Annotated in this window: 57 protein-coding genes and 1 tRNA gene (2 of these 58 only partly in view); 23 read left to right on the top strand and 35 right to left on the bottom strand. The window is 51.3% G+C overall.

The window, feature by feature from the left end; translation table 11 throughout:
- The 6 genes from J2I46_RS00635 to J2I46_RS00610 all read left to right on the top strand — a co-directional run.
- Positions 1-718: the end of a DNA gyrase/topoisomerase IV subunit A gene (locus J2I46_RS00635; RefSeq protein WP_207326991.1), read on the top strand. 1,925 nt of this gene lie to the left of the window's left edge; 718 of the gene's 2,643 nt are visible here — the last part of the coding sequence; its start codon lies beyond the left edge, outside the window; it ends in the stop codon at positions 716-718.
- Positions 719-827: 109 nt separating this feature from the next.
- Positions 828-1,526: a SanA/YdcF family protein gene (locus J2I46_RS00630; RefSeq protein WP_207326990.1), complete on the top strand. Its 699-nt coding sequence runs from the start codon at positions 828-830 to the stop codon at positions 1,524-1,526.
- 148 nt (positions 1,527-1,674) lie between these two features.
- Positions 1,675-2,754: a class II fructose-bisphosphate aldolase gene (gene fbaA / locus J2I46_RS00625; RefSeq protein ID WP_207326989.1), complete on the top strand. Its 1,080-nt coding sequence runs from the start codon at positions 1,675-1,677 to the stop codon at positions 2,752-2,754.
- Positions 2,755-2,883: 129 nt separating this feature from the next.
- A complete protein-coding gene (locus tag J2I46_RS00620) occupies positions 2,884-3,282 on the top strand; it encodes a DUF2267 domain-containing protein (protein WP_207326988.1) in 399 nt (132 codons plus the stop codon).
- A 137-nt stretch (positions 3,283-3,419) separates the two neighbouring features.
- Positions 3,420-4,184, top strand: a complete 765-nt coding sequence (locus tag J2I46_RS00615; protein WP_207326987.1) for a hypothetical protein — start codon at positions 3,420-3,422, stop codon at positions 4,182-4,184.
- A gap of 55 nt (positions 4,185-4,239) precedes the next feature.
- A complete protein-coding gene (locus J2I46_RS00610; protein ID WP_207326986.1) occupies positions 4,240-4,977 on the top strand; it encodes a hypothetical protein in 738 nt (245 codons plus the stop codon).
- 73 nt (positions 4,978-5,050) lie between these two features.
- Here the strand turns inward: J2I46_RS00610 and porX are convergent, their stop codons facing one another.
- The 3 genes from porX to kdsB form a co-directional block, all read right to left on the bottom strand.
- On the bottom strand, positions 5,051-6,628 hold the full coding sequence (gene porX / locus J2I46_RS00605; RefSeq protein ID WP_207326985.1) for a T9SS response regulator signal transducer PorX: 1,578 nt from the start codon (positions 6,626-6,628) through the stop codon (positions 5,051-5,053).
- Between the two features lie 156 nt (positions 6,629-6,784).
- The gene (locus J2I46_RS00600) at positions 6,785-7,648 is read right to left on the bottom strand and encodes a glutamate--tRNA ligase family protein (protein ID WP_207326984.1); all 864 of its coding nucleotides are present in this window, start codon (positions 7,646-7,648) and stop codon (positions 6,785-6,787) included.
- A 74-nt stretch (positions 7,649-7,722) separates the two neighbouring features.
- Positions 7,723-8,475: a 3-deoxy-manno-octulosonate cytidylyltransferase gene (gene kdsB, locus J2I46_RS00595; RefSeq protein WP_207326983.1), complete on the bottom strand. Its 753-nt coding sequence runs from the start codon at positions 8,473-8,475 to the stop codon at positions 7,723-7,725.
- 93 nt (positions 8,476-8,568) lie between these two features.
- Here kdsB and J2I46_RS00590 point away from each other — a divergent pair, with 93 nt between their 5' ends.
- Genes J2I46_RS00590 through J2I46_RS00580 form a run of 3 tightly spaced genes read left to right on the top strand, consistent with a single transcriptional unit; the run spans position 8,569 to position 10,850 of the window.
- Positions 8,569-9,765, top strand: coding sequence for a LysM peptidoglycan-binding domain-containing protein (locus tag J2I46_RS00590; RefSeq protein WP_207326982.1), 1,197 nt, complete (start codon positions 8,569-8,571; stop codon positions 9,763-9,765).
- A 42-nt stretch (positions 9,766-9,807) separates the two neighbouring features.
- Positions 9,808-10,020 (top strand): hypothetical protein, encoded by a 213-nt coding sequence (locus tag J2I46_RS00585; protein ID WP_207326981.1) that lies wholly within the window; start codon positions 9,808-9,810, stop codon positions 10,018-10,020.
- Entirely contained in the window at positions 10,017-10,850 is an 834-nt protein-coding gene (locus J2I46_RS00580; RefSeq protein WP_207326980.1) for a TIGR02757 family protein, read from the top strand. Before J2I46_RS00585 ends, J2I46_RS00580 begins: the two co-directional genes overlap by 4 nt.
- 56 nt (positions 10,851-10,906) lie before the next feature.
- Here J2I46_RS00580 and J2I46_RS00575 read toward each other — a convergent pair whose 3' ends face one another.
- Together J2I46_RS00575 and J2I46_RS00570 are read right to left on the bottom strand one after the other, a co-directional pair.
- The gene (locus J2I46_RS00575) at positions 10,907-11,704 is read right to left on the bottom strand and encodes an energy transducer TonB (RefSeq protein WP_229379422.1); all 798 of its coding nucleotides are present in this window, start codon (positions 11,702-11,704) and stop codon (positions 10,907-10,909) included.
- 93 nt (positions 11,705-11,797) lie between these two features.
- Positions 11,798-12,790, bottom strand: a complete 993-nt coding sequence (locus J2I46_RS00570) for a type I phosphomannose isomerase catalytic subunit (RefSeq protein WP_207326978.1) — start codon at positions 12,788-12,790, stop codon at positions 11,798-11,800.
- 268 nt (positions 12,791-13,058) lie between these two features.
- On the opposite strand from J2I46_RS00570, the gene argH reads away from it, so the two are divergent.
- Positions 13,059-14,318: an argininosuccinate lyase gene (argH, locus tag J2I46_RS00565; RefSeq protein WP_310588993.1), complete on the top strand. Its 1,260-nt coding sequence runs from the start codon at positions 13,059-13,061 to the stop codon at positions 14,316-14,318.
- Positions 14,319-14,459: 141 nt separating this feature from the next.
- The gene (locus tag J2I46_RS00560) at positions 14,460-15,332 is read left to right on the top strand and encodes a carbon-nitrogen hydrolase (protein WP_207326976.1); all 873 of its coding nucleotides are present in this window, start codon (positions 14,460-14,462) and stop codon (positions 15,330-15,332) included.
- A 20-nt stretch (positions 15,333-15,352) separates the two neighbouring features.
- Here J2I46_RS00560 and J2I46_RS00555 read toward each other — a convergent pair whose 3' ends face one another.
- The 5 genes from J2I46_RS00555 to J2I46_RS00535 all read right to left on the bottom strand — a co-directional run bounded on the left by J2I46_RS00555 (position 15,353) and on the right by J2I46_RS00535 (position 22,671).
- Positions 15,353-15,760 (bottom strand): glyoxalase, encoded by a 408-nt coding sequence (locus J2I46_RS00555; protein ID WP_229379420.1) that lies wholly within the window; start codon positions 15,758-15,760, stop codon positions 15,353-15,355.
- Between the two features lie 134 nt (positions 15,761-15,894).
- Positions 15,895-16,713, bottom strand: a complete 819-nt coding sequence (locus tag J2I46_RS00550; protein WP_207326975.1) for an aldo/keto reductase — start codon at positions 16,711-16,713, stop codon at positions 15,895-15,897.
- A 91-nt stretch (positions 16,714-16,804) separates the two neighbouring features.
- A complete protein-coding gene (locus tag J2I46_RS00545) occupies positions 16,805-19,348 on the bottom strand; it encodes an ATP-dependent Clp protease ATP-binding subunit (RefSeq protein ID WP_207326974.1) in 2,544 nt (847 codons plus the stop codon).
- A gap of 205 nt (positions 19,349-19,553) precedes the next feature.
- Positions 19,554-21,146, bottom strand: coding sequence for a hypothetical protein (locus J2I46_RS00540; protein WP_207326973.1), 1,593 nt, complete (start codon positions 21,144-21,146; stop codon positions 19,554-19,556).
- A 196-nt stretch (positions 21,147-21,342) separates the two neighbouring features.
- Complete coding sequence (locus J2I46_RS00535) at positions 21,343-22,671, bottom strand: hypothetical protein (RefSeq protein WP_207326972.1); 1,329 nt, start codon at positions 22,669-22,671, stop codon at positions 21,343-21,345.
- 285 nt (positions 22,672-22,956) lie between these two features.
- On the opposite strand from J2I46_RS00535, the gene proS reads away from it, so the two are divergent.
- From proS to J2I46_RS00520, 3 genes are all read left to right on the top strand, one after another.
- Entirely contained in the window at positions 22,957-24,429 is a 1,473-nt protein-coding gene (proS, locus tag J2I46_RS00530; RefSeq protein ID WP_207326971.1) for a proline--tRNA ligase, read from the top strand.
- Positions 24,430-24,539: 110 nt separating this feature from the next.
- Entirely contained in the window at positions 24,540-26,411 is a 1,872-nt protein-coding gene (locus J2I46_RS00525; RefSeq protein ID WP_207326970.1) for a TlpA family protein disulfide reductase, read from the top strand.
- Positions 26,412-26,529: 118 nt separating this feature from the next.
- The gene (locus J2I46_RS00520; RefSeq protein WP_207326969.1) at positions 26,530-27,342 is read left to right on the top strand and encodes an SDR family oxidoreductase; all 813 of its coding nucleotides are present in this window, start codon (positions 26,530-26,532) and stop codon (positions 27,340-27,342) included.
- A 40-nt stretch (positions 27,343-27,382) separates the two neighbouring features.
- On the opposite strand, the gene aac(6') is transcribed toward J2I46_RS00520, so the two are convergent.
- The 5 genes from aac(6') to J2I46_RS00495 all read right to left on the bottom strand — a co-directional run bounded on the left by aac(6') (position 27,383) and on the right by J2I46_RS00495 (position 29,997).
- A complete protein-coding gene (aac(6'), locus tag J2I46_RS00515) occupies positions 27,383-27,823 on the bottom strand; it encodes an aminoglycoside 6'-N-acetyltransferase (RefSeq protein ID WP_207326968.1) in 441 nt (146 codons plus the stop codon).
- A 186-nt stretch (positions 27,824-28,009) separates the two neighbouring features.
- Positions 28,010-28,429 carry a DUF4890 domain-containing protein gene (locus J2I46_RS00510; protein WP_207326967.1) on the bottom strand — a complete coding sequence of 140 codons (420 nt, stop codon included), beginning with the start codon at positions 28,427-28,429 and terminating at the stop codon, positions 28,010-28,012.
- Between the two features lie 92 nt (positions 28,430-28,521).
- Entirely contained in the window at positions 28,522-28,935 is a 414-nt protein-coding gene (locus J2I46_RS00505) for a hypothetical protein (protein WP_207326966.1), read from the bottom strand.
- An 88-nt stretch (positions 28,936-29,023) separates the two neighbouring features.
- Entirely contained in the window at positions 29,024-29,341 is a 318-nt protein-coding gene (locus J2I46_RS00500; protein WP_207326965.1) for a hypothetical protein, read from the bottom strand.
- Positions 29,342-29,409: 68 nt separating this feature from the next.
- On the bottom strand, positions 29,410-29,997 hold the full coding sequence (locus J2I46_RS00495) for an RNA polymerase sigma factor (protein ID WP_207326964.1): 588 nt from the start codon (positions 29,995-29,997) through the stop codon (positions 29,410-29,412).
- Between the two features lie 262 nt (positions 29,998-30,259).
- Between J2I46_RS00495 and J2I46_RS33420 the strand changes: the two genes are divergently transcribed.
- The 4 genes from J2I46_RS33420 to J2I46_RS00475 all read left to right on the top strand — a co-directional run bounded on the left by J2I46_RS33420 (position 30,260) and on the right by J2I46_RS00475 (position 34,076).
- Positions 30,260-30,556 (top strand): hypothetical protein, encoded by a 297-nt coding sequence (locus tag J2I46_RS33420; RefSeq protein ID WP_207326963.1) that lies wholly within the window; start codon positions 30,260-30,262, stop codon positions 30,554-30,556.
- A gap of 94 nt (positions 30,557-30,650) precedes the next feature.
- Entirely contained in the window at positions 30,651-32,108 is a 1,458-nt protein-coding gene (locus J2I46_RS00485; RefSeq protein ID WP_207326962.1) for a DUF1800 domain-containing protein, read from the top strand.
- A gap of 96 nt (positions 32,109-32,204) precedes the next feature.
- Positions 32,205-33,425 (top strand): DUF1501 domain-containing protein, encoded by a 1,221-nt coding sequence (locus J2I46_RS00480; RefSeq protein ID WP_207326961.1) that lies wholly within the window; start codon positions 32,205-32,207, stop codon positions 33,423-33,425.
- A gap of 138 nt (positions 33,426-33,563) precedes the next feature.
- A complete protein-coding gene (locus J2I46_RS00475) occupies positions 33,564-34,076 on the top strand; it encodes an anthrone oxygenase family protein (RefSeq protein WP_207326960.1) in 513 nt (170 codons plus the stop codon).
- Positions 34,077-34,081: 5 nt separating this feature from the next.
- Here the strand turns inward: J2I46_RS00475 and J2I46_RS00470 are convergent, their stop codons facing one another.
- Positions 34,082-34,555, bottom strand: a complete 474-nt coding sequence (locus J2I46_RS00470; protein ID WP_207326959.1) for a hypothetical protein — start codon at positions 34,553-34,555, stop codon at positions 34,082-34,084.
- Positions 34,556-34,682: 127 nt separating this feature from the next.
- Positions 34,683-35,054, bottom strand: a complete 372-nt coding sequence (locus J2I46_RS00465; RefSeq protein ID WP_207326958.1) for a DUF1304 domain-containing protein — start codon at positions 35,052-35,054, stop codon at positions 34,683-34,685.
- Positions 35,055-35,253: 199 nt separating this feature from the next.
- On the opposite strand from J2I46_RS00465, the gene J2I46_RS00460 reads away from it, so the two are divergent.
- Entirely contained in the window at positions 35,254-35,649 is a 396-nt protein-coding gene (locus tag J2I46_RS00460; RefSeq protein ID WP_207326957.1) for a hypothetical protein, read from the top strand.
- A 51-nt stretch (positions 35,650-35,700) separates the two neighbouring features.
- Here J2I46_RS00460 and J2I46_RS00455 read toward each other — a convergent pair whose 3' ends face one another.
- From J2I46_RS00455 to J2I46_RS00425, 7 genes are all read right to left on the bottom strand, one after another.
- The gene (locus J2I46_RS00455; RefSeq protein ID WP_229379418.1) at positions 35,701-36,150 is read right to left on the bottom strand and encodes a DUF4488 domain-containing protein; all 450 of its coding nucleotides are present in this window, start codon (positions 36,148-36,150) and stop codon (positions 35,701-35,703) included.
- A gap of 90 nt (positions 36,151-36,240) precedes the next feature.
- Complete coding sequence (locus tag J2I46_RS00450; RefSeq protein ID WP_310588968.1) at positions 36,241-36,606, bottom strand: VOC family protein; 366 nt, start codon at positions 36,604-36,606, stop codon at positions 36,241-36,243.
- Between the two features lie 98 nt (positions 36,607-36,704).
- Positions 36,705-37,568 carry a sigma-70 family RNA polymerase sigma factor gene (locus J2I46_RS00445; protein WP_085413706.1) on the bottom strand — a complete coding sequence of 288 codons (864 nt, stop codon included), beginning with the start codon at positions 37,566-37,568 and terminating at the stop codon, positions 36,705-36,707.
- A gap of 72 nt (positions 37,569-37,640) precedes the next feature.
- Complete coding sequence (pnp, locus tag J2I46_RS00440) at positions 37,641-39,776, bottom strand: polyribonucleotide nucleotidyltransferase (protein WP_207326956.1); 2,136 nt, start codon at positions 39,774-39,776, stop codon at positions 37,641-37,643.
- Between the two features lie 314 nt (positions 39,777-40,090).
- Positions 40,091-40,366, bottom strand: coding sequence for a 30S ribosomal protein S15 (gene rpsO / locus J2I46_RS00435; RefSeq protein WP_207326955.1), 276 nt, complete (start codon positions 40,364-40,366; stop codon positions 40,091-40,093).
- Between the two features lie 135 nt (positions 40,367-40,501).
- Complete coding sequence (locus tag J2I46_RS00430) at positions 40,502-41,362, bottom strand: sterol desaturase family protein (protein ID WP_207326954.1); 861 nt, start codon at positions 41,360-41,362, stop codon at positions 40,502-40,504.
- A 173-nt stretch (positions 41,363-41,535) separates the two neighbouring features.
- Entirely contained in the window at positions 41,536-41,976 is a 441-nt protein-coding gene (locus J2I46_RS00425; RefSeq protein ID WP_207326953.1) for an OsmC family peroxiredoxin, read from the bottom strand.
- 209 nt (positions 41,977-42,185) lie between these two features.
- Between J2I46_RS00425 and J2I46_RS00420 the strand changes: the two genes are divergently transcribed.
- On the top strand, positions 42,186-43,775 hold the full coding sequence (locus J2I46_RS00420; protein WP_207326952.1) for a bifunctional GNAT family N-acetyltransferase/carbon-nitrogen hydrolase family protein: 1,590 nt from the start codon (positions 42,186-42,188) through the stop codon (positions 43,773-43,775).
- 64 nt (positions 43,776-43,839) lie between these two features.
- Here the strand turns inward: J2I46_RS00420 and J2I46_RS00415 are convergent, their stop codons facing one another.
- Positions 43,840-44,229: a ribosomal maturation YjgA family protein gene (locus J2I46_RS00415; RefSeq protein ID WP_207326951.1), complete on the bottom strand. Its 390-nt coding sequence runs from the start codon at positions 44,227-44,229 to the stop codon at positions 43,840-43,842.
- A 173-nt stretch (positions 44,230-44,402) separates the two neighbouring features.
- Between J2I46_RS00415 and J2I46_RS00410 the strand changes: the two genes are divergently transcribed.
- Positions 44,403-44,966 carry a PEGA domain-containing protein gene (locus tag J2I46_RS00410; RefSeq protein ID WP_207326950.1) on the top strand — a complete coding sequence of 188 codons (564 nt, stop codon included), beginning with the start codon at positions 44,403-44,405 and terminating at the stop codon, positions 44,964-44,966.
- Here J2I46_RS00410 and J2I46_RS00405 read toward each other — a convergent pair whose 3' ends face one another.
- From J2I46_RS00405 to purL, 4 genes are all read right to left on the bottom strand, one after another.
- Entirely contained in the window at positions 44,967-45,794 is an 828-nt protein-coding gene (locus J2I46_RS00405; protein ID WP_207326949.1) for a hypothetical protein, read from the bottom strand. It abuts the gene before it with no gap.
- Between the two features lie 9 nt (positions 45,795-45,803).
- Positions 45,804-46,691, bottom strand: coding sequence for a glycerophosphodiester phosphodiesterase family protein (locus tag J2I46_RS00400; RefSeq protein ID WP_207326948.1), 888 nt, complete (start codon positions 46,689-46,691; stop codon positions 45,804-45,806).
- Between the two features lie 99 nt (positions 46,692-46,790).
- On the bottom strand, positions 46,791-47,558 hold the full coding sequence (gene truA / locus J2I46_RS00395) for a tRNA pseudouridine(38-40) synthase TruA (protein ID WP_207326947.1): 768 nt from the start codon (positions 47,556-47,558) through the stop codon (positions 46,791-46,793).
- Between the two features lie 134 nt (positions 47,559-47,692).
- Positions 47,693-49,972, bottom strand: coding sequence for a phosphoribosylformylglycinamidine synthase subunit PurL (purL, locus tag J2I46_RS00390; protein ID WP_207328082.1), 2,280 nt, complete (start codon positions 49,970-49,972; stop codon positions 47,693-47,695).
- Positions 49,973-50,178: 206 nt separating this feature from the next.
- Between purL and J2I46_RS00385 the strand changes: the two genes are divergently transcribed.
- Both J2I46_RS00385 and J2I46_RS00380 read left to right on the top strand, forming a co-directional pair.
- Positions 50,179-50,263 (top strand) — tRNA-Ser (locus tag J2I46_RS00385).
- Positions 50,264-50,500: 237 nt separating this feature from the next.
- Positions 50,501-51,679, top strand: coding sequence for a tyrosine-type recombinase/integrase (locus J2I46_RS00380; RefSeq protein ID WP_207326946.1), 1,179 nt, complete (start codon positions 50,501-50,503; stop codon positions 51,677-51,679).
- 60 nt (positions 51,680-51,739) lie between these two features.
- On the opposite strand, the gene J2I46_RS00375 is transcribed toward J2I46_RS00380, so the two are convergent.
- From J2I46_RS00375 to J2I46_RS00350, 6 genes are all read right to left on the bottom strand, one after another.
- Entirely contained in the window at positions 51,740-52,177 is a 438-nt protein-coding gene (locus J2I46_RS00375) for a hypothetical protein (RefSeq protein WP_207326945.1), read from the bottom strand.
- Between the two features lie 83 nt (positions 52,178-52,260).
- On the bottom strand, positions 52,261-53,115 hold the full coding sequence (locus J2I46_RS00370; RefSeq protein ID WP_207326944.1) for a hypothetical protein: 855 nt from the start codon (positions 53,113-53,115) through the stop codon (positions 52,261-52,263).
- 441 nt (positions 53,116-53,556) lie between these two features.
- Complete coding sequence (locus J2I46_RS00365) at positions 53,557-54,069, bottom strand: hypothetical protein (RefSeq protein WP_207326943.1); 513 nt, start codon at positions 54,067-54,069, stop codon at positions 53,557-53,559.
- Positions 54,070-54,211: 142 nt separating this feature from the next.
- Positions 54,212-56,098, bottom strand: a complete 1,887-nt coding sequence (locus J2I46_RS00360) for a hypothetical protein (protein ID WP_207326942.1) — start codon at positions 56,096-56,098, stop codon at positions 54,212-54,214.
- A complete protein-coding gene (locus tag J2I46_RS00355) occupies positions 56,098-56,319 on the bottom strand; it encodes a hypothetical protein (RefSeq protein WP_207326941.1) in 222 nt (73 codons plus the stop codon). Before J2I46_RS00355 ends, J2I46_RS00360 begins: the two co-directional genes overlap by 1 nt.
- 10 nt (positions 56,320-56,329) lie before the next feature.
- Positions 56,330-56,648 carry the 3' portion of a hypothetical protein gene (locus tag J2I46_RS00350; RefSeq protein WP_207326940.1) on the bottom strand. 77 nt of this gene lie beyond the right edge of the window, so the window shows 319 of its 396 coding nt (coding positions 78-396); its start codon lies off the right edge, out of view — the gene reads right to left on this strand; its stop codon occupies positions 56,330-56,332.

Below are 56,648 nucleotides of genomic sequence, written 5' to 3'. Positions count from 1 at the left end.
GTTCGATTTCGATTTTGCCAGCATCGGCATCAAAAATCGGTCGGCGCAGGGTAATATTCTGACCAAGTACTCGGTTCGCAAGATTGTTCAGAAAACGGCAGGCTCGTCTACCCTGGGGGGTACCGATATCTGGTATGATGACCATATGGGCCGCCTCAACCGCGACGAACGTGGACGGTTACTTGGCAATTTTGATGCAAAAGACAGTATTCTGGTGGTGTATAAAAATGGCGAGTACGAACTGACCAGTTTTGATCTGACCAACCGCTATGAACCGTCGGACATTCAGGTGTTGCAGAAGTTCGACCCGGATACGGTTATCTCGGCCCTTTATTTCGAGGCAGCTCAGAAACTCTATTACGTAAAACGTTTTAAAGTGGAGACTACGACGATCGACAAGAAGTTTAGTCTGATTGGCGATGTGAAAGGCTCCAAGCTGCTCGCTGCAACGACGGATGCATTCCCGCGTATAGAGGTGCAGTACCAACTGAAAGATCGGGCACCGCTTGAGAAAGCGGTACTTGAACCCGCCGAATCAGCGGATGTTCGTGGCTGGAAAGCACTGGGTGCTAAATTGCCTTATTTTAAGGTGAAAGAAGCTAAACTGCTGGCACCGAAAGTGGTTGAGAAATCACCGGAAATACCCAAAGTCTCAACATCTGACAAGTCACTTGCTGACGAAGAACCAGAAGCGGTTGTTCAGTTAGGTTTATTCTGATCAAGTCGATGACTAAAGTTTGACGTCCAACGCTTACTGGTTTCGCTGGGTCATCAGGTATAATCAGTAAATGCTTGGACTTTAAACTTTAGTCATTGGACCATCTACTATGATTACAGCCCGCCACATTGACCGTGCCGCCGCGCGCCGCCGCCTGTCTCACCGCCTGTCGGTGCGGGCCTGGAAGCGTGTTGTGAAGGCAGGCATTGGGGCGGGTTTCACGGGAGTCCTTGTCGTGCTGCTCTGCAATTGGTGGGTAGTGTCGAGCACCCGGTCGCAGATATTCTTCGATATCAGACAGTTGCCTGCCAACGATGTTGGGTTAGTACTCGGCACCAGTAAGTATGTAAAGGGCGGAAAGGAAAACCTGTTCTTTCGCTATCGGATGGAGGCCACCGCCCGGCTCTGGAAAGAAGGTAAAGTGAAGTTTCTGATCCTGAGCGGCAATAACGATTCAGAATATTACAATGAGCCGGAAGACATGCAGAAAGCCCTGCTCAAACTCGGTGTTCCGTCCGACGTGATGATTCCCGATTACGCGGGTTACCGCACCTTCGATTCGATTCTGCGCTGCAAAGACGTATTCAAGCAGCACCACATCACCATCATTTCTCAGAACTTCCATAACGCACGAGCCCTGTATATCGGTAATCACGAAGGCATCAATGCTGTGGCGTTTGCCGCGCAGGACGTACCTGACGGTTATTCGCTCAGAACACTTGTTCGTGAGTACATGGCCCGTCCACTGGCTATGCTGGATGTACATTTTCTTCGCCCCCAACCAGAGACCGGGAATAAGAAACTGTAGCCCGGCAGGTACGTACCGATGCCCCAGGCCAACTAAAATCACAATTTATCACGCCAGAAATTGTACTTTGCGGTGCTGAAAAGCATACGCTTCGTCACTGCTTCCTTTGACATAATTATTTCTTATTAAAGTTCAAAAAATCTCTTCTATGAGCGAAGTAGCCACCCGTTTTTCACCTGGTGTTATCACAGGTGATGGTGTTTCAGAAATTTTCCGTCACGCTAACGAAAATGACTATGCCCTGCCGGCAGTCAACGTGGTAGGTACCAATTCGGTTAACGCTGTGCTGGAAACGGCCAAAGCGGTGAACTCGCCGGTAATCATTCAGTTCTCGAACGGCGGCGGCATTTTCTACGCAGGCAAAGCGCTCTCGAACGAAGGCCAGAAGGCAGCTATTGCGGGTTCCGTATCGGGCGCCCTGCATATTCATAATATTGCCGAGCTGTATGGTGTTCCCGTCATCCTACACACCGACCACTGCGCCAAGAAGCTCCTACCCTGGATCGATGGCCTGCTGACGGCTTCGGAAAAACACTTCGATCAAACGGGTAAGCCTCTGTACTCGTCGCATATGCTCGACCTGTCGGAAGAGCCGATTGAAGAGAACATCGAGATTTCGTGCAAATACTTTGAGCGGATGGCCAAGATGGGCATGACGCTGGAGATTGAGCTGGGCGTAACGGGCGGCGAAGAAGACGGCGTTGATAATTCAGACGTTGACGATTCGAAATTATACACGCAGCCTTCGGAAGTAGCCTATGCCTACGAGCACCTGAGCAAAATCTCACCCAACTTCACGATTGCCGCTGCATTCGGTAACGTGCACGGTGTATACAAGCCAGGTAACGTGAAACTGTCGCCGATCATCCTGAAAAACTCACAGGACTTTATCGTTGAGCAGTTTGGCACCGGCCCGCTGCCCGTTAACTTCGTATTCCACGGTGGTTCGGGCTCAACACGCGCCGAAATCCGTGAGGCAATCCAGTATGGTGCTGTGAAGATGAACATCGACACCGACGTACAGTGGTCTACCTGGGAAGGTGTACTGAACTATTATAAGTCGAAAGAAGGCTATCTGCAATCGCAGCTTGGTAACCCCGAAGGACCAGATTCGCCGAACAAAAAATACTACGATCCACGCGTATGGCTTCGTAAGGGTGAAGAGTCAATGATCGCCCGGCTGAAAACGGCGTTCGAAGACCTTAACTGCATCAACCGTCTGGCCTAAGCCCGTCTGGAACGTACCTGGAAGCCCGTCAGCACGCATGTGCTGACGGGCTTTTTTTTCTGCCATTTGGGCAAACCCTTTGCGGGCCGTGGGGTTGATGTATAATAACCTATAAAGTCGACCAACATTATGCAGTATCCAGAATTTGTGCACGCCGCAAAAGAGCAACTTGGGGTAACCACTGAAACAGATGTGCTGACAATCAGTCGGGCCTTCCTGCACACCCTGACCGATCACCTGGCCGGTAACGCTGCCGATAACCTCGGTGCGCAACTCCCCGCTCAGCTTCTCGACATTATCCGGGAAATTGGCCCGGAGGAGCGCGATCAGGGCGAGCGTTTTAAGCTGACTGAATTTTATGAGCGCGTAGCAGACCGGGCGGGCGTTGACGACGAAACAGGCAAGCGGTATACCCACCAGTTTGCGCAGCTTCTGAGCCAGATGGTAACAGCTGGCGAGATCCAGAAGATCGCAGGTACGTTGTCGGATGACTACGCCCCCCTTTTCGAAACGGCAGGCAATTTGTAAACTTCTCTGCGGAATTAGCACCAACAAAACGTACCCAGTCAGGTCGTCAGTTAGCCTTCAGGCGGTGATCTGACCGGGTACGTTTTGTTGGTGCCTGACACATCGGCTTATAGTTGGCTAAACAATACACCACTTATATGCTTCGCTTCTTCCTTCTCCTTACTGTCTTTGTAAGTGCGGATGCCTGCCATCTCCGGCGATTGGTCTCGTCTGATGAGGAAATTCTGTTGCTGATCGATCGTAAAATGCTTGGAGAGGATGGCACCCTCCGGCGCTCTTTATCCGATGTTTGGGTGAACACATCGGCCTTTTGCCAGTCTGAGCAATCGGTAGATTGTGTTATTGAACTCGATAATCTGCAACATGAGTTGAATGATCTGGACCCTGTTCCGGTCCCACAGCCAGGAGCGCGTTTGCCTGTTTCCGCAGACGAAGCAACCAAGTTGTACAAAGATTTTGTAGGTAGTCATCAGGGAGAGCCTATTCTGGCTGTTTTTCAGCAACTCTATCCCCGAATCCTGCTAAACAAGTATGGGATCAAAACGAGTGGAGACTATGCTGCAATTGCCTATTTCGCAACGGAGATGGCCCACTCGAATGCACTTGATTTCGATCTGAGAACTGAGCTTTTGTCGATTTTGAAGGGCCATATACCAAACGAGTCATACGCAACACTGGTGTGTAGTACGCTTGAGGCGGCAAAGCGGGAGGCTGTGCGGCAAAACCGGGAGAAGATTCGTCTACAGTCGCTCATTGCCCTGAATCCGAAAGAATTTGTCGCTGGCGACCCGGATACATACGCTACGGCATCACATAGACGGTTACTGAGGCAGTATGAACGATCCTCAATGGCGGCAATTGTTACCCGGCTTACCCAGTGGCAACAGGAACCAGTTAACTAAGGCCGACTCCTCTATGGAATTCCTCCTGATTTAGCATCGTGCAAAGAAACGTACTATGAAACAGGTATACCTAATTGTTGCCCTGTTAGCAGGAAGCTTCTCCTGCACCGACAAACAAGCAGCCGAAAAGGGCCCTCATCTTCCGGTTATTGATCATCCTGAACGGGTTGAGATTCGGAAATCGTTCGGAGAGGTACCGATTGATAATTCGGATTTTTGTGCAGATCCGGCGGGCAATAGCTGTGTACATACGTATCAACTTCTGCTTGCTCAGCTAATGATTCTGGACCCTATTCCAGTTCCTCAGTCAACGCTTGGGCCAGCCATCTCGACTGCAGAGGCTATTGATCTGTATAAATCGTTTGTCAGCCATTACCGGGGCGAACCCATATTAGCGGTTTTCAAACAGCTGTATCCCAGAATATTGCTTAACAAATACGGCATCCTGGAGGGGTCAGACTTCGCACAGATCAGCTATTTCGCTCAACAGCTTATCGAGGCGAAATCGTACGATCATGCAATCCTACTTGCTGCGTTGAAGAAATTGAAACCGCATAGTTCGCCAGGTCAGTTTAGCTCTATGAAAGCATCAACCCTAGAGGCTACACAGCGACGGAGATCCCTTCTCGAAGCAGAAATATCGGAGCTTAGCGACACAACAGCAACTGGTCGGTACGGTGATGAGTTATCAACTCGGTTATTTCCGAAGGACATACGTGCCCAAATCCTTGCGCGCAACAAAAGCGAATACAGAAACTTACTGACCGACCTTGATGAACTGAATAAACTGTAACAGTCAACGTACCTATAAAGTAAATAAGCCTGCCAGGACTGTAGCAGGCTTATTTACTTTATAGGTACGTTGACTATTTTTTCGGCGTCAGGTACACGAATGGAATGATAACTTCTTCGAGCGATACACCGCCGTGCTGGAAGGTATCGCGGTAGTAATTGACGTAATAATTGTAGTTGTTCGGGTAGGCGAAAAAGTAATACTCCGTCGTGAACACATATGCGGTTGATACGTTTGGCTTGGGCAGGAACAGGCGCTCCGGTTTACGGGCCACAAACAGATGGTCTTCGTCGAAGCCCAGGTTTTTGCCTTGTTTGTAGCGCAGGTTCGTGTTGGTTTCCCGGTAACCCACAATCTTGGCGGGTTTCTGTACCCGAATCATACCGTGGTCGGTGGTAATAACGAGGCGGCCCCCTTTATCGGCAATCTTCTTGATCAGCTCAAACAAGGGCGAGTGCAGGAACCACGACCGGGTCAGGCTGCGGTAGCCAGCCTCGTCGGGAGCCAGCTCCTTGATCATCGCCATATCGGTCCGGGCGTGGCTCAACATGTCGACAAAGTTGTAAACAACTACGTTCAACTGGTTTTGCATCAGGTTGTTGACATTATCAACCAGCGCCTTCCCCTGACCAACGTTCAGAATCTTGTTGTATGATGTTTTGATATTGACCCGCGCTTTATCGAGCTGCCGTTTCAGGAATTCATCTTCGTGGTTATTCAGGCCGGCTTCTTCGTTGTCGTCGTTTACCCAGATATCCGGATGCTGCTTTTCCATTTCGCTCGGCATGAGTCCCGAAAAAATCGAGTTCCGGGCAAAGCTTGTCGTTGTGGGCAGAATCGAATAGTACGATGATTCTTCCTGAACAGTGAAGAAATCAGCAATGATCGGTTCAATGACCTTCCACTGATCGTAGCGCAGGTTATCAACCAGAATGAAAAACAATGGCGCGCTCGGCGGCCCTGTCTCGGTCGTGTTCAGGAGCGGAAATACCTTTTTCCGCATCAACTGATTCGACAGCACGGGCTTGTCGATCTTCGGATCGTTGAGCCAGTCTTCGTAATTCTCGATGATGAATTTACAGAAGTTCGAGTTGGCTTCGCTTTTCTGCATGTTCAGCACCTCGATCATGCTGTTATCCTGAGCGCTGTCGAGTTCAAGCTCCCAATAAATCAGCTTTTTATATACATCAGCCCATTCGGTATGGTCCATCCGGTCGCCAAACTGCATGGCCAGATTCCGGAAATCCTGTTGGTAGCCAATGTTGGTGCGTTCAGTCACCAGCCGCTTATTGTCGAGGTTCTTTTTCAACGACAACAATAACTGACTGGGGTTGATAGGCTTAATCAGGTAGTCGGCGATCTTTGATCCGATAGCTTCCTCCATAATGTGTTCCTCTTCACTCTTGGTCACCATCACCACGGGCAGGTTTGGCCGCATTTGCTTGATCTGCGCCAGCGTCTCGAGGCCAGTCATTCCGGGCATCATCTCATCGAGCAGCACAAGGTCGTATTTTTCGTTCTCGACTTTGTCAAGCGCATCGGCACCCGAGTTTACGGGAGTAACGTCGTATCCTTTGTTTTTCAGGAAAAGCAGATGTGGTTTCAGCAGATCGATTTCATCGTCGGCCCAGAGTATAGTGTAGTTTTGCATAAGGACTAGTAGTCTGAAAAGTCATCGAAAAAGAGTCATAAGTCTGGATGTCGTGTTAAAAGTGCTGACACGACTATCCAGACTTATGACTCTTAACGTCATTCAACTTACATCTATTTAACTTCTAACGACCCGGTCTGTTCACGCAGTTCGCGTTTATGATAGTTTAACAGTCTGAACGGACCTGAACAAGTTGTCTGGAATCCCCCAGAGCAATAGTTCTTTCAGGCTGTGTTCTGCTTCGGCGGGCGCCTTCAACAACCGCGCCACCTGCCGATATACCATCTCAGGTACGTTGCTCCGCTCACGCATTGCCCGGATTGACGTTTCAGCGATAAAGCCATCGCCCGCCGATTTAGACAGTTTTTTCCCCTCACTACTCAACAGGAGAGGGTGATGCCAGACACGCGCCTGCAGAAAGTCAGTCCAGCCCAGTGCGACGGCCAGTTGACGCTGCCGATCGGTCGATTCGATCAGATCCTGGCCACGAATCAGGTACGTTACCCCAAAATACTGATCGTCAGTCAGTGAAGCTAGTTGGTAGGCCGGCAGACCATCGCGCCGCCGAACCACGAAATCGGCTTCTCCATTTCCATCGGCACGGAATCGCCAGGCCACATTCGGGGTATCTAGTGCGAGTTGCTGCTGCCTCCCTTCAGCTGGGTACGTTGGTCCATACGCCTGCAATGCCCGCCTCGACAGCCCGCAGGCATACAACGTACCTGCATCACGGAGTCGATTCAACGTATCCGAATAGTAATCAAGCCGACATCGCTGCGACCAGTTAGCGGCAAAATCAGCTGGCGATGCCGGGCCTACATCATAATCAATACCCAGGAAATCGATCGACCGAAAGATATCATCGACGTATTCAGGACGTTTCCGGTCGGCATCCAGATCATCGATCCGAAGCAGAATTTCTGCCCCCCGTTGTCGCGCAGCCAGCCACGTCAACACAAAGTTCACGGCATTACCAAGATGCAGATAACCAGACGGTGTAGGTGCGATTCGGAACAACACGACAATACAATATCAAGTGGGAATGAATAAGCACAAATGGCTCTGCTGGTGAATGTCTTACGCCAAAATCATTCTTAATTCTTCATTCTTAATTGCTCCAGATCTTCCGGCGAATCGATACCGTAGCTTTCCAGGTCGGTTTCAACAACGCGAATACGGTAGCCGTTTTCGAGCCAGCGGAGCTGCTCCAGGGCTTCGGCGCGTTCGAGCAGCGATGGCGGAAGCTTTGTTATCTGCGCCAGAATATCGGTTCGATAGGCATACAGGCCAATGTGTTTCCAATACGTATGCTGCTGAAGCCAGGCGGCTACGTTCTCAGGCTGGTTGCGCTGATAGGGAATCGGCTGGCGACTGAAATATAACGCTTCACGCAGGACGCCATCCGTTTGACTGACCACCACTTTGGGCGAATTGGGATTCGTCAGCACTGCCGGATCGGTAATAGCTTTCACCAGGGTAGCCAGTTCCGTAGCTCCGTCGAGGACAGAAGTGAGCAGGTCAATTTGCCGGGGTTGAATGAACGGTTCGTCGCCCTGTATATTCACCACATATGGGTACGTTCTGCCCAGTTGCTCAACCACTTCCTGGCATCGGTCTGTGCCACTTTGATGATGCGTTCCCGTCATAATAACCTCACCACCAAACGTACGAACATGATCGAAAATCCGGACATCGTCGGTTGCTACGACCACGGCGGTTAGCGATGTTGCCTGCCGAGCCTGCTCAAACACCCGCTGAATCATACTCTTACCGTTAATATCGACAAGTGCTTTAGCCGGAAATCGGGTAGATGCATACCGGGCGGGAATAATACCAAGAATGTCCATAAAGGCGTTTTCTTGCAAATATGAGCGCTTTTCTCCTTAGTTTTACGTTAAAGGCCTACTGCAATTTTGTGCACTATAGCCCACCCAGATACCATGAACCGCCTAATTAACTTCGCTATACCCAGCCTCCTTCTTTTGGCTCACGCTACCCACGCCAGCAGCACGCCCCCCTCCTTTCCTGTTGATTCTGTGGGCATTGAACGTAAGGATGGCAAGCGCTTTGTACTGCATCGCGTGGATCAGGGACAAACCCTCTACGCGGTTGCCCGTCGGTACAATTCAACTGTCGACGCCATCAAATCGGCTAATCCTGATCTGACCGAAAACAGTGTGCGCTATGATCAGCTCCTTCGAGTTCCGGTTGTCGAAGTCACGCTCTCGCGCAGAGAACAGCGCGATGCGGAGAAAGCACAGAAGAAAGCAGAGAAAGAGAAGCAACAAAGCCCGAAAGAAGCAGAGGAACTTACCGCCGACGATGTAAAAAACGCACTTAAACCAGACTCTAAGGTCAAGCCGAAACCCGAAAAATTGACGGAGAAACCGGCATCGGCGCGTCCGGCGGGCTCATCCTCAACCGGGATTCACGTTGTAGAGTCTGGGCAGACGCTGTATAGCCTTGCTGTTCGGTACAATGTCACCATGGCCGACATTCGCCGCTGGAATGACCTGGGTGCCGATGGCATTCAGGTAGGTCAGTCACTGATTGTATCAGAAAAAGCATTCGACGCGAAGAAGGCAGAGGCCGGCACCACCAAAGCGAAACCAACATCGGCAAAAGCGGCTGAGAATGAAGTAGCCAAGCTGGAAGCCAAGCCAATCATTACGCCCGACCCATTGCCCACGCCAGGTACCAAACCAAAACCGAAACCAACCGAAGCCAAGCCAACTGAAGCTAAACCAGCAGACAGCAAGCCTGCAGAAAAAAGTCCGGAGGCAAAACCAACAGAACGTGCCGTAACTAGTCCCAAAACAACCGAGCCTCGGTCGGATAATGAGCCGGTGAGCAACACGCGTAAAACCAACATGAAGTCAGACGTTGGCTTTGCTGATTTAATCGAGGGCAACGATTCATCGACCAAGTATCTGGCTCTGCACCGGACAGCGCCAGTAGGTACGCTGGTGCAGGTACGTAACGATATCACCAACCAGAGCCTCTACGTAAAAGTGATTGGCAAACTACCCGATACCGGTATCAATAATCAGGTGTTGATCCGCTTGTCGGCCAGAGCATTTGAGAAACTTTCGCCAAATGGGCAGCGTTTTCGGGCTGAAGTGAGTTATTCAAATTAGTCTTCTGTTTACCCTATATCGTAAACAGAAATACGTTAAGTTATGGAAACAAAAGAAGAGCGGGTTGCCCGTCGACATAAGGAGCGGGATGCAAAGATGAGAGCTTCTGCCGGTTTCAAAACCTTCAATGTGCTGTTCATTCTCTCGTATCCGTTCATTGCCACCTTCACCTTTGTGATCTCTTCATTACTTGCCATTCTGTCGGGGGTTTCGCGGGCAGGTGCCTGGATTGCCAGCGGAGGACGTAGCCGATGAAGCAATCCATTTTTGCGCCAGGTACGTTCGCAGTGGCCGACATTCGGGAGCTTCTGGACCGGAAAGCCTGTCAGTACAATCAGCCTTCGTTTATCGACCGTGACCCGATCAGCATTCCCCATCGGTTTACCCGACTGCAGGACATCGAGATTATGGGCTTCTGGGCGGCGGTACTCGCCTGGGGGCAACGACCGGTTATTCTAAAGAAAGCCAATGAGCTGATCAGCCTCATGGAAGGTGTACCCTACGACTTCGTACGGTATCATGAAGACTCAGATCTCCGGCGGTTTCTGAACTTCAAACACCGCACTTTCAACGCAACAGACGCGCTGTATTTTCTGCATTTCCTGAAACAGTATTACCTGAAACACGATTCGCTGGAAGATGCTTTCCTGCCAGTCGGCGAGGCAGACAGCCGAACCGTTGAGCCGCATCTGCGAATTTTTCACGATCGCTTTTGTGGGCAATCTGGCGATCATGAATTGTTTTTTCCGGAACGTACCCGGAAGCATATTGCTACTCCGGCCCGCAACTCGGGCTGCAAACGATTAAACATGTTTCTGCGGTGGATGGTCCGAAAAGACGATGCGGGCGTTGATTTCGGGCTATGGCAGCGTATTCGTCCCGATCAGCTTGTTATTCCGATCGACGTACATGTGGGGCGCGTTGCGGCAAAACTGGGACTGTTGGCGATCAGGAAAGACGAGTCGCCCAAAACAGACTGGAAAGCCGCCGTTGCCCTGACCAACGTTCTCCGCGATTTTGATCCTACCGATCCTGTCCGCTATGATTTTGCCCTGTTTGGCCTTGGTGTCGAAGGTGAAATGTAAAAGCGTTATGCCGGAAATCCGTTCAAGTGAGTTTTCGGCATAACGCTTTTCCTGATCTATTCCAGCGAGAACGTGATTGGCAGTGTGAAGCGCACTCGCACCGGCCGACCCGATTGTCGGCCTGGTTTCCAGCGCGGCATGGCTTTCAGTACACGTAACGCTTCTTCGTCTGTCCCAAACCCAAGCCCCTTCAATACGTTCAGGTCGGTTAACGTACCATCTGAGTTGACGGTAAACGTTACCACTACCCGCCCCGACACGCCCGCGCTGCTCGCAGCCCCCGGGTAACGAAGCGTCCGCTGCAGAAAATCACGCAAGGCTGTTTGGCCGCCCGGAAAGTCAGGCATCTGCTCAACTACCAGAAAAGGAGCCTCATTCTTTGCTACAGGTGTTTCCACCGCCACCTCCTCCCTGCTGGGCCCTGCCAGGGCGTCAGGCATTAAAATCAACTCTTCTTCACCAGTTCCTTCCTGCGTTGTCTGTCCAGACGTGGCATGTTCCAGTTCCTCCACGGTGGCTACCGGGGGGTCTTCATCCGGCGCATCGGCAACTACCTCAGGCACCATGTTCTTCACCGTTGCCACCACAGGCGCAATCTCCTGCCTGGGTGGAACTACGATTTTCTCTTCAGGTGGCGTTTCCTGCACTACGTTCTCCAGCGTAATCTCCTTCATGTAGGCCTGCCTGTCAGGCTTTACCCAGTTGTATAACGCGGGCAACTGCAAGGCACCGATAAACAGTAACGTACCCAGCATTAGCGCGCGGGCAAGCGTATGGCGATACGCCTGCCGCAGCGCAAATGCTCCGTAGGCCTGGTTACGGCCTGCAAACAGAATGTCATCGAAATTTGCCATGTCAACACAGTTTAGTTTTCTGTGTTGATGCATATGACCGGATTATGCACAAGTGGCTAGCGATTTGAGCCGTTTGCCCAACCTCATGTTCACCTACGGTACATATGATTCAAGCACTGTCATACTACCGTTTGGCACAAGCGTCACGGATGTCACAGAAGCCGGAATGAGCGCGCATTCTCCCATTTTCAGCGCCACCGAGTAACCGCCGGTTGCCTGGATTGTCAGGGAGCCTTCCACGCAAACCAAAATCACAAATGAGTCGAGGTGTGTGTAATCGTGAAGCACTTCTTCATTAAAACGAAGCACGTTCGTAACGAAATAATCGCTCGTCACCGCGTTGACGCCTTCATTTAGCTTATGCTCGTAATGCGTCTTGTAATCAGCATGATAGGTATAATCGATAGCATCAACAGCCAGTTCGGTGTGCAACTCACGGAGGTTGCCTTTATCGTCTTTCCGGTCGAAATCGTAGATGCGGTACGTAATATCAGACGTCTGCTGAATTTCGGCCAGCAGGAGCCCTTTACCAATGTAATGTACCCGACCGGCAGGCAGGAAAAAGACGTCGCCGGGATGTGCTTCTTCGATGTTCAGTATATCGGTGATCGTGTTGTCGGCAACGGCGTTTACGTATTCGTCTTTCGTGACTTCCCGGTTAAAACCTGAATTTAACGCAGCGCCGGGATCAGCCTGCATGATGTACCACATCTCGGTTTTCCCGAAGCTGTTATGGCGCTTGTGGGCCAGTTCGTCATTCGGGTGTACCTGAATACTCAGATCGTCATTGGCATCGATGAACTTTACCAGGAGTGGGAATTCGTTTCCGTAGCGCTCGTATACGTGTTTGCCAACCAGTTCAGGGCCAAACCTCTCCAGCACAGCCTGCAGGCTTTCGCCAACGAGCGTTCCTTCTTTTACTACAGATATGTTGCCCGGAACGCCCGAGATTTCCCAGGTTTCACCGCAATTGGGCAGGGGTCCGTCTGGCCCCGTCGGAAACTCTTTGCCGAGAACAGATTTGATCTTGTGTCCGCCCCAGATTTTATCTTTAAACAGTGGCGTGAACGTCAGTGGGTACAGCATAGCTAATAAGTCTTTGTTGAGCATTAATTAACTCAAGAACCGGCAAGTTACGGGTGATGTTGCACTTTAAAGAGTGAAAGAAAGAAAGAGCGCAGACGTGTTTGCAGCCAAGAGTGCCTAATTTTGCGTACCTGGTTGCGTTTTCGTAACTGTTTAAACCGCTTTCTCACTCTTTTGATTCTTACACTCGTTGGCTAAGCTTTGGCAAAAAGAAGGCGTATCAACCGCCGCTGAAATTGATCGGTTCACCGTTGGTCGCGACCGCGAAATGGACCTTTACCTTGCTCCGTTCGACGTACTGGGTAACCTCGCCCACGCGCAGATGCTGGAAACGATTGGCCTGCTCTCTCCTACTGACTACCAACAACTTGCGGCCGAGCTGAAGCGCATTTACCCTAAAACGCAGTCGGGTGAGTTTGTGATTGACGATGACGTTGAAGATGTGCATTCGCAGGTCGAACTGATGCTCACCCGGGCGTTAGGCGATGTGGGTAAGAAGATTCACTCGGGGCGGTCGCGGAATGATCAGGTATTGGTTGATTTGAAGCTATTTACCCGGTCGCGCTTGTGGCAGGTAGCCGAGGCTACCCAACGCGTATTTAATCGCCTCATCCAACGGTCGGAAGAACATAAGAATGATCTGCTGCCCGGTTATACGCACTTGCAAATTGCGATGCCGTCGTCGTTTGGGCTTTGGTTTGGTGCCTATGCCGAAGCCCTGGCCGACGATATGCTGACCCTGCAGACAGCCTACCGGTATGCCAACCGCAATCCGCTGGGCTCAGGTGCAGGCTACGGTTCATCGTTTCCGCTGAACCGTACGCTCACTACCGAACTACTTGGTTTTGAAGGGCTTCATGTTAACGTAGTGTACGCTCAGATGAGCCGGGGTAAAACCGAACAGACCGCCCTGAACGCCCTGGCAACGGTGGCCACTACCCTGGCACGTTTAGCTATGGATGTGTGTCTGTATAACAGCCAGAACTTCGCCTTCCTGACCCTGCCCGACGCCCTGACAACCGGCAGCAGCATCATGCCGCATAAGAAGAACCCCGACGTGGCAGAATTGCTCCGGGGCAAGTGTAACCGGCTGAAAGCGCTGCCTATGGAAGTGACGCTGGTGATGAGTAATCTCCCCTCCGGGTATCACCGCGACATGCAGTTACTGAAAGAAGTTCTGATGCCCGCCTTCGACGATCTGCTCGACTGCCTGGACATTGCCGATTTTATGCTCGAACACATTCAGGTTAAACCAAATTTACTCGACGACAGCAAATACGATCTACTGTTCAGTGTCGAGCGCGTTAATGAACTGGTGTTGAGTGGCGTACCTTTCCGCGAAGCCTACCGAACCGTTGGCAAAGAGATCGCGGAGCATACGTACCTGCCGCCCCGTGAGTTACATCACACGCACGAGGGCAGCATCGGTAACCTGATGAATGACCAGATTGTCGCGTTCATGAATCAGACGCTGGCGGGTTTCGGGGCCGACAAAGCGCAAGCTGCTGAAACGGCACTACTAGCCTGATCGAATAGAAAAAAGGAACAGGACAGGTACGTTTCCGGTTTTCAGAGTAACGCCAAACAAGGCGGGCGTCTCCGCTCCTGCTACAGGCGTGTAGGCCCGTCCATAACTGCCCAAGCCGACGCTTAAGCGTTGACACTATATATGTCGAAAAAAGTCAATATTGGTCTGGTACAGATGAGTTGCTCTGCCGATGTCGAGGCCAACATACAGAAAGCAGAAGAACGTATTCGCGAAGCTGCACAGAAGGGAGCGCAGATCGTTTGCCTGCAGGAATTGTTTACATCGCTTTATTTCTGCGATGTGGAAGATCACCATAATTTCAGTCTGGCCGAAGCAATTCCCGGCCCTACGACCAGTCGGATGGGTGCACTGGCCGCTGAACTGGGCGTTGTCATTGTGGCTTCACTCTTCGAGAAGCGGGCGCAGGGGCTTTACCATAACACAACGGCTGTGCTCGATGCCGACGGAACGTACCTGGGAAAATACAGGAAGATGCACATTCCCGACGATCCAGGCTATTACGAGAAGTTTTACTTTACTCCTGGCGATCTGGGTTATAAAGTATTCAATACTAAGTTTGCCCGCGTTGGTGTGCTGATTTGCTGGGATCAGTGGTACCCGGAGGCAGCCCGGATCACCGCCCTGATGGGGGCCGATCTACTGGTTTACCCAACGGCAATTGGCTGGGATACTAACGAGCCTGACCCAGCGCAGAATACCGAGCAGTATAACGCCTGGCAAACAATTCAACGGAGCCATGCCATCGCCAACGGCTTACACGTCGTTTCGGTAAACCGGGTTGGCCGCGAGGCCGATCAGCAATTCTGGGGTGGATCTTTTGTTTCCAATCCGTTCGGAACTCTGCTCTATCTGGCCCCCCATGATCAGGAAGTGGTTCATGTTCAAGAGATCGACCTGGAGGCGGGTGAAAAATACCGGACTACCTGGCCCTATTTCCGCGACCGCCGGATCGATTCGTATCAGCCGATTACGAAGCGATACCTTGATGAATAAAGGCTAGTCAACAGGCGCAACTATTCTTGTATCGCCAGTAGTAGCGCCTGTTGGCTCTGTATTCGTTGTGTAAGCATGTTCCCCAGCCGGCGGCTCAGTTCTGACTCGTCGGATAGGAAAACAGCTAATTCAGCGCTGGTAAACTGCCCCACAATGGTTCCAATCAGCAGGTTCCTGAATTTCAGATCGGTCCGGATGGCATGATCGATATAGGTATGCTGTTCAGACTGGCTCATCCTGCCAAAGCGGGAATCAGCCCCCAATTGCTTACGTTTAACAAGGTAATGCCGAAACAGACGCAGGAGTAGGTCGTTCTGTAGTTTCAGAATTGGCCGAAGTGTCTGATTTTGAAATGATTCAGCTTGACCGGCAGTTGTCGTTTCTGTTAGAATCACCGGCCGTAGGGCCAGAAGGGCAATGTCTCTCATAGAAACACAACAGCAGAAAGCGGCTGCCTATTCCATGCGCTGGTCTTTATTCCGTTAATAAGGACTACTGTCGACTCTACTCGTGAACTGGCCGAATGCAGGCGTCTTCGACTATGTTCTTTCACCAGGTATTACTACGCAAGATCGGATGGGTCGTCGGCAATCCGGGTATTGTCATACCATGTGTTCATAGTCTCAAAATCGTCGGTTGCCAGTTCGAAGTCGAGCACGTCGAAATTAGATTGAATCCGCTCTTTTTTCACCGATTTTGGAATCGTCACTACGTTATGCTGCAGCGACCAGCGCACCAGGACCTGATAGCTTGATTTGCCATATTTTTCAGCAATCGCCATTAGTTTAGGGTCGTTTTGTTTCATTCCCCGAACTAGCGGCGCATAGCCTTCCAGTTGAATACCTTTTTCCCGGCAAAATGTCAGGACATCGGGGCGGTAACAATAGGGGCTAAATTCCACCTGATTTACGGCAGGTGTAATCGTAGCGATAGCAAGCAGTTCATGCAGGTGAGACTGGTAATAATTGGATACCCCAATGGCACGAATGCGCCTCTCGGCATACAGGCTTTCCAGCGCTCGCCAGGTGTCCAGTCGATGAGGACTGGTTGGCCAGTGGATCAGGTACAGATCGACCGTATCTAGTTGCAACAACGCCAAACTACGGTCGAAGGCACGTCGGGTCGATTCGTACCCCTGATCCTCGTTCTTTACTTTGGTAGTAATAAAGAGTTCGTTCCGGGACAGGCCGCTCGCTGCAATAGCCCTGGCTACCTCGCGCTCGTTCCCGTAACCCGCTGCGGTGTCGATCAAACGGCACCCCAACGCCAGCGCATCTTCGACTGCCTGTTGAACTTCGTTGTTATGTTGGGGAGCGTATACGCCCAGCCCCAGTAAGGGCATCTCAACGCCATTATTCAGCGTAACAGTTGGTGAATTCATGGCTAAAAATAGAGATTTCAACGCATAGCTAAAGCCGAGACAGCGTTTTACACCCTAGCTCGACTTTAGCCGCAGCCTTCACTGGCCTCTATTAAAGTACCTCAACCGCTACTACATCTGAAATCACATTCCAGGTCAACTCCCGGGCATCGGTCAGGCCCACCTGAATGGTATCTCCTTTATTGACTTCGCCCGAAATAATCATGCGCGAAATGGGACGACGTAGCTGACTTCGGATAACACCTTTGAGCGGACGGGCTCCGTAGCGAGGCGTGAACCCGCTAAGCGCCAGAAAGTCACGAGCCGTGGTACTGATTTCCAGCCGGATACCCTGCTGCCGAAGTGGCTCGGTTAAGCCGCGCAGATGAATGTCGAATATCCTGGCTACGTTGGCCTCAGAGATGGGCGCAAACGGCACGATTTCGGTCAAACGGGCCAGGAACTCCGGTCTGAAGTGCCGCGACATGATTTCCATCAGATCGTTGGCGGCGGGAATAACACCTTCACCAAACTGCTTCACCACAAATTCGCTACCAATGTTTGAGGTGAAGAGCACCACTGCGTTGGTGAAGTCGCCTTCTTTACCCAGCCGGTCGTGAAGTTTTCCTTCATCAAGGATTTGCAGGAAGATATCGAATACCGACGGGTGTGCTTTTTCAATCTCATCGAAGAGCACCACAGCATACGGTTTCTCCCGGATTTTATTAACCAGTAAGCCCCCTTGCTCATAACCAACGTACCCGGGAGGTGCCCCGTACAGCAACGCTGCCGAATGTTCCTCCTTGAACTCCGACATATCGAAGCGGATCAGGAATGACTCATCGTTGAATAGAAAATCAGCCAGGGCTTTTGCCAGCTCTGTTTTGCCCGTACCTGTTGGCCCAAGCAGAAAGAACGCGCCTGTAGGCTGTTTCCCACCAGATAAACCCGCTCTTGATTCAAGGATACTAGCCGTCAGCGTATGAATGGCATGGTCTTGCCCAACAACGCGTTTCTGTATTACCTCGTCCATTTTCAGGAGACGATCACGCTCGTTGGTTTGCAGTTTCCCCATCGGAATACCTGTTTTAGCGGCCACCATCGCGGCTACATCCTGTTTGCTAACGGTTTCGTGCGGTAAACCAGCTAACGGCATCAATTCGTCGATGCGCTCAGTCAGGTATGTAAATAGTGCCTCAGGAACTTCAATTTTCTCAGGCTGTACCCGATCTGTTGCCCCATCTTCGTTAACCTGCTGCTGCAAAATCGGACTTACCTTCTGCTGAAGTTGTTGCAATACCCACTGGTATTCAGCCAACTGGCGTTCATCGTCAAACGCGGCCACTTTTTCCTTCGCCGTCGCCAGCTGAGTGCGTAAAGCGTCTAAATCCTGCGTGGCCGTATCGCCCATCGTACGTATAGCCGCCATTGTGCGGTCGAGCAAATCAACGGCGGCATCGGGCAGGCGTCGATCTTTTACATAGCGCTGCGCCAGCCGAACGGCTTCAGCAGCAACCCCTTCGTCGGTTTTCAGGTTATGATGCGCCTCGTAGCGGGGTATCAGCGTTTCCACCATACGGGTGGCTGCAACCGTAGTGGGCTCGTGAACAGGCAATTGCTCGAACCGACGACTGAACGCCTCATCTTTCTCCACGTATTGTCGGTATTCATCCAGCGTAGTAGCCCCAATTACCGTGATTTCTCCCCGTGCCAGTTCAGGCTTTAGTAGCTGTGATACTCCAGCGCCTACCGAGCCGTTCGGATTCAGGAGCATGTGAATCTCATCAATAAACAATACAGCTTTGTCGTGTTGCTTTACCTCTTTTAAAATACTCTTCAAGCGGTCTTCAACTTCACCTTTATAGGAGGCACCTGCCACCAGCGAGCCTAGGTCAAGTTCATACAGCTCAGCCACCTGCAAACCACCCGGAACGGTACCGGCCACAATTGCCTGCGCGAATCCATCGACCAGCGCCGTTTTGCCTACTCCCGGCTCCCCGACCAGCATGACATTGGGTTTGGTCCGACGCAGAAGTATCTCCAGCATGAGACGGAGTTCACGGTCCCGGCCAACAATCGGGTCAAGTTTTCCTTCGCGGGCCTGATTGGTCTTATTTTCGCAAAACCGGGCTAAGGCAGACTCACCTGAATCAGCATCTGTTCCGGGAGACGTACCTGAGCTGGCTGCCTGTCTGTTATCGCCCGTTAACGGCGACATGTCCTTTTCAACCAGGTGTTCATCCTGCAGGGCATCGAGCACCTCTTTCTGCGAAATGGGTAACGACTTCAACTGCTCAGCCGAGAAGGCCACACTTGGTTTTAACAGAGCAGCCAGCACATACGCCGGTTCGATCTGCATACTTTCCATCTGCGTGGCAATCAGATCTGCCAGTTGCATGGCCTGCGACGTAGCTGCATCAGAAGCGGGCAGCGACACGTTTTTGGTCGCTTTAGGCAGCAATTCAAGGCGGTACTCGGCCCAGTCGCGCAGAAAGTAGATATCCTTATCCAGGGCCACCAGCCATGATGCCAGCCCAACATCGTTATGGAGCAGGCCCAGAAGTAGATGTGGGGGAGCAATGGCATCGTGACGATGTTCATGCACCAGGGCCTGGGCGATCTGAACGGCCCGCTTGGTCTCCGTAGACAGGTTCATAAGGGTGAAATTCGTGCAACACGTGTTTAGTAGCCAAGTTAGCCAATTGGTTTTCTATAGATACCAACCCTTCCGAACATTTTCTCCCTTCTTTACCGTACGACTAAGCCCCGTTGCCACTGCCCTATTGGTATGACAAAGCCTGCTCGTCGGTTAAGAGGAGCAGGCTTTGGCGAGGCTACTGGCAAACGGGGAGTCGGTGCAGTTAAAAGAAGAACCCAACCGAGGCCATAGCATTGACCCGCTGCGTTGTTGTAGAAACAGTTGGCGTATCGGAATCACTCAGTATATAAGGCGAAAGGCCTGTTTTCTGATTGTAGTATGACCCTGACAGATCGAACGAAAAACGGTCGGTACGTACACCTACACCACCCGAGAAGAGTACCCGCGAGCGTGAATCAGCGCTTACCCGATCCAGATCAATGCGGTAGGCTGAAGGCAGGTACGCCACGCCGCCACGAATCCGGAACATGTTTGCCCGAATTTCAGCACCAGCCCGAACGTTTACTACATTCTGGTAAGTGTTTTTCACTTCGGAGGTTACATCATTCTTAAAATCCGTGTTGCTCTGCGTCGAGTTGAACGCGTCAGTACCGATTCGCATCCCGCCATAGCCTACGTAATCGGCCGTGGCAGTCAGGAAGCCCAATTTACCGCCGCCCAGGAAATACGTAAAGCCGCCCGATGCCCGGAATGGCGTTGTCATCGAGTAATTAAAATCATTGGGGTCGACCGCCACGCTGTTAACTGTTAGATCTCTGACCAGTTGAGAGCTGCGGCCAAAAGCAAAAAACGTTTGCTGGAAGGTTTCCTTCATGCTAAAGAAGGTGGGCGAAGAAGCGCTGGCACCGATCTGAAAACTCTGCACAGGCCGGTAGATTGCCCCAACCGTAAGGCCAAATCCAGTACCCGTAACGGCCAGGTTATTAGTGCGTCCGTAGTTATCAAATTGCCCGTTAACCGGAGCTTCGCGAATTGTATTCTCAGAATCATAGCGAATTCGAGAAATGTTGGCCGAAATACCCAGATACAGCTTATCGTCAAAATTACTACCGTAAGCAAACGTCCATTGAGAGTTTGCGCCCGACTGGTTCGACGTTGCGCGTTGATTTAGCGGTAATGTTGGATCTAACCGGTAAAAAGGCGATCCGTTCGTATCAATCGTGCCATTCGGATTAGTCGAAGTTGCACCATATACGGTGGGGTTGACTAGAAAGAGGCCATACAGGGCTGCTTCAGGCGTACGCGCCGTGTTTACGGTGAAATCATCGGAGAGCGCACGTTCTTTCACGCTTCCGGGAGCACCAGAGTTCAGACCCGGAATGTATTCATTCAGAAAGGTGGAATTGGTGTTGTTATTTCGTCCCTGGGCGTCTGACGTACTGGAGAAATTTAGTGACTGCGAATAAGAAATCCCGAACGACGACCGCCGCCACCGGCTGTTGCGTGATGGCTCACCTGCAAATACCAGACTAAGCTGGCCAATATTGAAATTCGTCTTGCTGGCGTCGACAGTACTTCCCAAAAATCCGCTTCGGGCCGATGTCAGATTGATCGATGGGCTGAAAGTAATTTCAGAGCGGTTATAGAACCCCAAACCGGCCGGGTTCCCGGCAATGTTGCTGGCATCGCCGCCGAGGGCTACCTGATTGCCGCCAACACCCCGGAAACGGGCAGAACCCTGTTGAACAAAATCATTGTACCGAAAGGCATCATCGGCGTATTCAGCTGCGCTCCCCTGTGCCAGAAGCGATGAAGTAGGGAGAGCCAGCAAAAGACCAGCTAAAAAGCGTTTCATGTGCGTATAGGAAAAAGATAAGGTGAATGGAAGCCCGTTGTGCCACACGTTATCGTGGTTTAATGCTTAGAACAGAAAACCCATCGATGGTTTAACGTTAAAAACAGGACAATCCGGCATTCAGTCTTCTAATAACAAATAATCCCCGTCAGAAGTCTTTCCAACGGGGATTATTCACTGATTTTTTTAAGCTGGCTTATCTTGGGCCACGTGAGCTGCCACCGCCACTCGAGTAGCTCCCGCCACCGCCACCACCCGAATTGCTCGGTGCGCTATAGCTTGGTGCACTATAACTTGGCGTAGGAGTGCTATAGCTACGGCTTGGCTGCTGATAGGCAGGCTGGCTTTGCTGATATGATGGCTGACTTGGCCGCGAATATGACTGTTGTGCCTGCTGACTTGGCTGCGAGTAGTTACCGCGGCTGCTGCTGCCTCCGCTGCTGTAAGGCTGCGAGTAGGAACCGCCACGTGATGGACGTTCGTAGTACGAACCTGACGAAGCAGAACCTGTTGCCGGTGTGTAGCTTCCCGACGAATTGCCGTAGGTACGTCCACCACTTGGCGTTACAGATCCACTGCTGTATGATCCGGCACCACGGCTCGACCCACGGCCCGAGTTCGGAGCACTGTAGTATGTCCCGTCGCTGGTAGTTGAGTTGTTGTAGGCAGAACCGTAGCTTCCTGTCCGGCGGCCACCATTATAACTTGGTGCCGTGTTGTTGAAGTCGCCGCTGTAACGGGCCGATGTGCTGCTACCGCGCGGGCCATACGTACGGTTGTTACGATACGGGTCTGCGCCGGTGATATAGTTGTTGTTAATCACCGTTGTACCACCATAGTAGCCACCATAAGCGTATGGATTATAGCCGTAACCACCAAAGCCGAATGGGCTGTAGCCGTAACCACCGAAGCCATATGAACTGTAGAAGGGGTCATAAAAACCGCCACCATATGCATAGGGGTTATAACCACCGTAGCCGAATGGGCTGTAGCCAAACGGACTGTAACCGAATGAGCTATATCCGAACGGGCTGTAGCCAAATCCTGAACCGATGCCTAGTCCGAGACTGATACCGCCTAATAAACCGACGTTACTCATTCCCCAACGGTTCCAGCTATTAGCACCATACAGGCCCTGATTGTACCCGTTGGCGTAGCCACTGGCATACGCATCTGTTGCACCCCAACCCGGATCAGGCGAGATACCACGCTGTACCTGGCGGGCACTGAGTTCGGTATAATAATCAGCGTCAGTTCCGGTAGCATTCTGCTGAGGGTCTGAATAATCAGGGTTCAGGTTCGTGCCACGTTGCTGCAACTGGCGGCGGTCGAGCCGTGAGGCCTGCCGAACATCCTGCTGCGTTGTTTTCCGGTCGTCGCCCGCATACACGGCCGCATCACCAGAATTGCCGTACAGATCATCGACCTCGCCGGCATTCTGAGCAGCCTGACGGCTGGAGCTACATGCTCCCATACCAAGCATGGCAACAACTGCCAGGTACTGCCATGTATTATTAAGTTTCATACAAACAAGCGTTTATAGTGTCTGTAAAGGGTTAAGCAGAAAGAAGGTATACATACCTGCCATTATAACCAGAATGGTGGCGGTTTGATTACAAAAATAGGATTAAAACCTATCTTTGCAAGCCCTTTCTCTACTTAGACACGGGTAACTAATCAAGGTTTAATCTACTAATAAAAAGTTTACTGTTTACCGTTCGCTGTTTTCTGTTGCGCTGCTGACCACCGAATAATGTGATGTAACGAAGCAACAGAAAACAGCGAACGGTAAACAGTAAACTGATAAATAATGGCAAAAGCATTACCTACGCGGGCCGAGGATTACTCGGAATGGTATAACGAACTGGTTAAACGGGCTGATTTGGCCGAAAACTCAGCCGTACGAGGCTGTATGGTCATTAAACCCTACGGTTTTTCAATCTGGGAGAAGATGCAACGGGCTCTTGATGATATGTTCAAGGAGACTGGTCACCAGAATGCCTACTTCCCGCTGTTCATTCCTAAATCGTATCTAAGCAAGGAAGCGTCGCACGTGGCGGGCTTCGCCAAGGAGTGCGCAGTAGTGACCCACTATCGCCTCAAAAACGCCGAAGATGGCTCTGGAATCATTGTTGACCCAGATGCTAAACTTGAAGAAGAACTGATCGTACGGCCAACATCAGAAACCGTTATCTGGAGTACCTACAAAAACTGGATTCAAAGCTACCGCGATCTGCCACTGCTGATCAACCAGTGGGCGAACGTTGTGCGCTGGGAAATGCGAACCCGTTTGTTTCTGCGCACCGCCGAATTCCTTTGGCAGGAGGGCCACACTGCTCACTCTACCGAGAAGGAAGCACGGGAAGAAACCCGTCAGATGCTGGAGGTCTACGCCACCTTCGCCGAAGAATGGATGGCCATGCCCGTTATTCGCGGGACCAAATCGGCTAACGAACGCTTCGCTGGTGCCGATGATACGCTCTGCATCGAAGCCATGATGCAGGATGGCAAAGCACTTCAGGCAGGTACGTCGCATTTTCTGGGGCAGAATTTTGCTAAAGCGTTTGACGTACAATTCCTGAATAAGCAGAACACGCTCGAGTATGTATGGGGCACGTCGTGGGGCCTGTCGACCCGGATGATGGGTGCACTCGTCATGGCCCATTCGGACGATGCCGGGCTCGTTATCCCCCCTAAACTGGCACCGATTCAGGTCGTTATCGTGCCAATTTACCGGTCTGACGAACAACTGGATGCCATCACCGACAAGGTAAAACCGTTGATGGCCGAGCTTAAGAAAGCGGGTATCTCCGTAAAGTACGATAACTCGGATGCCAACAAGCCCGGTTGGAAATTTGCGGAGTATGAACTTCGCGGTGTGCCTGTCCGCCTGGCAATGGGGGCGCGTGATCTGGAAAACGGCACTGTTGAAATTGCCCGTCGCGACCTGAAAACAAAAGAAACCGTCTCGTTCGATGGCCTGACTGAGCACATCAGCGCACTGCTCGACGACATTCAGCGATCGATTTATCAGAAAGCGCTGGCTTTCCGGGAAGCTAATACGTTCTATGTTGATACGTTTGATCAGTTTAAAGAGCAGATCGAGAAAGGCGGCTTCATTATGGCCCACTGGGATGGCACCCCGGAGACGGAAGACGCCATTAAGGACGCTACAAAGGCAACTATTCGCTGCATTCCGCTAGACGCCCCTGAAGAAGCCGGCACGTGCATCTTCACAGGTAAACCGTCGAATAAACGCGTTGTATTTGCACGGGCCTACTAGGCCTTAATTGCATAGGAAAACAAAGACGAATGGCGTTGCTGGCCTACCGAATGGGTAGATTAGCAGCGCCATTCGTCATTTAGTTTACTCACTGTCCAGTATCTTTCAGGATGCGTTATTCCTTACACGTCTTTCTTCTTTTTATTTCGTCGGCCCTCTCGGCTCAACAATTCAGGTACGTTCCCAGGCACCCAAAGCCGGGTGACGTTGTTTCGTTCACCTATACGCCTGCTGCCTCACTGGTCAACCAGACGGTGATAGAAGGCAGGTACGTTCGATACGCGGGGCCCGCAACGATGCGACTGAGCCAGCCTACTACGGCCACGGCAATTAGGCAGGGAAATGACGTAGTGGGCGAATTAAAGCTACCCAAAAACACAGTTTCGGGCTTGCTCTTTGCCTTTCAGAGTAAAGCAAATCCGAAACTGATCGATCATAACACCAATCATTTTTACCCGGTTCTGGTGTACGATTCGACCGGTTCGCTGCAGCCGCACGCCCTCGGCGGACAGGCCTCCGTGTTGATCAGAACGGCGTTTCCATACGCGTTGGACGTGAAGCCCGACTGGAACTGGGCCGTTCAGCAGTATGAGCAGGAGATCCAACAGTTTCCTGCCAACCGTCCACAGTATTGGGCCGATCTGATTGATGCCCAGATTAAGCAGCAAAAACCCAACGCGAAGAAAACGGCCCTGGCCAATATCGATACGTACCTGAAAAGCCGTAAGCCCGCCCCTACCCCCGACGATCTAAACAACGCCGCCCGCCTGTACGAGCAGTTGAACGAACCCAAGTTGGCGCTGGCTGTACGTGACCGCATCAAGACCGTTGACCCTACCGGCGATGCCGCTCAGAGAGCACAGGCTGGTGCCGTTCGGGCTGAAACGAACCTGGCTAAAAAATTAACCGATTACACCTCGTTCACGCAGACGTTCCCTGCATCAGCGTATCGCTCTATGCTGGTGAGCTCGCTGGCCGAAGCATATTTCAAAGCCGGTCAGTTTCGGGAATTGAACGCCTTTCTGGCGCAGCAGAGCCTTAAAGACACTGACCCAGCGTTGCTGCACAGCTTTGCCCAACAAATGACAGACGAAGGGCATGGCATTCCACAAACAGACTGGCTGGCCAGTCGGGCTATTGCCGCACTGCAACAACGTACCCAACCCAAAAACGATCCGGTTGACCGCGTGGCTACACTGAAGGCCTATCAGTCTACGTTGGCCTATGCGTTTGACCGGCAGAACCGGCTGGGTGCTGCCCTCGCCACTTACCGGCAGGCACAGGATGGGCTGGCAGCAGAAACGACCGAACCACGTATCAACGAACGCATCCTGGCCTGTGGCATTCGCGCCAATCGGGCTGATTCTGTTCTTCCTTACGTTGAAGCTGTCGTTCGGGTTGGCCGTGTAACACCTCAACTTCGCTCCACCCTGCGGAACTGGCAGATCAAGCAATTGGGCAGTGCCGCCAAAGCCGATACGTATCTGGCCGGTCTGGAAGTTAATTACCGAGCCGACCGCCGGGCCGAACTGGCTGAATCGTTTGTGAACGAGCCTGCACCGAACTTTACTCTGACAACGCTGGATGGCAACACAGTGTCACTTGCTTCACTTCGGGGCAAAGTGGTTGTGCTCGATTTCTGGGCCACCTGGTGTGGCCCTTGTATTGCTTCCTTTCCGGCTATGCGCAAAGCCCGCGACCATTTCAAAAACGATCCCAACGTTCAGTTTCTGTTCGTGAATACCCGCGAGGGTGGCCCTGTTAGCCGGGTACGTTCCTTTATCGAGAAACAGCCCTACACGGGCGTGGTGCCACTCGATGTCACCAAGAAAGTATCTGAATCATACGGTGTACAGGGGATTCCGACCAAAGTGATCATTGGCCCCAACGGCCGGGTACGTTACCGCAGTCTTGGCTATTCCGGCAACGCCGATGCCACCGCCGAAGAAATAACGCTGGTGATTGAAGCGCTGAAACAATAAGGAGTTTTCTGTTTACAGTCTGCCGTTTACTGTTGCGCTGCTTATATGATGTAATGATAGCAGGCGAAGCAACAGTGAACAGTAGACTGTAAACAGAAAACTCCTTTACTTTTGCTCCATGAACCAATCTGTTGTTGTGATTACCGGCGCCTCCTCGGGCATTGGGCAATCTCTTGCTTTTGCTTTCGGGCGGACCGGCGCCGCTATTGTTTTTTGTGGCCGTAAGGCAGACACTCTGACGAGCACAGCCGACGCTCTCACGGCCGCTGGCATCACGAACCTGCCTGTTGTGGCCGACGTGAGCGTTGAAGCAGACATGAAGCGGCTAATGGATGAAACCGTCGCTCGCTTTGGCCGCATCGACATTCTCATCAATAACGCGGGTATTAGCATGCGCTCGATGTTTGTTGACGCTGACCCGGAGGTTATTCGTAAAGTGATGGATATCAACTTCATGGGAACGGTCTACGCCACACGGTATGCGCTGCCACACATCATGAAAACGAAAGGGTCGGTAGTGGGTATCTCGTCGATTGCCGGCTACAAAGGCTTACCGGTTCGGTCGGGCTATTCAGCCTCGAAGTTCGCCATGAATGGTTTCCTGGAAGCTATTCGCATTGAGCTTCGCTATTCGGGTGTTCATGTACTGACGGCCTGCCCGGGTTTTACCGCGTCGAATATCCGGTTCTCGGCACTCGATAGTCAGGGCAATTCAACGGGGGATACCATGCGGGAAGAGGGTTCGATGATGAGCTCAGATGAATGCGCCGAACATATTCTCAAGGCTGTACAACAACGCAAGCGGGAGTTGATCCTGACAGGCCAGGGAAAACTGACCGTTTTCCTCAATAAACTACTACCAGGTCTTGTTGACAAACTAACCTACAATACGCTGGCTAAGGAGAAAGATTCGCCCTTGAAACGCGCTTAGGCAACGTTTGTAGTCAATGAGTCTAACGCTCACTGGATTACTACACCGATTTGATGAAGCTGACAACGCGCTCGGCTTCGTCAAAACCGACATGCCGGTGAAATGCCTGGCTAGCCACATTATCCAGTAGCACGTCGGAGGCAAGTTCGGAGCAGCCTTGATACCTGGCCCATTCTTCGGCATGCAGGATCAGCTGTCTGCCGTACCCTTGCTGACGAAAATCGGCCCGTACAAACACGCCTTCAACGTAAGCCACAGGTCGTTTGGTGGCGCCAGGTACGTAGTCGTAGCGAAGCGACAGGTTGATAAAACCAATAGCCAGCTTCTGGTCATTCCGCAACAGAAAAGCAGATTCGATGGGTGATTGCTGAATGCCCGTCAGCGCGTCTGTCATCTCATCCGTTTCGTAATCTGGCCATAACTCACGTGCTAAATCAAACCATTCCTGAAAATCAGAAGGGGTCACTTCTTTGATGATCATCTGTTTACTCGTTACTGTATACTGGCTGCCTATTCGTTATAAGAACGGCAAAGGTACTGTTGCCAGCATTGCCTGTATTTATAGCTCACAAACAGCAGCCAAAAATTCAGGATACAGGCATTCAGGGGCATAAAAAAGGGTATCCAGCTGGTTTGGATACCCTTTTTTTATTGGTCGCAAAACACGCTAGCGATTGTTTCGTGGGCCACGGCCTTCCCGCATCCGGTTGCGCTGTTCATCGCGCATGGTTTCGTACTGCTGATACTGCTCTTTGCTTAACACCGCTTTCAGCTCACCGTCTTTACCCTGCATCACATCGCGAGCCTGTTTAAGGGTTTCCCGGTCACGGTCACCATTGGTCATCAATTTCTGAGCCTGCTGGGCGTATTTCAGGTTGATGGCTGCAACAGCCGTTTCCTGCTCGGCCGTGAGCGTCAATTGCTTCTTCATTTGGGCGGTCTGACGTTCAGCCCGTTGTTCAGGCGTACTGGCAGCCATTCGTCCCCGACGTTCAGCTCGATTGGGATCTTCGGTTGTTGTTTGGGCAACTGCCTGAACCGATACAAACGCGCTGACAAGTGCCGCCAGCAAAAGATTGGTTTTCATTGTGGTATTAGTTGTAGTTGGTGTACAAAACGGCGCGCCAACAAGCGCCCGATAGCCTTATCAATGCGAATGCCGGCAAAAACTTGCGCTGTTCACCGCTCTTTTTCGCTCATTCGCTGTTGCACTCTCCCACGAAGGCCCGGATTGTTCATACCCTGGCCAATTTGGCGGATCAGCTGATCGAAGGTAGCCTGCTGGTCGGGTAAACAAAGAGAACGTACCTGCTGCCAGTGTCGAAACCGAATTCGCGTGATCTGTCTGTTCTGGTTATACATCGCATCAGCCATTCGGGTCAGTTCGTCGTCGGTCACCAGCGAGTCTTTCACCCGGTCGAGCATGCCCGTTCTCAGGGTGCGCAGGCTGTCTTCGTGGGGTTTCACCTGTTGGCGAAAGTGTAGTCGGCTCTGTCGGTATTGTTTCATCTGCTCGGGAGAGAACCCCAGCCGCCGAACCAGCAGCCCTTCCGATAATTGCCGGTTGGCGCGTAGGGTGTTGGTTCGCCGCATTACCCAACCAACAGTTAGGAGGTTTAAGCAGAGTAACAGCCCAATTGCCGCCCAAAGCCAGTAAAATTTTCGATTTGTTTCCATCTACTTACCAATCCATGACGGTAGCATCAAATCCCCATTCGGCCGAAAGACTCACCGTTTCCTGCTCCTGGTCATCCTGCGTCAACGCCTCCCGGGCATACATCACCGCCGACACGTTCAGCATTAAGGCCAGCCCCAGCGAGGCAGCCACCCACACGGGCCGAAACGCCCAGGGTGTGGTCACTCCGGGAGCGCTTCGCCTGGCCGCCAGTCTGGCTTCTACCCGAGTCAGAAAAAATGGGTTCGGGCTGGCCCGCTCAATCCCCGTTATTGATTGAAGTGTCTTTTCGACTTCTTCTTGACTAGACTGATTCGTTCTCATTGTGTGCTATCGTCGCCAGAAACGGCTGGCTACCAGACATTTATATCCGAAATCTTACTCCACAATCGTTAGGCTTTGTCTGCATCGTAGTAGGCGCGTAACCATTTTCGCAGGTTGACCTTTGCCCGGTGCATCAGTGATTCAACCGATGACAACGATACCTGCATCACCTCCGTAATCTCCTGATAACTAAGCCCCTCAAGTTGATGCAGTGTGAACGCTATCTTCTGCTGATCGGGTAACCGGGCAATGGCCGCAAACAGCACTTTCGATCGTTCCTGCTGCTCCAGCTTCACGCCCGGATGAACAAAATCGACTGGATGCAACCTGTCGTTCAGCCCCGCCTGGTCATCCGTTGAGAACAGAGACATGACGAAAGCGAACCGTTTACGGGCGTGCTTTTTCCGGTATGCTTCCAGCGCTTTCGTGGTGGCAATCCGGTATATCCAGGCGGTCAGTTTACCATCTCCCCCAAACGATTGTATTGACTCAACCACCTGTATAAATACCTCCTGCGCCACATCCTCCGCATCTTCGGGCTGCCTGACAATCGTCAGCACCGTATTATACACACGCTGCTGATACGTCTCGACCAACTGCCGAAAGGCACCGGGGTCGCCCCGCTGTAATCCGGAAATGAGTTCAGGTACGTCCAAACGGGTATTGACTGGCTACAAATGAATAAATGCAGGTTGGGATAAAAACTTGCGGTATAGCGCCAATTATTTTCAGAAATGGCTTTGCTGCTGCTGACAGAAATTTTTCAGACAGCCCGCAAGTTTCTCGACGCGTTGGCATTTTAGTGGTAAGTGTCGGTTAAACTTCGTCTGGCCAGCTCTGTCTTAATACAGCAACCCAGTAGAACGAACTCGCTATTGGCAGCAGATTCCAACTCACAACGTTAACGCTCAAAAGCTCATGAAAACTGCAAAAAATGCCCTGTTCCTTTTCCTAGGTTTTTGTTTATTTGTCAATCAATCCGCTGACGCACAACGCCTTCGTTTCAGAGAACGGCCACGGCCGGTTGTGTATGTGGCACCGAGGCCAGTCTATGTGGCGCCACGCCCGGTGTACGTTGCTCCCAGACCAGTCTATGTGGCGCCCAGGCCAGTATACGTTGCTCCTCGTCCGGTTTATGTAGCCCCCCGCCGGGTTATCTACACAGCTCCCCGTCGAGTATATGTAGCCCCTCGGCGAGTCTACCGTTTACGGTAACCAGTATATTCTTTTCCGGGGGCATTGACTACCGTTGCGTGGAAATGCTTCCGGAAAATCTAGATTCTCAGTCAATCAGTCTATCGCTATCAGCATGCGTCCGATCAGCAAACAACAGCAAATACAGCACCTTTATTGGCGAGCCGGTTTTGGCGCAACACCCGCTCTGGCCCAACGTGAGAGTCATCGCCCGATCAGAAAAGTGGTGCGTGACCTGCTCAACAGCGAGATTCCCTTCGCTCCGCTTACAGTGGTAGAACCCGCACAAGTGGTTGATCGTAAAGAGTTGCGGGGTATGGCCAGAACCGGGATGATCGATCGGAACATGCTGAAACAGCGCCTCAAAGAGAACACGGAACACATCCGGGATCTGAATGTGCTTTGGGTGCAACGCATGGGCACAAATCAGGATGTATTGCGGGAGAAAATGGCACTGTTCTGGCACGGACATTTTGCCTGTCGGGTGCTGAATCCGGTTGCTGTTCAGCACTACCTGAATACGATCCGGCAGCATGCACTGGGTACGTTCGGCGAACTGCTGATGGCGGTTTCCAAGGAGCCCGCCATGCTTCAGTTTTTAAATAATCAGCAGAACCGCAAAAATGCACCGAACGAGAATTTCGCCCGTGAGGTGATGGAATTATTTACGCTCGGGCGCACCGATGGCTCAACGGCCAATTACACGGAGGCGGATGTGAAAGACGCCGCCAGAGCCTTCACTGGCTGGGGATTTACTATTGATGGTGAATTCACGTTCCGAAAAAACCAGCACGATGATGGCCTAAAAACGATTTTTGGTCAGTCAGGTACGTTCGTTGGCGATGACGTGATCCGATTATTGCTGGAGCGAAAGCAGACGGCCCGGTTTGTTACGTCAAAGATTTACCGATTTCTGGTGGATGATCAGGCCACTGATTCAACGGCCAGAAACCGGATCAATACCCTCGCCGACCGGTTCTATAGCAAAGGCTATAACATTGCCGATCTGCTGGAGACTATCCTGACCGCCGACTGGTTCTATGAGCCCGCTGTTGTAGGCACCCGGATAAAATCGCCTGTTGAGCTGGTGGCTGGTATTGAGCAATCGCTCGGCCTGCAGTTTGAGCAAAAGCAATCATTGATCTTCATCCAGCGAACGCTTGGTCAGGTACTGCTCTATCCGCCCAATGTGGCTGGCTGGCCGGGTGGCCGAAACTGGATCGACAGTTCAAGCCTGCTGTTTCGCATGAAATTGCCCGATTTGCTGCTACAGGCTGGTCAGGTGAACATCAAACCCAAAGAGGATGGTGATGTAAATACCGAATTACTGTCGAAACGGGGCAAGGGCTCCATGCAGGCTTCGGCCGACTGGAACGCATTTGAGGCCGCATTCGCCAGTGTCAGCACCGAGAAATTACCCGACGAACTGGCAGCTTACCTGCTGCAACAACCCCTCGGTACTGCACAACGCGCCACGGTTATGAAACGACTCAAGCCAGACAGCAACCGAAGCGACCAGCTAAAAATACTGACGGCCACCATCATGGCCCTCCCCGAATACCAACTGTGTTAGTTAACAAAGGGTGAATGGGTGAACGAGCGAAGGAGTGATCTTCAACAGCCACTTATTCACTCGTTCGCATCTTCACTCGCTTACTCTTCCTATTCCATGCAACGCAGAGACTTTTTAAAGAGATCAGCCCTTACCACCGCGGGGACCATGCTGATTCCGCACTTCCTGAAGGCCTACGAACTCAACCAGATGGGCATGGCCCCGGCAACGGGTAAAACACTCGTTATTGTGCAGCTATCAGGCGGCAATGATGGGTTAAATACGGTTGTCCCCTACCGGAACGATATTTATTACCGGGAGCGACCAACGCTAGCGATCCCGCGCGACAAGGTTCTGACGCTCAACGACGAAGTAGGCTTCAACCCGGCGCTTGAATCGCTGAAATCATTATACGATGATGGACTGGTAACGGTCATCAACAACGTTGGCTATCCAAATCCAGATCGGTCCCATTTTCGATCGAAGGACATCTGGCAAACCGCCAGTGATTCCGACAAATATGTGGCTACTGGCTGGCTTGGGCGGTATCTGGATGCCAGTTGTTCGGGTGCAGATGCTTGCCAGCCTCACCGTGTCATCGAGGTCGACGATACACTTAGCCTCGCACTCAAAGGCTCGCACGTGAATGGTCTGGCCATGCTCAATCCGCAAAAGCTGTATAACCAGACCCGGGGAAGCATGGTAGAAGGTCTGGCAAAAGCAGGCCACGCCGACGAACACGACAATGTCTCCTACCTGTACAAAACGCTGGCCGAAACCGTATCATCTGCCTCCTACGTCTACGACAAATCAGCCCAGTCAACCAGACCCGTCAATACCACAAAAGGAACGTACCCCGCCACGGAGTTAGGTAGCCGCTTGAAAACAGTGTCGGAACTAATCCAGTCGGGTGTGAGCACGAGCGTATATTACATCTCTATTTCCGGATTCGACACGCACATCAATCAGCCCAATCAGCAGGAACGGCTTTTGCGCCAATACGCCGATGCTGTAAAAGCGTTCATGGGCGACTTGAAGGCAAGCAACCGCCAGAACGATGTGTTACTGATGACTTTTTCAGAGTTCGGCCGACGGGTGAAACAGAATGCCAGCAACGGAACGGATCATGGCACGGCCAACAACGTATTTCTCGTTGGAGGCGGAATAACGCCGGGGAAAGTATTTAATGAAGCCCCAAATCTGGCCAGCCTCGACGAAGGTGACCTAAAGTACACCGTCGATTTCCGGAATATCTACGCCACCCTCCTGCGCAATTGGCTAAATGCTGACGACACCGCTATCCTCGGTCAAAAATTCGACACACTTGGTTTTGTTTGACTGGTGTTACGTGGGCAATCGATACGTAATGTAGTGCCCACGCGGGTTTCTTTGATCACCCATTTATTCTGATTCCTAAGCGAATATATTTGCTTTACCTGAACGGTAAAGCGAAATAACGCCATAGCAACTGTTACGATGCCCAGCTTTCAAACGATTGTACTGGCCTGCGCGGCCCTGACCTGTGCACTGGTAGCCGGGCTTCTTTTTGCCTACGCCTGCTCCGTGAATCCAGGTTTGAACCGCTTACCAGATACAGCCTACGTACTGGCCATGCAATCTATCAATCGGAAAATCCAGAATCCGCTGTTTTTTTCTACCTTTCTGGGTACTGCGCTGCTCTTACCTGTTGCGGCGTATATGCACTATCAGCCTCCGCTAACGCCACGATTCTGGCTTCTAACAGCCGCTGCAGCAACGTACCTGGTGGGTGTGATTGGCATAACGGTTGGTGGCAACGTACCCCTGAATGAAGCGCTGGATGCTTTTTCCGTCGATTCAGCAACGGCACAGCAGATCGCCGAGAGCCGGAATTCCTTTGAAACGCCATGGAATACCCTCCACACGATCCGTACCGTTGCCGCTGTTGCTTCGCTTCTGTTCGTGATCTGCAGCCTACTGAGCAACAGCGAATCGGTCGACGTCAATTAGTATGATCACTCAATTGCCGTACGCCGCTGGTTATTTCCAGCCTGTAGCCGCTTCGCCCGTTCAGGCCATTCGGTGGCATCGTGAATGCGGAATCGGGGGCCGGCAGCAGCCAGAATAGATCGGATCGTATCGACGGGGGTATTCCCCAGCTGCTTGAAGGTCTTTATTCCGCCGGCAATCAGTAAAGCTGCCACGTCAGGCCCAATGCCTTCAACCGTAACGAAGTTATCAACAACGTCGATCGCCGGATCATCGGCAGATTGTTCTTCCAACGAGATCACTTCAACATGCGTGCCGTCTTTTTCGTTGGTGATATCGATTGTTTCGGCCGTAACCCCGTCGAGCGTATCGAATGTATCAGACAATTCAGTGATTGACCGGTTGGGACCAATAAAAATATCGAGTGTTGTATTGGCCTCAACGATAAGTGAATCGTCGGGCTCGTTGGCGTCGTCAGAAACTGGTTGTTTAGTTGACATGGCTGATCGTGCGTCGGTTTGTCTATCCACTACCGGGTGGATGGGCAAGCTGTTCAGACAACCTACTCTATGGCACAACATCCTCAATTGGTATCGCTGCTGCCGCCACAGCCGAACTTCAGGTACGTTACCACCCAACGAATAGCACCGCCAAGAGGGCAGCTATGGCTGGCAACGCCTGCACCACGAATATTTTCCGGCTAGCCGAAATGGCGCCATACATGCCGGCAATAATGACGCAGCTTAGAAAAAAGATGGCCACATTCACCTTCCAGGCCGGGTCTGTAATAAGAAACGACCAGATCAATCCAGCAGCCAAAAACCCATTATATAATCCCTGATTAGCCGCCAGCCCCTTAGTTGGCGTAAACAGTTCGGCCGGCATCGCTCCCTTGAAAATTGCCTTTCCCCGGGTCTCCCAGGCAAACATTTCGAACCATAGAATATATAGATGTTCCAGGGCTACAAAGCCGACCAGGAGTTGTGTAAGGAGGGTCATGTGATAAGTGGGTTAGTAAGTGAAATTACTTTTTTTTTCAGACCAGTTCAGGTACGTTATCGGCAATGGGCACCGCCCGTTTACCGATTTTTTCAACCGTTCATACAATTCACGCAACTCATTTACCACTGCGGCGTCTTTGTCGTACCTGACTACACGGTGTAAAACAGGCTATTCCTTACTCAAACTGCATACACTAATGAAATCTATTCTCTTTTCTCTATTACTGGCAGCTGCTGTCAGCACATTGTCAGCAGCTGGTCCTATCCGGCAAAGCAAACGTGACCACCCAACAAAGCTTGTCCATTTTGAGGTGGGTGCCCTTATCACCGGAAGCGGAAAGCTACGCGTAAACGTCGACAAGCAATTGGGTGGACTTGTCTACATCCAGTTGATGGACCGCACAGGACGTGTATTTTTCAATCACACGATCTACGCAGACGAAGAATTTGCCCGGCTCAATCTGGATCTAAGCCGATTGAGCGCTAAAGAATACACGCTGAAAGTCTCTAACGGTCTTGAAATGATTACCCGCGACCTGAAAATAGACGTGGTAAAACCCGTTGAACAAACTCGCTCTGTTACCCTGCTCTAGCAGAATCTGAACAACTAACAGAACATACGCGCGTGCAGCAGCGTCAGCCCGTTAGTCCTGCACGCGCTTATAGGTTTCAACAATAATGTGGTCTACATTCAGTTTCTCCACTTTTTCAACGCCCCGCTGAATCAGTGAGTCCTGCACGAGTTTGACTGTAAATTCGAATTTGTTTCCCTCCCACTGTTTATCGGTGAAGTAGTCCAGATGCTCGGTGTATGTGTCGCCGATCAGGGTATACCGACCGCCTCCGGCGCTAAATGGCGCTGCCGTTGAGTCCTTCGCAGCGCTTATGTCGTGATTCAGAAAAGCGAAATGTGTGTCGTTGATGATCTTAATCATCTTCCGCTTCGGATCAAACGTTGAGACCGTTTTTCCTTGCTCGGTGCTCGACGCCGCCACCAGCTCCCAGGTGCCAACCAGCGATGGCGCCGTTGATTTCTTTTCGCAACCTGCCGCCAGTAACGCCACAAGCAGCCCTAATCCTGCACTAATTTTCATCGTAAACTTTTTGAGGGTGAGCAATCAAATCTACGACCGACCCATTGCGAATTTGCGAACAAAACGGATTGTGCCAGCCTGCCATCAATGCTATTCGTACTGGATAAACTCGATTCGATTGCCAAAGGGATCTCGAATAAAAAAACGATCGCGCCCTTCAATTACCGATGAATAGCTGATTTCGACACCCTTGCGGGCCAATTCCTGACGAGCTTCGTCAAGGTTATCAACCTCAAAAGCAGGATGCCGGAGCGACCAGTTCCCACCTGTTTCTTCGCGTAAATGCAGTTGAATGTCTGCGATTTCGAACCAGATAGCTCCACCCGGATGATTACCCGGAATTTCTCTCAGCCCCAGGATTTCCGAATAAAACTGGCGAGCTGCTGCTGTTGCCTGTTCCGGTATTGAAACCAGTATATGATCTAAGCGCTTGAATTGTATCATTGTCTTCAACATAAAGGCACTAATCTGCTTTTATAACTAACACGCGGCAACCCACTCACAAAAAAAGCCCGCCGAGGCGAGCTTTTCTGTAAACTGTTAATGTAGGTACGTTATCCCAGGTACGTTTTCAGCGCTTTCGAGCGTGACGTATGACGCAGACGACGAATAGCTTTCTCCTTGATCTGACGTACCCGTTCGCGGGTGAGATTGAACTTCTCGCCAATCTCTTCCAGCGTCATGGCATGCTCACCATTCAGACCGAAATACAGCGTAATCACGTCGGCTTCGCGCTGGGTCAGCGTTGAGAGGGCGCGTTGCACTTCCTTGCGGAGCGAATCGTTGATCAGGCCTGAGTCAGGCTTATCTTCACCGTCATTTTCCAGTACGTCGAGCAGGCTGTTTTCTTCACCTTGTACGAACGGCGCATCCATGGATACGTGGCGTCCTGAAATCTTGAGTGTGTCAACCACCTCGGCTGGTGAAATCTCCAGCACGGCGGCCAGTTCTTCCGGCGACGGCTCACGCTCGAATTTCTGCTCCAGGTCAGAGAAGGTCTTCGAGATTTTGTTCAACGAACCCACCCGGTTCAGGGGAAGACGAACAATACGAGACTGTTCGGCAAGGGCCTGCAAAATCGATTGACGAATCCACCATACGGCGTAGGAGATAAATTTAAAACCACGCGTCTCATCGAACCGTTGCGCGGCTTTGATCAGACCAAGGTTCCCCTCGTTGATCAAGTCGCCCAATGACAGACCCTGGTTTTGGTATTGTTTGGCAACCGACACCACGAAACGCAGGTTGGCCTTCGTTAATCGCTCCAGCGAGAGTTGGTCTCCTTCCCGGATTTTCTGGGCAAGGGTCACTTCTTCGTCGGGCGTCAGCAGGTCAACCTTACCAATCTCCTGGAGGTACTTGTCCAGCGACTGACTTTCACGGTTGGTAATCTGTTTTGAAATTTTTAGCTGTCTCATTTTCTGCTGAGGATGGTGTTATACAGGCAGATACGCCTGTATAACGGCACGTATGCTTATCTGGTCAACAATCTATGCTTTGGTATTGTTCTCCGGGCGTGGCAGGAGTGCCTTACGAGATAAACGGTATTTCCCCGTCTTCTTGTCGATCTCAACCAATTTTACCCGAACTACTTCACCAACCTGGAAAACGCCGTCCATTGTTTCGAGGCGCTCCCACTTCACTTCAGAGATATGGAGCAGGCCATCTTTACCCGGCAGGAACTCAACGAAGGCCCCGAACGGCTGGATCGTCTTCACCTTACCGTCATAAATTTCACCTACTTCGGCCGTTGCCGTGATGCCTTTTACGCGGCTAACTGCTTTATCCATGCTCTCTTTGTTGGTGGCATAGATGCTGACAAAGCCCGACCCTTCACGTTCTTCGATGTTGACCGTAGCCCCCGATTCGCGCTGAATTTCCTGAACAACTTTACCGCCGGGCCCGATTACTGAACCAATCTGGTCCTGCGCAATCTTGATCACGTAGGCCCGTGGTGCAAATGGCTTCAGGTCAGGCTTCACAGCCTCCAGACCTTTCTTCATTTCACCAAGGATGTGTAACCGACCGGCACGTGCCTGATTCAGGGCTTCGGTCAGAATTTCGTACGACAGGCCGTTCACCTTCATGTCCATCTGAACCGCGGTGATGCCTTTTTCGGTACCTGTTACTTTAAAGTCCATATCACCCAGGTGATCTTCGTCGCCCAGGATGTCAGACAATACGGCGTACTTACCAGTGGCTTCGTCGGAAATCAGACCCATGGCGATACCGGCTACGGGCGCTTTGATTTTGATACCGGCATCCATCAGGGCCAACGTACCTGCGCAAACTGTGGCCATTGATGACGAACCGTTCGACTCCAGGATGTCAGACACGATCCGGATGGTGTATGGGTTGTCGGCACCTTCGGGCAGCATGCCTTTCAGCGCGCGGTGAGCCAGATTACCATGACCAATTTCACGACGGCTAGCACCCCGGTTTGGTTTTACTTCACCAGTTGAGAAACCAGGGAAGTTATAGTGCAACAGGAATTTGTTGTATCCCTGCGACAGCGCCTGGTCAACAATCTGCTCGTCGAGTTTCGTACCCAGCGTCACGGTCGTCATCGACTGCGTTTCGCCACGGGTGAATACAGCTGAACCGTGGGCACGGGGCAGGTAATCGACTTCGCACTGGATTGGCCGAATCTCGTCGAGCTTACGGCTATCGAGGCGATAGCGTTCGTTGAGTACCAGGTTCCGTGAGGCTTCCCACACGACATCGCCGAAGTAGGTCTTCACCAGGGAGGTGTTTACTTCCGTACCTTCTGGCAGTGAAGCAAGGTACTCTTCACGAACAGCCTTGAATCCTTCAGAACGCGCTTTTTTGCTCGCCTGGCCTTTCAGGGCTACTTCGTAGACTTTATCGTACGTAGCCGCATGAACCGCTTTGCGAAGTTCTTCGTCGTGCGATTCGTGGTTGTAGGTACGTTTCTCGGTTTTGCCAACTTTCGCTTCGAGTTCTTTCTGAGCAGCACACTGCGCCTTGATGGCATCGTGGGCAATTTTCAGGGCCTCAACTACTTCGGCTTCCTGGCATTCTTTCATTTCACCTTCAACCATGTTAATATCGTTGGCGTTGGCCGCTACGATCAGGTCGAGGGTGGCGCGCTCCAGTTCTGAAGCGAGCGGATTAATTTTATATTGTCCGTCGATTTTGGCAACGCGAACTTCCGAGATCGGCCCGTTGAACGGAATGTCCGATACGGCAAGGGCCGCTGAAGCAGCCAGCGCAGCCAGTTGATCGGGAAGCACTTCGGGATCGGCAGAGATCATGGTGATCATTACCTGCGTGTCGCCGTGGAAATCTTCAGGGAACGTAGGGCGCAGGGCGCGGTCTACTAAACGAGAGATCAGGATTTCGTAATCCGACAACCGGCCTTCGCGGCGCTGGAAACTACCGGGAATACGACCCGCCGATGCGAATTTCTCCTGATAATCAACGGATAGGGGCAGGAAATCGATGCCTTCGCGGGCATCTTTACTCGCGACGACGGTGGCTAACAACATGGTGTCGCCTAACCGAACAACCACAGCTCCGTCGGCCTGACGGGCTAGTTTGCCGGTTTCAATGGTAATTTCCCGGCCATCGGGAAGCGCAACCGTTTGCGTGGTGACTTGAAACATACAACAGATTTGGATTCTCGCTACAACAGCTTTAAAACATCACTTGGACTCACTCCTACCGCTTTCACCACAAAAAAGAAACACATCAGCCAACCCGGTTTATTAACTGGAAGGTCTATTACCTTCACGAAGCAGATTCACTGCCTGCGGTAACCGTTACTGGGTACTTCTTGATCACGACTTCGAGCAGCCAGCGGTGCGCATACCGGCGCTACCTACCGTACTACAACTTAGACGAAGAATTTAATGAATGGGTACATAAGAAAAACAGGGAACTCGCGAGCGAGTTCCCTGTTTGTTGACAACCAGTCCGCTTATTTACGGATGCCAAGGGCGGCTAATACGGCCCGATAGCGGTTGATATCTTTACGTTGGAGATAATCCAACATGGCGCGACGCTTACCTACCAGTTTCAGCAACCCCTGACGGGTGCTATAATCATGCTTGTGCGCCTTAAGGTGCTCAGTCAAATGAGAGATCCGGTACGTAAACAACGCAATCTGAGATTCTGCTGACCCAGTGTCCCCCGGAGTTTTTTGGGCACCCTGCGTAGCGAAAATTTCCTGTTTTTTTTCAGATGGCAAATACATCGTCAGACAGCTTTTTGTTTACAAATTGATTTTACAGCCGCAAAGGTAGGAAAAAAGGAGTTAAGAGTGAAGAATTAAGCGTGAAGAGTTGGCTGACGCGAGAATATACGGGTGTCAGTTAACAACTCTTCACGCTTACTTCTTCACTCTTAACTCCTTTGTTGTTTTCCTCGACCCATCATGGCTCCAACCGGGGGGGCCGAAGAGATAACCGAGGGCATGGCGGAACGAACTGGCATGGCGTACATCGTTGGCAATGTCGCCCCACTCGTGGAAGGCAATTCGGATGGGGTTGTAAGAGCCCACATTTTTGGTGAGGCCATACGTCGGTCGATGCTGTTCGGGTTCAAACGTACCAAACAGCCGATCCCAGATGATGAGTACGCCCGCATGGTTCTTGTCCAGATACGCCAGATCAGACCCATGGTGAACCCGGTGGTGCGACGGCGTATTGAACAGCCACTCTATTGGCCTGGGGAGGCGTCTGATCAGTTCTGTATGAATCCAGAATTGATATAACAGGCTGATTGACTGCATGGTCATGATGGAAAGGGGCGAAAAGCCAATCAGTGGCAACCAGAGCCAGAAAATGAACGAGCCGGTGATGGTTCCGGTCCAGGTCTGGCGAACGGCCGTGCTCAGGTTATACTTCTGTGAGGAGTGGTGCACGACATGCGACGCCCAGAACCATCGACTGCCGTGGCTGATCCGGTGGAACCAGTAATAGCTGAAATCCTCGGCGAAAAACAGCGCGACCCAGGGCCACACCTGCGACATATCGATAGTGAATAACCGAAACTGGTAGACGAGTGAGTAGGCTCCCAGGGCCAACGCTTTTCCAACGAACCCAACGATCACGCTGCCAATGCCCATTGTGATACTGCTGGCGCTGTCTTTCGTCTCATAATGGTCGCGCTGTTGCCAGGCGGTAATGGCCACTTCGGCAGCGATCAGTATCACGAAGGCCGGAATGGAATAATTAACCAGATCGTTCATAGTTTATCAATGAATGATACAAATCTAGGTACGTTCCAGCAAAAAAATACCCGCTACAACAAGCTGTTGAGCGGGTAGGTGCTGTTGTCTTCCCCAAGAGGGAGGAATTCCGGCGGTTTTGTTACCAATGCCAGGTTTCCTCCTTCTTCGGGAGGACAGAGATTTGACGAAGACTAGACCAGTGTGGCCGTCAACGTTAGTTTAATGTCGGGTGAAAGAGCACGCGAGATGATACAGTTTTTCTTCGCATCATTGGCGATCTCTTCAAATTTGGCCTGATCAAGGCCGGGTACGGTGCCTGTCAATACCAGGTCAACGGCAGTGATGGTCAGCGTATCCATGTCCATTGTCAACACGGCCTTTGTTTCCAGGTTGGTAGGCGTAAAACCCTGCTGACCCATCGTGGCACCGGTAGCCATCGTGAAGCAACCTGCGTGAGCAGCTGCCAGCAGTTCTTCGGGATTCGTGCCCGCACTGCCATCTTCGCTTTGGAAACGTGTTTTGAATGAAAAAGGAGTATTATTCAATACGCCTCCGGTGGCTGATAGTGAGCCGGTGCCTTCCTGCAGGCTTCCCGACCAGGTGGCCGATGCTCTGCGTTTTGCTTGTGCCATGATTGTGGTTCAATGTTTAGCGTTAGACATCCTAACGATTGCTAGTAAAACCAGCATCACAGCCCAGATTGTTTCACCATCTGATCGACTTTATTGATCGTTCATCAACGGTAGTAATTAGTGAGCCACTTTTGGGTGGGTCCGAAACCAAGGGTACCTTCCCCGCTGTTGATTCCCTGTAGAACGTTATACATGTCCCCACTTTTCCCATGCGTATTGTAAGCAGGAATCTCAAAAAGAGTGATTATGCCGACCTCAAAGAGGCGATGATCGAGTCGTACAGCGGTATTGGCGGTGACTATTGGGAGAAAAACCTGATCGATAAACTGGTCAATATTTTTCCGGACGGTCAGTTCTGTGTGGAAGTCGACGATAAAGTAGTGGCCTGCGCGCTGGCTATTCGGGTGAAATATGCCGACTTTGGCGATAGCCATACGTTCGAGGAAATCACCGGAGAATACACCTTCGACACGCACACCAGCAAAGGCGACTGGCTGTATGGCATTGAAGTATTCGTTCACCCCGACTACCGTGATCTGCGGCTGGGCCGCCGCCTTTACGACGCGCGGAAAGAGTTGTGCGAGCAACTGAACCTCAAAGGTATTCTGGCCGGTGGCCGGATTCCCAACTACCGGAAATACGCCGATGAACTGTCGCCCCGCGAATTTATTACGCGGGTAAAACAGAAAGACATTTACGACCCCACGCTGACGTTTCAGCTGGCCAATGACTTTCACGTTAAGAAAGTGCTGCGAGGTTATCTGCCCGGCGATACTGAATCGAAGGAATACGCGACGCTGCTGGAGTGGAACAACATTTACTACGTTGCCGAAAAAGACCGCAAGCCGCATACCGATTCAATTATCCGGTTGGGCGTTGTTCAGTGGCAGATGCGGCATTTCCCCGACATCCAGGCCTTTTTCGATCAGGTAGAATTTTTTACCGATGTAGTCTCCGATTACAAGGCTGATTTTCTGGTGTTACCCGAGTTTTTCAACACACCCCTGATGGCGCAGTTCAGGGATATGCCTGAACCGCAGGCCATCCGCGAACTGTCTAAGTATACGGATGAGGTACGCGACAAAATGTGCTCGTTCGCTATCTCCTACAACGTGAACATCATTGCGGGTTCTATGCCCCTGATGGATGAGGGCAAACTCTACAACGTATCGTACCTCTGCCGCCGCGACGGGTCATTTGAGGAGTACCGGAAGATCCACATTACGCCCAACGAAGTAAAATTCTATGGCATGGTGGGCGGCTACGAGGTACGTACCTACGACACCGATTGCGGCAAGATCGGGATGATGATCTGCTATGACGTTGAGTTCCCTGAATTAGGTCGGGCCTTGGCCGCTCAGGGCGCACAGATCATCTTTGTCCCCTTCCTGACCGACACGCAGAACGGGTACTATCGCGTAAGGAACTGTGCCCAGGCACGGGCTATTGAAAATGAGTGTTACGTGGCCATTTCGGGCTGTGTGGGAAACCTGCCAAACGTACCCAACACAGATATTCACTACGCTCAATCGGCGGTATTCACACCTTCGGATTTCCAGTTTCCCAATAACGCGATCAAGGCTGAAGCAACCACCAACACCGAAATGGTCCTTTTCGCCGACGTCGATGTATCGCTGCTGAAAGAGTTGCACGAATACGGCTCTGTGCAGAACCTGAAAGATCGCCGCACGGATTTGTACGAAGTTTCGATGAAACGCCCGTCGCGTCGTGGCCCAAAGAAAGCGTCTCCCGACAACGACCCGGAGCAGGTTGCGCCGGTGATTGTGGTGTCTGAATAAGGTGTTGATAACGTTGCTCTTGCTAGCGAGGAGCATTACGCAAGCAAGAGCAACATTATTATAATCAACGCTTTGCTGACCTAACTAATTGATAATCGATTAGCGCGCCAACGGCGATGCCAACGCTGTAGCAGATCAGATCGGTCCATAGAAAGCCGAAGCCAAGAACCAGTGCGCCAAGGCGGGTTGCCCGAATCGCGTCGATCCAGGGTGCGTGGTAGAGTTGGCTGATTTCAATACTGAACGAAAACAGCAGCGCCATCAGCGCCACTATTCTGGTCGGTTGGCGACTGAACACAAGCGCGATTCCGAAGAAGACCATCAGTGCCCAGAGCGTGTCACCTATGTACGCGTTGATGAAGGATGGTAGGTATGTCCCCAATCGCCTTGATGCTAATCCCAGCACTAAAACGCCCACTGTCAGGCCACTATACACAAGTCTGTTTCGTTTCACGCTGTATCGCTTTTACTATTATTCTATCGTTAACAAACTAGTAATTCTATTCTTTTAATAGATCAATAACAGCGATTTTATTTACTTGCGTTAATCCTTTTTCCCAAAGCCCTATCCAATCGGCATACCGCCGGGTAACGTCGCTCGGGACAAACCTAAAACGCATAGTAGACATGTTTACTCATATCATTGAAAAACCGAAAATTAGTCTGTCGCTACTGACAGCGGGCATTGTCTTGCTCGGTAGTTGTACCAGTTCGACTGTCATTACCAGCCAACCTGCCGGGGCCAAACTGTATGTCAATGGGCAGTACAAAGGCACCACGCCTTACCAGTACAGCGACACCAAGATCGTTGGCAGCACGACTGATCTCCGGCTTGAAAAAGAGGGTTTCGAACCGTTTCAGGTTCCACTTGTGCGTAACGAACGGGCTGATGCCGGTGCCATAGTCGGTGGAGTTTTCCTCCTGTTTCCGTTTCTCTGGACGATGAAGTATGACCCAGACCATACCTATCAATTACGGCCGCTAAACGGCATCGACCAACCGGTTTCAACGCCACCTGCGTCGACGGCGGCACCACTCTATGGCGTTCCGAATACACCAGCCACACAGGCAACTAGCTCAACATCAAAAGCCGACCGGCTCCGCGAGATCAAGAAGTTGTATGACGAAAAGATCCTGACAGAGAAAGAGTACGAAGCCGAGAAAAAGAAGATCCTGGATGGTAACGATTAGCTAATCGAGTGGCGGAACATAGAGGGGCAGTTGTCGTTTCGGATCAAACGCTTCGTAGGTATACCGAATGGTGCCTGCCTTTCTATACGTGAACTCGTTTCTGGTTGTCTGGTTAATCGTGTGTTCGTGCTGTTCACTAATCAATCTCCCTAACCGATCATACTGATAGCGAACAGTTTCCGGATACTTACCATCATACCAGGTACGTGCTAAGCGACCATCCGGCGAATAGGCGTACCGTCTCGACAAGCGGATAATGGTATCTGACTTTCCGTTTTGGGACGATGACACATAGAGCCGCAGATACCTGACCAATTGCCCTTTTTCATTCCTTATCCACTGATCAGTATCGGTACGTACAGCTGCATCAACGTCGGGTAATACCGACTTAATGGTGTCGCCATCAGCGGCAAACGAATATAAAATTGTTTGCTCCCGTTGGGTGCCTGCTACAATCTCCTGATATAACCGGCCCTGTCTGTCATAACTATAGTGATGTACAGCGACATCATTCGTACCTGTCCTGTTGTCGTCATTGTGAAAATACGTCACAGAACGTACTTTGAAGGGACCATCGTACTGATTCAGCAGCTTACTGTTCGTTCTGCCAAAATTATATACTTCCAGAGTTCGACCCTCTCGGTCAAGCAACGTCGTTTGCATTAGCTGCTTATCGATGAGTGTGCTACGTACCAGTGCAATCTGGTCAAACGGCGTTTCTATCTGAGGAATACCCTTATCCAACATAGCCATATCGGGGTGCTGATCACAGCCGAAAAACAGCCAGCAGACGGCCAGGACGTAGAATACCCTCCGTTTCTCCTTCATTGATTCGGTCTACTTCAAAGCTCTGGCTACTTCCAGTGGACGGTCTGTCGAGAGCATATCGGCACCGGCGGCGGTCCATTCGGTATAGAGGTTATCGCCTTTGGCGGCGGCCTGTTTGTCGAGGTTGCCCAACGTACCCAGAATGGTAGCGATGCCTTTGGCGTGCAGGAAGGTGTACAGGCTTGAGTCGGGCGTTTTCACACCCACAAACGCAAACATCCGGTTGTCAGGAATACCCAATTCGTGGAGCTGATTGTATTCCGCCTCGTTGCGAATCGTCACGGAGATCATCAACTCGGGAGCCAGTTTGTTCACCAGCGCCGCATCTTTGGCATTGTAGGTGATGATGGCGACGTTGTTCTCCGTTTTCGTCTTGCGCACGTGTTCGACCACTTTTGCGAAGGACACATTCCGCTTCACGTCCAGCGTGAACATCGCCCCACGTTTACGGCCCCAGTTCAGTGTTTCGATGAGCGTTGGTACGCGAAACGCCGTTGGGTTTCCCTGATTGTCTTCCAACTTCACCTGTTGCACCTCGGCATAGGTACGTTCGATGAGCTTGCCGGTTCCGGTTGTCGTGCGGTCGAGGGTGGCGTCGTGCATCATCACCAGTACGCTGTCTTTGGTCAGGTCAATGTCGCACTCGATCACCGCTGGCGCGTCGGGTCGCTCGATTTGTCCGGTGACGTAGTCGAACGATTCGATGCAGTTTTCGGGAAAGCCCCGCAGGTCACCCCCTCCCCGATGCACCGAAATCAATGGATGCCGACCAGCAACGTACCTGAACCGCTCGGTAGCCCGAACTGCCGATTTCGAAGGTGACGTTTTCGGTGAACAACCAGCAAAAAAGCTGGCCAGTGTGAGGGTGTAGAGTAGTGATGTTGAGAAGCGATTCATGATGGAGTAGTTGTGATGATTTTTTGGTCATCCCTCCTCCCGTCGGGATGACCAAAAAATCGTTTCAATTTTAAGCGAAGTTGTCAAAAAACAACGTACCTAGCCATTCTCAAACCGCCTGGCCAGCACAGCATCCGGGTACGTTATTTCGGTTAAAAACAACCCGCTGGCGGGTGCAGCGCGACTGGCCATAGTACGGTCTTCGGCCCGGATGATGGCTTCGAACTGGTCGAGGGTCATGCGGTGCTGGCCGATATCGAGCATCGTGCCGACAATGCAACGCACCATGCCATACAGGAACCGGTCGGCCTTAATATGGAAAATGAGCGACTCCGCCGTCTGCTCCCACTCGGCCCGCATCAGCTGGCAGTGGTAGTGATTTACGTTCGTCCGGACTTTGCTGAAACTCTTGAAATTACTGAACGTCAGCAGTTTGTCCGCCGCTTCGTTCATCAGGGGAATATCCAGTTGCGGTCGGAAGATGTAACTCTGATTGGTCAGGAACGCGCTCTTCTGTCGACGAATGTGGTACTGATAATACCGCGCTTTGGCCGAAAACCGGGCGTGGTCGGTTGGGCCGACGGGGAATATCCGGTAGATCGCGATCCCGTCGGGCAGCATGTTATTCAGCGAATGCACCAGCAGATCATGCTCCGGTAGCTCACCGTCCATCTCGAAATGGGCGTACTGCTGCCGGGCATGCACCCCCGCGTCGGTGCGGCCGCTACCAACAATATAGATCGGCTGACTCAGCCGTTTGGTCAGCGTTTCTTCCAGCACCTGCTGCACCGAAATTCCGTTCGGTTGAAACTGCCAGCCGTGAAAGTCAGTGCCTTTATAACTCAGTTCAATAAAATAACGCTGCATGTAGTGCTGTATGGTACTGGGCAGGTACGTTGCCTTTCTTTGAAGTGAGGCTCAACGAGTTAGGTTGCTGACGCATGGCCCTTCGACAAGGCGTCAGCAACCTAACTCGCGAAGCCTCACGCAGAACTTGCACTTTATGCCATGATCTTGCCCAGGGCGTTGTTGTACAGATCCGACGCGTCGGCAGTGGCAATCACGGTTTGGCCATCCACCACGAAGTCAGCGGCGGTTACGTCACCGATCTTGTTGAAGGCTACACGGGCGTGATCCATAAACTGCTCGAAAGCCGCCTGCTGCGCTGCTGATACCGATACCACGACGCGGCTCTGGCTTTCGCCAAACAGGTAGGCATCTTTCCGGTAGTCGGCGTCGGTCGTGATGGCGAAGCCGGTACCGCCCGCCATGGCCGATTCAGCCACGGCCACGAACAGACCACCATCCGAAATATCGTGCGCCGATGAGATGAGCTTCTTCGTGATCAGCTGCTTCACGACCGATTGAAGCGTCAGCTCCTGATCAATATCGAACGCGGGAGCTGGCGATGCTTTTACGCCCCGGTACGAATACAGGTACTCCGACGAAGCAATGTCGTTCTGCGATGAGCCGATCAGGTAGATGCTGTCTCCTGCCTGACGGAAGTTAAGCGTCATGCGGTTATCGGGCTTCTCCATCAGACCCAGCATCCCGATCGTTGGCGTCGGGAACACCGGTCCGTCGTCCGACGACTGGTTGTAGAAGCTCACGTTACCACCCGTCACCGGCGTTTCGAAGCGGCGGCAGGCTTCGCCCATGCCTTTCACGGCTTCCACGAAATGCCAGTACACTTCAGGTACGTACGGGTTACCAAAGTTCAGGTTGTTGGTCACGGCCAGCGGTTCGCCACCCGTACAGACCACGTTCCGGCAGGCTTCGGCTACGGCAATCTGCGCCCCCACGAATGGGTTGGCGTTTACGTACCGGCTGTTGCAGTCGACGGTGATGACGATCGACTTCTCTGACTTGGGAATGCCCGCGCCTTTCACCCGTACCACGGCCGCGTCAGACGGGGCGTTGGTGGTCCGGTTGCTGGTGCCCACCATCGAGTCGTACTGCTGCGATACCCACTGCCGTGAGCAGATATTCGGGTGGCTCAACAGGTGTTTGGCTACCGCGCTCAGTTCATCGGTTGTGACGTCGGCCACGCTGGCGATGCGGAATTTCGCGAACTCCTTGATGTAGGCCGGCTCTTTGTATTCACGGCGATACTGCGGCGCACCACCGCCCAGCACCAGGTCATGGGCCGGTACGTCGGCCACCAGTTTACCGTAGCGGTAGAAATGCAGACGGCCAATGCCATCTTCCGGGGCGGCGGTCACTTCACCGATCTGGGCGCAGTGCAGGTCCCACTTGTCGAAAATACCCTGGATAATGCTCTCTTTCCCTTTTTCGACCACCACCAGCATCCGCTCCTGCGATTCTGACAGCAGGATTTCGAACGGCGCCATGTTTTGCTGACGCGTCGGTACTTTATCGAGGTCGATGATCATGCCGTGTTCCCCCTTAGCGCTCATTTCGGAGGTCGAGCAGATGATACCGGCGGCACCCATGTCCTGAATACCGATCACGTAGCCGGTGGCAATGATCTCGAGCGTGGCTTCGAGCAGCAGTTTCTCCATGAACGGATCGCCCACCTGCACGGCAGGCAGCTTATCCGTCGAAGCGGCGGTGATGTCTTCCGAGGCGAACGTGGCGCCGTGGATACCGTCTTTCCCTGTTGCCGAGCCGACAATGAACACCGGATTGCCCACGCCGTAGCTTGTTGCTTTGGCGCTTTTGCCCACTTCCACGATACCCGCCGAGAAGGCGTTTACCAGCGGATTGGTGTTGTAGCACTCATCGAAATAGATTTCGCCGCCCACCGTCGGAATACCAAAGGCATTCCCATAATCGCCGATGCCTTTCACCACACCGCGCAACAGCCGACGCGTTTTGGGCAGGCTCAGATCGCCGAAGCGGAGTGAGTTGAGTTGGGCAATGGGCCGGGCACCCATCGTGAAGATATCGCGGTTGATCCCGCCGACGCCCGTTGCGGCCCCCTGATACGGTTCCAGCGCCGAGGGGTGGTTGTGCGATTCGATCTTGAACGAACATGCCAGTCCGTCGCCGATATCGACCAGACCTGCGTTTTCGTCACCGGCTTTGGCCAGCATCCGGTCGGAGTCGCGGGGAAGCGTTTTGAGCCAGACGATGGAGTTCTTATACGAACAGTGTTCCGACCACATCACCGAGAAGATGCTGAGTTCGGTAAAGTTGGGCTGACGGCCGAGGATGGCGACAATCCGGTCAAATTCTTCGGGTAGCACCCCCAGTTTGCGGGCGGTTTCGACGGTTGGAATGGGATCTAGACTAGTCTGCGGTTGTTCGGGAGCGTTCACAGTGCGTACCACAAAGGGAGAAAAATGGAAGATGATAACGGGCTGATCGGGTGGGTTATACCCGTTCAGTATCAAGCCGGTAAGCCAAAATGACCCAGACTTCACAGGGCAAAAATAGGCTTTTTTGCCCGTTCGGGGCCATTTTTTTCGGGCTGCTGCTTGACAAATGTCAGAAATAAGCCTACTTTTGCATCATCGAATCACACAGAGAGATGGCAGAGTGGTCGATTGCGGCGGTCTTGAAAACCGCTGACTGTAACAGGTCCGGGGGTTCGAATCCCTCTCTCTCTGCACTTAACGTCGTTATTAGCCCGCCCGCTTATCCGGTGGGCTTTTTTCGTTTAGGATGTGGGCAACACGTCACCAGGACCGTGTTAACTTCTGCCTACGTACCAGGCCACCGGCAAACCATTCGCCCACACTCGCTGACCTACCGCCTAGTAACTACCTTACCTTTTGGAAATATGGGGCACGTTTGTAGCCTATGGTTTTGATTTTTTTAATCATATAAAACCATGTTAAAAACACATGAATGTCCGTTTCATTGCCCGGCCTTCAGCCACTCACACCACCCGGGCAACGCTTCAATGCCGAATTAGTGTCAATGGCGTTCGATCGACCGCCTTCAGTACTGGAATTGAATTGAGCCGATCCGATTGGAATGCCCGGCTTCAGCAAATTAAAGGCCGCTCCGATCGGGCGCAAACCGATACCCAACGCCTGGAATGGGTACGGTCCAAACTCTACAGCATCTACCACCATTTTGAGGCGAAAAACAGACCCGTGACGGCCGACATGATCCGCGAAACATATGTTGGCAAACGACGCCTGGAGTACACGTTAAATCAGTTACTCGAGGCGTTTTTATTAGCCAAGGAAAAATCGATCGACCAACCCGGCGGCATTACAAAAACATCCTTTTCAGCGTATCAGGATCGATTGGCTAACCTGGTCACGTACCTGACTGAAACCAAGCAGCTCAACAGCTTATTGGCTGAGCAGACTAATGTTGCTTTTGTCAAGGCCTGGCAAACGTACCTGCTGGGCAAATACAAGGTCAATTACGTTGGAAAGCACATCGATCTGTTAAAGCAGGTCTTAGATTATGGAGTCATGATGGAGCACATACAAGCTAACCGACTACATGGCTACCGGATTGCCCGAGTAGCCCCGGATAAACCAATCTACCTGACCAAAGAACAGATTGACCAGCTGGAGATGGCCGATCTGTCGACCGTGGTAGTGCTTCGCCCCTACCTGGAGCGTATGAAGCGCACCAGGACCATGTTTCTCTTCATGTGTGCCACTGGTATGCACTGGATCGATTACACCAACCTGACGGCCGATAAACTGCATACGCTGGATGGTCAACAGTTCCTGATCACCAAGCGTCAGAAATCCGAAAAGGAATTGATTGTGCCGGTCACCTCACTTGCAGCCCGGATCATTGACCAGGTGGGCGGCATCGACAACCTACCTAAGCTGAGCAATCAGAAGATGAATACAACGCTGAAACTGGTCGCCCTGGCGGCAGGTATCAAAACACCGCTTACCAGCAAAGTAGGTCGTAAGAGCTTCACCGACTTTTTCCTGAACGAAATGAAGTGGGATAAAGATAAAGTGGCTAAAATGCTTGGTCTGTCTAATACGAAGTACCTGGCACACTATGGCGATATCGATCACCGCTCTTTGCGCCTTGATCAGTGACACACAAAAAGCCCCTACTGGATCCAGTAGGGGCTTTTTGTGTGTCTGCAAATAGAGTACTCACTTTCGTTTGCCACTCAGTCGTACCGTGTACGTACCACTGGTGGTTCCGGAAGGAATTGTATGCTTACCAATTAGGGCAATGTTCGCGCCTTCGATGACACCGGTGTAACTAGGATCTTCTTTAGACTGAAGCTGGATCGATCCATCCGTGCTTTGCTTCATGGTGTAGTTACCCGTTATTTTAACCACTTGTGGTGTTGCGGTGGCTGCTCCAGCGGTGATATTTACTACACCCGGCGTGTACGACTCAATTGTAATTGTTCCTGTCGTGTACGGATCAAGCGTATTAAATTGATTCGTGAAATGCGCTGAGCTGATTGCATATTCGCCTTTAATGAGCGGCCCGAAATCAACGGCTGGCGTTTCTTCTTTTTTACAACCAGCCAGCATTAGTAGAAACAGCGACGTGGCCAGCAATCTGGTAGAAAGGTGCATGGTGTATGATTGGTTTATGATATGTTTACAATCCTACGCTAAGCGGCCCATCAAAACAAATTGACGGGTGGTTTTTGTTTAATTTATAGAGGAGTCAGTACATCTATAATTCCCTTTACAAATACCTTGTCTAGATCTATCTCCCCAAGGCCTAAATCAAAGGTATTTAGCAACTTAACTTTACTCTTTTCGTTGGGTTTGCTTACTACTTCAAACACTCTTGATGCTGCTTTGACTTTACCATCAACCTTCTGAAAATAATACTGTTGAATGTACATTTTACTTCTAAGTCTAAATCTAATTTGATAAGCACCGTGATCTTTGTCTAGGAGTCTACAAACTGCTTCAGAAGAATTTAAGTACACTAAAGAAACCTCATGAATCGCAATTTCATTTGCTTTAATCATGGATGTATAATTTAGGTAACACTGAGTATCAAACTCATATTCATTCACGTCAATTTGTCTTGATTTACAATAAATAACCTTGAAGTAATCAGTAATATAAATGGTGGCTCCATAAATGGGATTTGTATTATTATTTACAATAAATAACTCATGAAAATTCTTATCAACTTCTCTTTGCTCCAGATATATCATTTCTTCTCCTCCCCTAATATTATCAGATATTACATTGTTTGCCTCCATGAGTTTATCGTAAAGGCTCATATTTTCTTCTCGTAATTTATCAATAGTATTAGATTGTTTTTCGGATTTTTTAATCAATTCTGTATTTTGATTTTTTAATAAATCAACATTAGAACTGGTATTTTTTCCTATAGTAACCCCCTCATTTACACCAAACTCAATTCTGGTTGATTTCTCAGAAGAACTTTTATTTTGTAGATACGTGCCAATTAGTGTAATAGCTCCCCCTAATAGCGTAATACCAGCACCTATCGCAATGATAACCATAGGTTTTTTTATAAGATCAAACATTAGCTGTAACATATTACAAGTTGCTTGTACTCTATCGGTTACATTAAATCGTTGCAACAGGACGTAACCTTCAAGAGACTGTTTTGAAATCTAAGAGAAGTATCTACAATCCTACGTAAAGTGGCTCGTCAAAACAAATTGACATCCTATCATAGTTGTTAATCGCAGGCGTTTAACCTGCTTATGTCCTACCTATGATCTAATTCACGTTGCTCTTTAGAATATTACTACTATTCGTTGCCTGGCTGTTTAACCTGGTACACGACTTAGATAGACAGGTAGCATTACAACAAAAAGCTCGCTCAGCTGAGCGAGCTTTTTGTTGTAATGCTGCTAACTTATGACTACCTGAATAACCGCCATACCCATAATTAACGGCTATAAACGCCTCACAATCAGAAGCCGACGCGCCGGCTTTAACTAGTGAGCAAATATACAGAATTAGAACGTCGACCCGCCAAAGAAGCCCAGGGTGGTGCCTAGCAACCCGTAGCCAATCCGCTCCCACCACATTTTGCGCCTAGCCGTTTTGATGCTGCTATTCGTCTGCTCGAGCATGGTGCCGGCGTCGTTGACATGGCCAATAGCGTGCTGCAGTAACGTACCTAGTTTCTGTATCCGGGCATCCTGTCGGGTAATGGAATCCTGGAGCGTCCGTAGCCTGGTCGATGTCAGGTTGATCAGCTGCTCACGTCCCGCCATCGATAACGCCGCTTGTTCCTTCAGTACGGAAATAAGCTCATCGGTATCCGTGAAATCCAGCGTCAACAGCGTTTGCCTGGCAAACTCCAGTTTAGCCAGATCGTACCGACTGACCAATACACTATCGATACCCATGTTGGGCGTTTGCTTGATCAGCAGGGGCACCACCTGACCGACGCCTAATGTGTCACTTTCAGCGAAAGCGAGGCTAGTCAGGAATAGCAGCAAAACAGTATAATATTTGGCGCTCATTTTACGAAAAGTGAAAAAGTAGACAAAAACGGGCAAAATTGGGGGTTGGCCAGCCCGGACCAGGATCCGTTTAGCCTGGTGCAGCAGCTCGCCGGCGGCGAGGCAACCAAACAATGTTTGGCTTCCATTCTTGCAATAGATTTCAGTACTGGAGCTGTGGTAGTTTTTCCGCTACCGCTTGAGCTTCCCAAATATGACCTTGACTCGTTGGATGAACACCATCCTGACTAGCCACATTGGTTATAATGTATGTGTCACCAATTGCAGGTGTTGGGCTTACGCTGTCATTCCAGAAAAGAGCATTGCCGTTGGAATTATTCAGGCAACGGACTTGATTATTTGCCCCGCCAGACGTGAACCTGACTGAATAGCCAGCATATTGCAACCGTGTAAATGACTTGGTGCTGTCTGACAGGCCTATACTTGAGGCACCACCCGTAATGGAGCCTGATATGATAACACCGTCCGCAGGAACCCGCCAAAAACCACCATTCTGCGTAAGCACGTTGGCCGCATTTACTTCGATGTACTTACATACATCTATCATATCAACCAACCCTGCCGCCGCTGCCTGAGCCACAAAGCCACTTACGCCCGTATCACGAATCCATGCATTAATGGCTAATCGGGTTGTCTCTGTTGCTCCCTGCGTCGTCTGATTGGCTACAGTTGACCATCCGTCCGTGCTATTGGTTTTGGGTAAGATTGTGCAGGTAAAAAACTTTATACCCCTGTCCGTGTACCATTTAGCAATGGTGAGCAGGCTGCTCTTAATTGATGTTACCCCTAGCGACAAATCGTTGGTGCCATAGTTGCTAATCACATTCCCGCAAAGCTCCGTAATGGATAGCCGTATGCGACTCATACGCCTATCCGCAAACTGTACGGCCTGCTCACTTCCTTGAGGAACAAGGGTGTAGGCGTAAAGCGGGTCTATATTCGCATTGTAGCCTAGCTCAAGTTGATTACACAAAGCCCGAACACCAAACCCGCCCCGGTTCGATGGATAACCAGCATCACCAGTGCCTGACATAATACTATCACCAATTAAGCCGACCGTCTTTTTCGGCGTCTTTGTCTTACCCAAAATGGCTACAGGGTAGTACATATTTGCCCCTGTGCGAATCGTTACATTTTGATTGTCATAGGTTAGCTCACCATCTGAAAACCCTTCCCCGTTGTCCCTACCGTCGTTGTTAGTCGAGCCGATAAAGTTACCCCCGCCCGGTATAACCGCCGTTGTCGCAATAGAGGGCGCGTAGGTGTTGACTACCGTTGTAATCGTCGCACTAGACGAAAACGCAAGCACATTACTGACGCTGTAATAAATGCCCGTTGTGGCCGAACCCGCCGATGTCATCCAAACCCGGTAGCCTACCGCAGACGGTATAGATGCCGGTGCCGGAACTGTAATTACGTTGGTTGCACCCGCCCCGGTAGTAATTGATACACCCGCACTTGGTGCGCTATTGGTTCCGTCTAAGAACACGTAAGATATGCTCACAAAAAAGCTGGAGCTAGCAGGCAATGTTCCCCCGGTTGTGGCTGTACTTAGGGTAGGGGCAACGGGAGCCGCTGCCAACATTGCCTGAGCATAACTACGAACAAAAAAACGCTCGTTGGCCGCTACATTAAACGAAACAGGGTCTGAAATAAGCAAGCCTATTCCTTCACAAATCCCGTATCGTTTGCCCCCAAAGGCAACGGGAACTGTAGACTGTGATTGATCCGATGCCGTAGCCCCGCGTTTCTGTAAAGCTGCCCCAACCGTTATCGGATTTGTGTTTGGGTATTCGCCGTAGTTAACCGTTCTGAAATTCGCATAGACTACTCTAATTTGTGAAGCATCAGCTAGGGCAATATGTTCTGAGCGAAATGTTCGCCCGGTAACAGGATTACCCGGAGAACCGTGTAGCGTATTAGGATTGGTCGCGATGATTTGCCACCCACTGAGCCGCCGTTCAATGGCTGAAATCAACCCACGTTTGTAGGTATCCTTACCTGTGATTTTTGCGTTTAAGTCTGCCATTACAAAATATCTTCAATTAGCTGCGTACCATCGTAATCGTATTTTCCGAACGCCCCAGCATTATTTACTTCATCAGCGGTAATCAACACCCGGCATGGAGTAGTTCTTTTAGCCAGCCCAGCAACGGCCAGGGCGTAGGTTGGATACGGGACAACTTCCCGTTCAGTGGGCACCAAAATCATAGTCTGGTAGCCATGCTCATCCAATATCTGCTTCCACATAGTTGTACGATTAGAGGGCTATATTCTTGGCTTCCTGAAGACGTATTTTCTTTGCTTTGTACTGATCTTCCAGCTTCGTAGCGCGGACCCCTAACGCCTGTTCCTTTTGCTTCAGGGTATCATTCAAGGCGTTTAAATCCCGAAATAAATCACTCGCCTGAGTGATAAAGTTGGTGTTACCGGCACTGATCTGCCCGTTGATTAGCAGTGCCGTATCCAAATCAGCACGTGCCTGACTCAACTCATGTCGGGCGCTGGCCACCTCACTCAGTGCGTCGTTGATCTGCTGACGCGAGGGAGCCGGGCGAATGAACTCGCAATACAGGACG

It is taken from the genome of Fibrella forsythiae, assembly GCF_017353175.1.
Lineage (GTDB): Bacteria > Bacteroidota > Bacteroidia > Cytophagales > Spirosomataceae > Fibrella > Fibrella forsythiae.
The sequence above is the reverse complement of the archived record's forward strand: the minus strand, read 5'-3'. Positions and strand labels throughout refer to the sequence as shown.

What these genes read in the sequence shown, in the direction of transcription:
- J2I46_RS00630 (WP_207326990.1), top strand. Translation starts at nt 828, where the DNA reads ATGATTACAGCCCGCCACATTGACCGTGCCGCCGCGCGCCGCCGCCTG.
- fbaA (WP_207326989.1), top strand. Translation starts at nt 1,675, where the DNA reads ATGAGCGAAGTAGCCACCCGTTTTTCACCTGGTGTTATCACAGGTGAT.
- J2I46_RS00620 (WP_207326988.1), top strand. Translation starts at nt 2,884, where the DNA reads ATGCAGTATCCAGAATTTGTGCACGCCGCAAAAGAGCAACTTGGGGTA.
- J2I46_RS00615 (WP_207326987.1), top strand. Translation starts at nt 3,420, where the DNA reads ATGCTTCGCTTCTTCCTTCTCCTTACTGTCTTTGTAAGTGCGGATGCC.
- J2I46_RS00610 (WP_207326986.1), top strand. Translation starts at nt 4,240, where the DNA reads ATGAAACAGGTATACCTAATTGTTGCCCTGTTAGCAGGAAGCTTCTCC.
- porX (WP_207326985.1), bottom strand. Translation starts at nt 6,628, where the DNA reads ATGCAAAACTACACTATACTCTGGGCCGACGATGAAATCGATCTGCTG.
- kdsB (WP_207326983.1), bottom strand. Translation starts at nt 8,475, where the DNA reads ATGGACATTCTTGGTATTATTCCCGCCCGGTATGCATCTACCCGATTT.
- J2I46_RS00590 (WP_207326982.1), top strand. Translation starts at nt 8,569, where the DNA reads ATGAACCGCCTAATTAACTTCGCTATACCCAGCCTCCTTCTTTTGGCT.
- J2I46_RS00585 (WP_207326981.1), top strand. Translation starts at nt 9,808, where the DNA reads ATGGAAACAAAAGAAGAGCGGGTTGCCCGTCGACATAAGGAGCGGGAT.
- J2I46_RS00580 (WP_207326980.1), top strand. Translation starts at nt 10,017, where the DNA reads ATGAAGCAATCCATTTTTGCGCCAGGTACGTTCGCAGTGGCCGACATT.
- J2I46_RS00575 (WP_229379422.1), bottom strand. Translation starts at nt 11,704, where the DNA reads ATGGCAAATTTCGATGACATTCTGTTTGCAGGCCGTAACCAGGCCTAC.
- J2I46_RS00570 (WP_207326978.1), bottom strand. Translation starts at nt 12,790, where the DNA reads ATGCTGTACCCACTGACGTTCACGCCACTGTTTAAAGATAAAATCTGG.
- argH (WP_310588993.1), top strand. Translation starts at nt 13,059, where the DNA reads ATGGACCTTTACCTTGCTCCGTTCGACGTACTGGGTAACCTCGCCCAC.
- J2I46_RS00560 (WP_207326976.1), top strand. Translation starts at nt 14,460, where the DNA reads ATGTCGAAAAAAGTCAATATTGGTCTGGTACAGATGAGTTGCTCTGCC.
- J2I46_RS00555 (WP_229379420.1), bottom strand. Translation starts at nt 15,760, where the DNA reads ATGAGAGACATTGCCCTTCTGGCCCTACGGCCGGTGATTCTAACAGAA.
- J2I46_RS00550 (WP_207326975.1), bottom strand. Translation starts at nt 16,713, where the DNA reads ATGAATTCACCAACTGTTACGCTGAATAATGGCGTTGAGATGCCCTTA.
- J2I46_RS00545 (WP_207326974.1), bottom strand. Translation starts at nt 19,348, where the DNA reads ATGAACCTGTCTACGGAGACCAAGCGGGCCGTTCAGATCGCCCAGGCC.
- J2I46_RS00540 (WP_207326973.1), bottom strand. Translation starts at nt 21,146, where the DNA reads ATGAAACGCTTTTTAGCTGGTCTTTTGCTGGCTCTCCCTACTTCATCG.
- J2I46_RS00535 (WP_207326972.1), bottom strand. Translation starts at nt 22,671, where the DNA reads ATGAAACTTAATAATACATGGCAGTACCTGGCAGTTGTTGCCATGCTT.
- proS (WP_207326971.1), top strand. Translation starts at nt 22,957, where the DNA reads ATGGCAAAAGCATTACCTACGCGGGCCGAGGATTACTCGGAATGGTAT.
- J2I46_RS00525 (WP_207326970.1), top strand. Translation starts at nt 24,540, where the DNA reads ATGCGTTATTCCTTACACGTCTTTCTTCTTTTTATTTCGTCGGCCCTC.
- J2I46_RS00520 (WP_207326969.1), top strand. Translation starts at nt 26,530, where the DNA reads ATGAACCAATCTGTTGTTGTGATTACCGGCGCCTCCTCGGGCATTGGG.
- J2I46_RS00510 (WP_207326967.1), bottom strand. Translation starts at nt 28,429, where the DNA reads ATGAAAACCAATCTTTTGCTGGCGGCACTTGTCAGCGCGTTTGTATCG.
- J2I46_RS00505 (WP_207326966.1), bottom strand. Translation starts at nt 28,935, where the DNA reads ATGCGGCGAACCAACACCCTACGCGCCAACCGGCAATTATCGGAAGGG.
- J2I46_RS00500 (WP_207326965.1), bottom strand. Translation starts at nt 29,341, where the DNA reads ATGAGAACGAATCAGTCTAGTCAAGAAGAAGTCGAAAAGACACTTCAA.
- J2I46_RS33420 (WP_207326963.1), top strand. Translation starts at nt 30,260, where the DNA reads ATGAAAACTGCAAAAAATGCCCTGTTCCTTTTCCTAGGTTTTTGTTTA.
- J2I46_RS00485 (WP_207326962.1), top strand. Translation starts at nt 30,651, where the DNA reads ATGCGTCCGATCAGCAAACAACAGCAAATACAGCACCTTTATTGGCGA.
- J2I46_RS00480 (WP_207326961.1), top strand. Translation starts at nt 32,205, where the DNA reads ATGCAACGCAGAGACTTTTTAAAGAGATCAGCCCTTACCACCGCGGGG.
- J2I46_RS00475 (WP_207326960.1), top strand. Translation starts at nt 33,564, where the DNA reads ATGCCCAGCTTTCAAACGATTGTACTGGCCTGCGCGGCCCTGACCTGT.
- J2I46_RS00470 (WP_207326959.1), bottom strand. Translation starts at nt 34,555, where the DNA reads ATGTCAACTAAACAACCAGTTTCTGACGACGCCAACGAGCCCGACGAT.
- J2I46_RS00465 (WP_207326958.1), bottom strand. Translation starts at nt 35,054, where the DNA reads ATGACCCTCCTTACACAACTCCTGGTCGGCTTTGTAGCCCTGGAACAT.
- J2I46_RS00460 (WP_207326957.1), top strand. Translation starts at nt 35,254, where the DNA reads ATGAAATCTATTCTCTTTTCTCTATTACTGGCAGCTGCTGTCAGCACA.
- J2I46_RS00455 (WP_229379418.1), bottom strand. Translation starts at nt 36,150, where the DNA reads ATGAAAATTAGTGCAGGATTAGGGCTGCTTGTGGCGTTACTGGCGGCA.
- J2I46_RS00450 (WP_310588968.1), bottom strand. Translation starts at nt 36,606, where the DNA reads ATGTTGAAGACAATGATACAATTCAAGCGCTTAGATCATATACTGGTT.
- J2I46_RS00445 (WP_085413706.1), bottom strand. Translation starts at nt 37,568, where the DNA reads ATGAGACAGCTAAAAATTTCAAAACAGATTACCAACCGTGAAAGTCAG.
- pnp (WP_207326956.1), bottom strand. Translation starts at nt 39,776, where the DNA reads ATGTTTCAAGTCACCACGCAAACGGTTGCGCTTCCCGATGGCCGGGAA.
- rpsO (WP_207326955.1), bottom strand. Translation starts at nt 40,366, where the DNA reads ATGTATTTGCCATCTGAAAAAAAACAGGAAATTTTCGCTACGCAGGGT.
- J2I46_RS00430 (WP_207326954.1), bottom strand. Translation starts at nt 41,362, where the DNA reads ATGAACGATCTGGTTAATTATTCCATTCCGGCCTTCGTGATACTGATC.
- J2I46_RS00425 (WP_207326953.1), bottom strand. Translation starts at nt 41,976, where the DNA reads ATGGCACAAGCAAAACGCAGAGCATCGGCCACCTGGTCGGGAAGCCTG.
- J2I46_RS00420 (WP_207326952.1), top strand. Translation starts at nt 42,186, where the DNA reads ATGCGTATTGTAAGCAGGAATCTCAAAAAGAGTGATTATGCCGACCTC.
- J2I46_RS00410 (WP_207326950.1), top strand. Translation starts at nt 44,403, where the DNA reads ATGTTTACTCATATCATTGAAAAACCGAAAATTAGTCTGTCGCTACTG.
- J2I46_RS00405 (WP_207326949.1), bottom strand. Translation starts at nt 45,794, where the DNA reads ATGAAGGAGAAACGGAGGGTATTCTACGTCCTGGCCGTCTGCTGGCTG.
- J2I46_RS00400 (WP_207326948.1), bottom strand. Translation starts at nt 46,691, where the DNA reads ATGAATCGCTTCTCAACATCACTACTCTACACCCTCACACTGGCCAGC.
- truA (WP_207326947.1), bottom strand. Translation starts at nt 47,558, where the DNA reads ATGCAGCGTTATTTTATTGAACTGAGTTATAAAGGCACTGACTTTCAC.
- J2I46_RS00380 (WP_207326946.1), top strand. Translation starts at nt 50,501, where the DNA reads ATGAATGTCCGTTTCATTGCCCGGCCTTCAGCCACTCACACCACCCGG.
- J2I46_RS00375 (WP_207326945.1), bottom strand. Translation starts at nt 52,177, where the DNA reads ATGCACCTTTCTACCAGATTGCTGGCCACGTCGCTGTTTCTACTAATG.
- J2I46_RS00370 (WP_207326944.1), bottom strand. Translation starts at nt 53,115, where the DNA reads ATGTTTGATCTTATAAAAAAACCTATGGTTATCATTGCGATAGGTGCT.
- J2I46_RS00365 (WP_207326943.1), bottom strand. Translation starts at nt 54,069, where the DNA reads ATGAGCGCCAAATATTATACTGTTTTGCTGCTATTCCTGACTAGCCTC.
- J2I46_RS00360 (WP_207326942.1), bottom strand. Translation starts at nt 56,098, where the DNA reads ATGGCAGACTTAAACGCAAAAATCACAGGTAAGGATACCTACAAACGT.
- J2I46_RS00355 (WP_207326941.1), bottom strand. Translation starts at nt 56,319, where the DNA reads ATGTGGAAGCAGATATTGGATGAGCATGGCTACCAGACTATGATTTTG.